General features: G+C 65.0%; 44 protein-coding genes and 1 pseudogene (2 of these 45 only partly in view). 24 read left to right on the plus strand and 21 right to left on the minus strand.

Features of this window, described 5'->3' with window-relative positions:
• Positions 1-301 carry the 3' portion of a large conductance mechanosensitive channel protein MscL gene (gene mscL / locus P6U25_RS03375; protein ID WP_407150040.1) on the plus strand. 119 nt of this gene lie to the left of the window's left edge, so only the last 301 of its 420 coding nucleotides appear in the window; its start codon lies beyond the left edge, outside the window; it ends in the stop codon at positions 299-301.
• A 307-nt stretch (positions 302-608) separates the two neighbouring features.
• Here the strand turns inward: mscL and P6U25_RS03380 are convergent, their stop codons facing one another.
• Complete coding sequence (locus tag P6U25_RS03380; protein WP_407150041.1) at positions 609-1,496, minus strand: DUF2380 domain-containing protein; 888 nt, start codon at positions 1,494-1,496, stop codon at positions 609-611.
• 308 nt (positions 1,497-1,804) lie between these two features.
• On the opposite strand from P6U25_RS03380, the gene P6U25_RS03385 reads away from it, so the two are divergent.
• Both P6U25_RS03385 and P6U25_RS03390 read left to right on the plus strand, forming a co-directional pair.
• The gene (locus tag P6U25_RS03385; protein WP_407150042.1) at positions 1,805-3,226 is read left to right on the plus strand and encodes a HAMP domain-containing sensor histidine kinase; all 1,422 of its coding nucleotides are present in this window, start codon (positions 1,805-1,807) and stop codon (positions 3,224-3,226) included.
• A 20-nt stretch (positions 3,227-3,246) separates the two neighbouring features.
• Positions 3,247-3,885 (plus strand): response regulator, encoded by a 639-nt coding sequence (locus tag P6U25_RS03390; RefSeq protein WP_407152407.1) that lies wholly within the window; start codon positions 3,247-3,249, stop codon positions 3,883-3,885.
• 10 nt (positions 3,886-3,895) lie between these two features.
• On the opposite strand, the gene P6U25_RS03395 is transcribed toward P6U25_RS03390, so the two are convergent.
• The 3 genes from P6U25_RS03395 to P6U25_RS03405 all read right to left on the minus strand — a co-directional run bounded on the left by P6U25_RS03395 (position 3,896) and on the right by P6U25_RS03405 (position 6,989).
• Complete coding sequence (locus P6U25_RS03395) at positions 3,896-4,717, minus strand: class I SAM-dependent methyltransferase (protein ID WP_407150044.1); 822 nt, start codon at positions 4,715-4,717, stop codon at positions 3,896-3,898.
• Positions 4,704-5,168 carry an Rrf2 family transcriptional regulator gene (locus P6U25_RS03400; RefSeq protein ID WP_407150045.1) on the minus strand — a complete coding sequence of 155 codons (465 nt, stop codon included), beginning with the start codon at positions 5,166-5,168 and terminating at the stop codon, positions 4,704-4,706. Before P6U25_RS03400 ends, P6U25_RS03395 begins: the two co-directional genes overlap by 14 nt.
• Positions 5,169-5,255: 87 nt before the next feature.
• On the minus strand, positions 5,256-6,989 hold the full coding sequence (locus P6U25_RS03405; protein WP_407150046.1) for an ATP-dependent Clp protease adaptor ClpS: 1,734 nt from the start codon (positions 6,987-6,989) through the stop codon (positions 5,256-5,258).
• 321 nt (positions 6,990-7,310) lie between these two features.
• Here P6U25_RS03405 and P6U25_RS03410 point away from each other — a divergent pair, with 321 nt between their 5' ends.
• The 3 genes and pseudogenes from P6U25_RS03410 (at position 7,311) to P6U25_RS03420 (ending at position 11,819) form a co-directional block, all read left to right on the plus strand.
• Positions 7,311-9,653, plus strand: a complete 2,343-nt coding sequence (locus P6U25_RS03410; protein WP_407150047.1) for a mechanosensitive ion channel domain-containing protein — start codon at positions 7,311-7,313, stop codon at positions 9,651-9,653.
• A gap of 426 nt (positions 9,654-10,079) precedes the next feature.
• Positions 10,080-11,181: pseudogene (locus P6U25_RS03415) on the plus strand (LLM class flavin-dependent oxidoreductase).
• An 83-nt stretch (positions 11,182-11,264) separates the two neighbouring features.
• A complete protein-coding gene (locus P6U25_RS03420) occupies positions 11,265-11,819 on the plus strand; it encodes a flavin reductase family protein (protein WP_407152408.1) in 555 nt (184 codons plus the stop codon).
• A gap of 231 nt (positions 11,820-12,050) precedes the next feature.
• Here P6U25_RS03420 and P6U25_RS03425 read toward each other — a convergent pair whose 3' ends face one another.
• Complete coding sequence (locus tag P6U25_RS03425) at positions 12,051-12,527, minus strand: hypothetical protein (RefSeq protein ID WP_407150048.1); 477 nt, start codon at positions 12,525-12,527, stop codon at positions 12,051-12,053.
• 364 nt (positions 12,528-12,891) lie between these two features.
• Here P6U25_RS03425 and P6U25_RS03430 point away from each other — a divergent pair, with 364 nt between their 5' ends.
• Positions 12,892-13,641, plus strand: a complete 750-nt coding sequence (locus tag P6U25_RS03430; RefSeq protein ID WP_407150049.1) for an SDR family oxidoreductase — start codon at positions 12,892-12,894, stop codon at positions 13,639-13,641.
• A 16-nt stretch (positions 13,642-13,657) separates the two neighbouring features.
• Here P6U25_RS03430 and P6U25_RS03435 read toward each other — a convergent pair whose 3' ends face one another.
• The 3 genes from P6U25_RS03435 to P6U25_RS03445 all read right to left on the minus strand — a co-directional run bounded on the left by P6U25_RS03435 (position 13,658) and on the right by P6U25_RS03445 (position 19,283).
• On the minus strand, positions 13,658-15,523 hold the full coding sequence (locus tag P6U25_RS03435) for a sigma-54-dependent Fis family transcriptional regulator (RefSeq protein WP_407150050.1): 1,866 nt from the start codon (positions 15,521-15,523) through the stop codon (positions 13,658-13,660).
• 600 nt (positions 15,524-16,123) lie between these two features.
• A complete protein-coding gene (gene glgX / locus P6U25_RS03440) occupies positions 16,124-18,238 on the minus strand; it encodes a glycogen debranching protein GlgX (RefSeq protein WP_407150051.1) in 2,115 nt (704 codons plus the stop codon).
• Positions 18,239-18,593: 355 nt separating this feature from the next.
• The gene (locus P6U25_RS03445) at positions 18,594-19,283 is read right to left on the minus strand and encodes a hypothetical protein (protein WP_407152409.1); all 690 of its coding nucleotides are present in this window, start codon (positions 19,281-19,283) and stop codon (positions 18,594-18,596) included.
• Between the two features lie 329 nt (positions 19,284-19,612).
• Between P6U25_RS03445 and P6U25_RS03450 the strand changes: the two genes are divergently transcribed.
• The gene (locus P6U25_RS03450) at positions 19,613-21,157 is read left to right on the plus strand and encodes an aspartate ammonia-lyase (RefSeq protein WP_407150052.1); all 1,545 of its coding nucleotides are present in this window, start codon (positions 19,613-19,615) and stop codon (positions 21,155-21,157) included.
• Positions 21,158-21,436: 279 nt separating this feature from the next.
• On the opposite strand, the gene P6U25_RS03455 is transcribed toward P6U25_RS03450, so the two are convergent.
• Complete coding sequence (locus tag P6U25_RS03455) at positions 21,437-23,272, minus strand: di-heme-cytochrome C peroxidase (protein ID WP_407150053.1); 1,836 nt, start codon at positions 23,270-23,272, stop codon at positions 21,437-21,439.
• 242 nt (positions 23,273-23,514) lie between these two features.
• On the opposite strand from P6U25_RS03455, the gene P6U25_RS03460 reads away from it, so the two are divergent.
• Positions 23,515-24,195 (plus strand): alpha/beta family hydrolase, encoded by a 681-nt coding sequence (locus tag P6U25_RS03460; RefSeq protein ID WP_407150054.1) that lies wholly within the window; start codon positions 23,515-23,517, stop codon positions 24,193-24,195.
• Between the two features lie 81 nt (positions 24,196-24,276).
• Here P6U25_RS03460 and P6U25_RS03465 read toward each other — a convergent pair whose 3' ends face one another.
• A complete protein-coding gene (locus tag P6U25_RS03465; protein ID WP_407150055.1) occupies positions 24,277-25,056 on the minus strand; it encodes an SDR family oxidoreductase in 780 nt (259 codons plus the stop codon).
• Between the two features lie 39 nt (positions 25,057-25,095).
• On the minus strand, positions 25,096-26,070 hold the full coding sequence (locus tag P6U25_RS03470) for a 2-dehydropantoate 2-reductase (protein WP_407150056.1): 975 nt from the start codon (positions 26,068-26,070) through the stop codon (positions 25,096-25,098).
• A 154-nt stretch (positions 26,071-26,224) separates the two neighbouring features.
• Between P6U25_RS03470 and P6U25_RS03475 the strand changes: the two genes are divergently transcribed.
• A complete protein-coding gene (locus P6U25_RS03475; RefSeq protein WP_407150057.1) occupies positions 26,225-27,025 on the plus strand; it encodes an enoyl-CoA hydratase-related protein in 801 nt (266 codons plus the stop codon).
• A gap of 22 nt (positions 27,026-27,047) precedes the next feature.
• Here the strand turns inward: P6U25_RS03475 and P6U25_RS03480 are convergent, their stop codons facing one another.
• Entirely contained in the window at positions 27,048-27,932 is an 885-nt protein-coding gene (locus tag P6U25_RS03480; protein ID WP_407150058.1) for a LysR family transcriptional regulator, read from the minus strand.
• Between the two features lie 103 nt (positions 27,933-28,035).
• Here P6U25_RS03480 and P6U25_RS03485 point away from each other — a divergent pair, with 103 nt between their 5' ends.
• The 4 genes from P6U25_RS03485 (at position 28,036) to P6U25_RS03500 (ending at position 32,204) form a co-directional block, all read left to right on the plus strand.
• Positions 28,036-29,397, plus strand: coding sequence for an FAD-dependent oxidoreductase (locus P6U25_RS03485; RefSeq protein ID WP_407150059.1), 1,362 nt, complete (start codon positions 28,036-28,038; stop codon positions 29,395-29,397).
• Between the two features lie 48 nt (positions 29,398-29,445).
• Positions 29,446-30,450 carry an ABC transporter substrate-binding protein gene (locus P6U25_RS03490; protein WP_407150060.1) on the plus strand — a complete coding sequence of 335 codons (1,005 nt, stop codon included), beginning with the start codon at positions 29,446-29,448 and terminating at the stop codon, positions 30,448-30,450.
• A 163-nt stretch (positions 30,451-30,613) separates the two neighbouring features.
• Positions 30,614-31,387 carry an ABC transporter ATP-binding protein gene (locus tag P6U25_RS03495; protein WP_407150061.1) on the plus strand — a complete coding sequence of 258 codons (774 nt, stop codon included), beginning with the start codon at positions 30,614-30,616 and terminating at the stop codon, positions 31,385-31,387.
• Complete coding sequence (locus tag P6U25_RS03500) at positions 31,380-32,204, plus strand: ABC transporter permease (RefSeq protein ID WP_407150063.1); 825 nt, start codon at positions 31,380-31,382, stop codon at positions 32,202-32,204. The genes P6U25_RS03495 and P6U25_RS03500 overlap by 8 nt, the downstream gene beginning before the upstream one ends.
• Positions 32,205-32,392: 188 nt before the next feature.
• Here P6U25_RS03500 and gtdA read toward each other — a convergent pair whose 3' ends face one another.
• Positions 32,393-33,433 (minus strand): gentisate 1,2-dioxygenase, encoded by a 1,041-nt coding sequence (gtdA, locus tag P6U25_RS03505; protein ID WP_407150064.1) that lies wholly within the window; start codon positions 33,431-33,433, stop codon positions 32,393-32,395.
• Between the two features lie 104 nt (positions 33,434-33,537).
• Between gtdA and maiA the strand changes: the two genes are divergently transcribed.
• The 3 genes from maiA to P6U25_RS03520 are packed head-to-tail and all read left to right on the plus strand — an operon-like array spanning position 33,538 to position 35,856.
• Positions 33,538-34,170 carry a maleylacetoacetate isomerase gene (gene maiA, locus P6U25_RS03510; protein WP_407150065.1) on the plus strand — a complete coding sequence of 211 codons (633 nt, stop codon included), beginning with the start codon at positions 33,538-33,540 and terminating at the stop codon, positions 34,168-34,170.
• Positions 34,160-34,672, plus strand: coding sequence for a MarR family winged helix-turn-helix transcriptional regulator (locus P6U25_RS03515; protein WP_407150066.1), 513 nt, complete (start codon positions 34,160-34,162; stop codon positions 34,670-34,672). Before maiA ends, P6U25_RS03515 begins: the two co-directional genes overlap by 11 nt.
• The gene (locus P6U25_RS03520; RefSeq protein ID WP_407150067.1) at positions 34,672-35,856 is read left to right on the plus strand and encodes a 3-hydroxybenzoate 6-monooxygenase; all 1,185 of its coding nucleotides are present in this window, start codon (positions 34,672-34,674) and stop codon (positions 35,854-35,856) included. Before P6U25_RS03515 ends, P6U25_RS03520 begins: the two co-directional genes overlap by 1 nt.
• Before the next feature lie 188 nt (positions 35,857-36,044).
• Here the strand turns inward: P6U25_RS03520 and P6U25_RS03525 are convergent, their stop codons facing one another.
• The 3 genes from P6U25_RS03525 to P6U25_RS03535 form a co-directional block, all read right to left on the minus strand.
• Complete coding sequence (locus tag P6U25_RS03525; RefSeq protein WP_407150069.1) at positions 36,045-37,658, minus strand: benzoate-CoA ligase family protein; 1,614 nt, start codon at positions 37,656-37,658, stop codon at positions 36,045-36,047.
• A complete protein-coding gene (locus P6U25_RS03530; RefSeq protein ID WP_407150071.1) occupies positions 37,655-38,785 on the minus strand; it encodes an FAD-dependent monooxygenase in 1,131 nt (376 codons plus the stop codon). Before P6U25_RS03530 ends, P6U25_RS03525 begins: the two co-directional genes overlap by 4 nt.
• Positions 38,786-39,005: 220 nt before the next feature.
• Complete coding sequence (locus tag P6U25_RS03535; protein ID WP_407150072.1) at positions 39,006-39,833, minus strand: hypothetical protein; 828 nt, start codon at positions 39,831-39,833, stop codon at positions 39,006-39,008.
• Between the two features lie 201 nt (positions 39,834-40,034).
• Between P6U25_RS03535 and P6U25_RS03540 the strand changes: the two genes are divergently transcribed.
• Together P6U25_RS03540 and P6U25_RS03545 are read left to right on the plus strand one after the other, a co-directional pair.
• The gene (locus P6U25_RS03540) at positions 40,035-41,234 is read left to right on the plus strand and encodes an efflux RND transporter periplasmic adaptor subunit (RefSeq protein WP_407150073.1); all 1,200 of its coding nucleotides are present in this window, start codon (positions 40,035-40,037) and stop codon (positions 41,232-41,234) included.
• Between the two features lie 9 nt (positions 41,235-41,243).
• A complete protein-coding gene (locus P6U25_RS03545) occupies positions 41,244-44,414 on the plus strand; it encodes an efflux RND transporter permease subunit (RefSeq protein ID WP_407150074.1) in 3,171 nt (1,056 codons plus the stop codon).
• 165 nt (positions 44,415-44,579) lie between these two features.
• Here the strand turns inward: P6U25_RS03545 and P6U25_RS03550 are convergent, their stop codons facing one another.
• A complete protein-coding gene (locus P6U25_RS03550; RefSeq protein ID WP_407150075.1) occupies positions 44,580-45,581 on the minus strand; it encodes an NADP-dependent oxidoreductase in 1,002 nt (333 codons plus the stop codon).
• 212 nt (positions 45,582-45,793) lie between these two features.
• Between P6U25_RS03550 and P6U25_RS03555 the strand changes: the two genes are divergently transcribed.
• Together P6U25_RS03555 and P6U25_RS03560 are read left to right on the plus strand one after the other, a co-directional pair.
• Complete coding sequence (locus tag P6U25_RS03555; protein ID WP_407150076.1) at positions 45,794-47,083, plus strand: dicarboxylate/amino acid:cation symporter; 1,290 nt, start codon at positions 45,794-45,796, stop codon at positions 47,081-47,083.
• A 75-nt stretch (positions 47,084-47,158) separates the two neighbouring features.
• Positions 47,159-48,040, plus strand: a complete 882-nt coding sequence (locus P6U25_RS03560) for an amino acid ABC transporter substrate-binding protein (protein WP_407152410.1) — start codon at positions 47,159-47,161, stop codon at positions 48,038-48,040.
• 107 nt (positions 48,041-48,147) lie between these two features.
• On the opposite strand, the gene P6U25_RS03565 is transcribed toward P6U25_RS03560, so the two are convergent.
• Positions 48,148-49,116: a RimK family alpha-L-glutamate ligase gene (locus tag P6U25_RS03565; protein WP_407150077.1), complete on the minus strand. Its 969-nt coding sequence runs from the start codon at positions 49,114-49,116 to the stop codon at positions 48,148-48,150.
• Positions 49,117-49,413: 297 nt separating this feature from the next.
• Here P6U25_RS03565 and P6U25_RS03570 point away from each other — a divergent pair, with 297 nt between their 5' ends.
• Together P6U25_RS03570 and P6U25_RS03575 are read left to right on the plus strand one after the other, a co-directional pair.
• Entirely contained in the window at positions 49,414-50,187 is a 774-nt protein-coding gene (locus tag P6U25_RS03570; RefSeq protein WP_407150078.1) for a ferredoxin--NADP reductase, read from the plus strand.
• Between the two features lie 528 nt (positions 50,188-50,715).
• On the plus strand, positions 50,716-52,347 hold the full coding sequence (locus P6U25_RS03575; RefSeq protein ID WP_407150079.1) for an FMN-binding glutamate synthase family protein: 1,632 nt from the start codon (positions 50,716-50,718) through the stop codon (positions 52,345-52,347).
• A gap of 5 nt (positions 52,348-52,352) precedes the next feature.
• Here P6U25_RS03575 and P6U25_RS03580 read toward each other — a convergent pair whose 3' ends face one another.
• Complete coding sequence (locus P6U25_RS03580; RefSeq protein ID WP_407150080.1) at positions 52,353-53,816, minus strand: FAD-dependent monooxygenase; 1,464 nt, start codon at positions 53,814-53,816, stop codon at positions 52,353-52,355.
• Between the two features lie 338 nt (positions 53,817-54,154).
• Positions 54,155-56,143: a carbohydrate porin gene (locus P6U25_RS03585; RefSeq protein ID WP_407150081.1), complete on the minus strand. Its 1,989-nt coding sequence runs from the start codon at positions 56,141-56,143 to the stop codon at positions 54,155-54,157.
• Between the two features lie 968 nt (positions 56,144-57,111).
• Between P6U25_RS03585 and P6U25_RS03590 the strand changes: the two genes are divergently transcribed.
• Positions 57,112-57,381: a metal-sensing transcriptional repressor gene (locus tag P6U25_RS03590; protein ID WP_407150082.1), complete on the plus strand. Its 270-nt coding sequence runs from the start codon at positions 57,112-57,114 to the stop codon at positions 57,379-57,381.
• Between the two features lie 36 nt (positions 57,382-57,417).
• On the opposite strand, the gene P6U25_RS03595 is transcribed toward P6U25_RS03590, so the two are convergent.
• Positions 57,418-57,671: the 3' portion of a creatininase family protein gene (locus P6U25_RS03595; protein ID WP_407150083.1), read on the minus strand. It continues 571 nt past the right edge of the window; the window shows 254 of its 825 coding nt (coding positions 572-825); its start codon lies beyond the right edge, outside the window; the stop codon is at positions 57,418-57,420.

A 57,671-nucleotide genomic window follows, 5' to 3' on the forward strand; every position in this document is an offset into this window, starting at 1 on the left:
GCCGATCATCGGCGCGATCACCGGCGGTCTTGATTTCTCGAACCACTTCACCGCGCTGTCGAAGTCGGTGACGGCGACCAACCTGGCGGATGCCAAGAAGCAGGGCGCGGTGCTTGCGTGGGGCAATTTCCTGACGCTGACGCTGAACTTCCTCATCGTCGCGGTCGTGCTCTTCATCGTGGTGCGGCTGATGAACCAGCTCAAGCGCGAGGCGCCCGCGGCGCCGGCCGCGCCGCCGAAGCCGACCCGGGATCAGGAGCTGCTCACCGAGATCCGCGACCTCCTGAAGGCGCGCGCCTAACCGGCACGATCGATGGGGGCATTCTGCGTCACCAGCTCTGGAGGCTTATCATGCCAGAACGGGTCAAGTTGCCCCGCAAGCTCTCTCAGGAACCAGGCGCGCCGCCGCCACAGCGGCCGAGCCATCAGCGGATCATCGAGGAGCTCGACAACTGGGCCAACAGCCCCGGCCTCCAGCCGCCGACGGACGGTGACGATAAGAAGCGCGACGACAGGAAGGCTCACACGCAAGCCGGACGGAAGGCTCTGATACCGGCTCCGGACGCAGCTTGGTGTTGAGAACGTCCGCGCTGCACCCATCGCGGTGGTCAGCGCGAGGCCGGCGCCGGCTGGGTTGCTTGTGCAGGCTCCAGCAGCTTGTCGCGGATCAGGCGCGTGGCGCCGCGGCTCCATGAATAATTGGCACCCATCCGCAGCCCGCTGTCGCCGGCAGCGATGATGTTGCCGGTGCCGGTGCCGTGCAGTTGAAATCGCACCAGATATTCGGTGCGGCTGATCCGCCTGATCACGCCGATCAGCGACTGGTCCGCGCCGAGTTTCCGCGCGATCTCGACGTCGCATCCGCCGCAGTCGTGGATGGCGTGCGGGCCCGCGGCGTCTGTGCCGGTGCCGTTGACAGGGACCAGCGCATAACGCCCGGACCGCTCCAACATGTGCCTGACGGCATCGGTCGTATTGGCAAGTTCGGCACCGTCGCTCGCGGTCTCCGAGCCGGCGGCGCTGGCATCCTCGAGCTCAAAATTGAACAAGGCGAGCTTGACTGGTGCGCTTGCCGCAACCGGCTGTGCCGGTGCCAGCGCCTCGCGAATCTCGCGGGCCACGAACGTTTCGGCCCGTTGCCACGCCTCGTCATTGTCACCGCGGAACGTATAGAGTTTCTCGAACAGAACCCGATTTCGGTCGAGATCGACGGCGCGAACGCGCGCCCATTGCACCAGCGTGCTCATCTTCTGGATGAGCCCGACGATCAGGACGTTGGCGCCAGCTTGCGCGGCTGCGCGCAGCCGTTCTTCCGTCAGCGGCGCACTGGCCTCGCAGTTCGAACCGCAGGAGGAGGGGACGAGGCGGGTGAGCGCGTCGGCCGCGACGTCGCGCCTGAGCGCCGCGGTGAAGGTCTGCAGGCGCTGCTGATGCGAGGCGCTCTGGTCGGCGGGCTCGCCCGAGGTATCGAGATAGCCGAAATCCTGGATTTCCACGCCCACCTGCTGTGCCGCATGCGCGCTGGGGCAAGCGTGGCTAACCCCGAGGAAAAGCCCAGTGAGAACGAACGTTGGCAACATGGAGCGGGAGCGGGGCATGGCAACGGACCTGTCGCGGTGGGGGTGAACGGTCTGGCAAGCCTAGCTAGAGCGGACGATTGATCGAAGCCGATCCCGTCACGCGTGGCACCGGGAAATTTTCACGACGTCGCCAAGCCGGAGCCGCGGCGCTTCCCGTCGGGCCGGTTCGGCCGCTAGATTGGCGCAGAGATGCCTCAGGGTCAGCCAAGCCAGGACGGCCACCGATGCAGATGTTTCCGGGAAGCGATCTGAAACTCCGCCTGACGTTGCGGGTGATCGCCGCGTCGTCGCTTTGCTTTGCCGCCATATCGGCCTTCTTCCTGGTCGACGGTGATCGATCGGTGCATGCCAGGCTGGACATGATCGCCTCGATCACGGCGCGGACCCTCGAGCTGCAGCAGAACAAGATGCAATGGATCAACCAGCCGCGCTCCAGCTTTCCCGATCTTCAGGAGATCGCTGGATCGGTGATGACGCCGGGCCTGTGCATCGCCTATCGTGATCAGGGCGGCGCGATGGTGCAGCGCGTCTGTGGCGGACCGCGAGGCGAGGCGGCCGACGCGCCATATGCGTTCGCCATATTCCATCGCAAGCTGTTCGATCCCGGGCGCGAAACGGTCCAGCCAGTGTTCTCGCGCGGCAGCAGGGTCGGCGACGTCGTCGTCTCGGTCGATCCGGCGACGCTTGCCTCGGAGGCCTGGCAGGGCGCGGGCCGCGTGATGGCTGCGCTGGCGCTGGCGCTGCCGCTGCTCGGCGCGCTCGTCTATATGGCGCTGGCGCGCGCACTTCGTCCCACGGGCTTGATCCGCAACGGCCTGGAGCGGATCGCGACAGGGGACCTTGCGGCTCGCCTGCCGCCCTTCGACCTCGCCGAGCTCTCCGCCATCCGCGACGTCTTCAACCATCTCGCCGAGCGCCTCGGCACTACGCTTGCCGAACGCAACGAATTGACCCGCCGCCTGATCGCCCTGCAGGACGACGAGCGCATGCACCTTGCGCGCGAGCTTCACGACGAATTCGGGCAGTCGCTGGCGGCGATCCGGGCGCTGGCGGCATCGGCCCGGCAGGGCGCGGCGCAGAGCTGCCCGGCCATCCTGCCGGAATGCGACGGCGTCGCGCGGACGGCGGCCGAGATGATGGAGCGGCTGCGCGGCGCGCTGTTCCGGTTGCGGCCGCCCGACGTCGAGCAACTCGGCCTCACTGCTAGCCTGGAAGGCCTGATCGCCGGATGGAACAGCCGCAGCCGCGGGCAGACCCGGTTCGAGATCAGCCTGTCCGGGATCTGCGATACCTTGCCGGCGGAGTTGGCGGCCAATCTCTATCGCATCGCGCAGGAGGCGATCACCAACGCGGCCAAGCACGCGGGCGCAAGCCGGATCAGCCTCGCGATCGCGGTGCGCGATCCACAGGGCGATTCCGGTGGCGACATCGAGCTCATCGTGGAGGATGACGGCCATGCGGGCGATCGTCCGGCCGGATCCGGCATGGGCCTGCTCGGCATGCGTGAGCGCGTGGCGGCACTCGGCGGCAAGTTCAGCTTCGCCACGCGGCAGGGCGGCGGCTCCGGTCTGCGCGCCGTGATCCCGATTGTGGGGACGATGGATCGGCCTGATGTTGGCGGCATGGTGACGGAGCACGCGGCGTGAACGACACGGTCGCGACAGTCATGCTGGTCGACGACCACGCCGTCGTCCGCGAGGGCTATCGCGCCGTGTTGCAGAAGCAGCCGGGATTGCGGGTCGTCGCAGAGGCCGCCGACGGCGTCGAGGCGTATCGGCTGTTCAAGGAGATCAAGCCCGATCTTGTCATCATGGACCTCGCGATGCCCGGCATCGGCGGCATCGAAGCGATCAGGCGCATCCGGCAATGGGATCGCAATGCGCAGGTCCTGGTCTTCACCATGCACCAGAATGCGGCCTTCGCCGTGCAGGCGATCCGCGCAGGTGCGCGCGGCTACGTTACCAAGACCAGTCCGCCCGAGACGCTGGTGCAGGCCGCGATGGATGTCCTGTCCGGCCGGATCGCAATCAGTCCGGATATCGAGCATGAGCTGGCGCTGAGCAAGCTGGCCGGTGAGGTCGTCGCCGCCGACGTGTTGTCGCCGAGGGAATTCGAAGTGCTGCGCATGCTGCTCGCGGAACGGACCAGTGACGAGATCGCCGATACGCTCCATATCAGTCCCAAGACGGTCGCCAATCTCCACTACCTGATCAAGACCAAGCTCGGCGTTGGCTCCGATATCGAGCTGGTGCGGCTCGCGCTGCGGCAGGGGATTCTGTCGCAGCGCGATTGGGGCGAGGCCTGATCTTGCGCTCTTACGATGGCCGACGCGCCGTTACGATCAGCGCCGTCGACGGAATCAGGAAGACATTGCCGCTGCGTCCGCGCTCGACCTCCATTGCGAATTCGCGCGCGACGGCCGCGCGCTGCGCCTCGTTCAGCGTTTGCCATTGCGGCCCGAATTCGAACAGACGATCGGCCCCATGGTCATCTGCGACATCAAGGATGAAGTCGTGGGTGACCTCTGTGATCTTGGGATCGACGAAGCCAGCGGCAACGACAGCGGCGGCAAAGCGGCCGGGATCGGCCAGCGCGGTCAGGCCCGTCGCCGGCGATTGGACGGCCAGGTCCGGATAGAGCGTCCGGATGATCCGCGACACCATGAGATGCACTGCTGCGCCGTCCGGGCTCTTCCAGACGGCGATGGCCGCCGATCCGCCCGGCCGCGTCACCCGCGCCATCTCGCGCAGTCCGGCGCGCCAATCCACAAACAGCATGACGCCGAACACCGATGTCACGGCATCGAACGCAGCGTCCGGCAGATCGAGCGCCTGACCGTCCATCTGTTGCGCCTCGATATTCGCCACGCCATGCGCGCGGACCCGCTGCACCATCCCGGCGGAGAAGTCGATCGCGGTGACCTGCGCCCCGGTGCGGGCGGCGGCCAGCGCCGCGACGCCGGTGCCGGTCGCCACGTCGAGCACCTTCGACGACGGGCTGATCGCGAGCGTCGCCACCGCGGCTTCGGCGAAGTGCGCGGTGAACGGCTGCGACTGCGCGTCGTAGGTGGCGGCCATCTTGTCCCAACGTCCGGGGTCGCTGAACGGCAGATGGCCGGTCTGCTCACCGTGCTGCATGAACCTGCTCCTCGAGTGTCTGCTTGTGTTTGGCCAGCCGGCGCTTGAAATCCTTGGCCAGCGCGTCGAGCGTGACGGCGCCCAGCCGTGTCAGGAAGATCGCTTCGACCTCCCGAAACGTATCTCCGAGCGCGTCATTGACGGCCTGCTCGACCAGGCAGCCGGGGTTTTCCGAGCGATGGCTCATGGCGATGATCGTCGGCGCGCCGACCGCGCGATAGATGTCCGCGAGCGTGATGTCGGATGGTTCGCGCGCCAGCGTCCAGCCGCCGCCATGCCCCTTCTCGGAGTGGACGAGACCTTGCTCGCGCAGCCCGGCCATGACGCGACGGACAACGACCGGGTTGGTCCCCATCGCCCGGGCAAGCTGGTCTGATGTCACCGGCCCGGCCGCTCCGATCATGTGGAGAAGCCCGTGCAGTACACTCGATAAACGGCTATCGCGTATCATGTAACATTACATGTTACATGATAGCGACTGTGTCAAGTGCGAGCTCCAACATTGGAAGCGGCAAATGCGCCTGGACGCACCATGCAATTATCGCTGCGTGCTCAACGTCTGCGCGCCGCCGAGCAGTTTCACGTTGAGGTGGCCGCCGTCGAACAGCATCTCGCTCAGCGCTCCCTCGATATCGGCCGTCGTGACATTCTGGCTACCGTCGCGGGCGATGCTGGCCTGGGCGAGGCGGCGCATCAGCTCCTTGATGAAGGCCGCGCTGACGCCCTCGGTGCGGCGTACCGCGTCGTCGATGACCCCCTGGTCGAGCGGCAGGCCCTTGCCGTAGAGCCGGACCAGCTTGCCGCGGCCGATCTCGTCAGGCAGCGGCACCTCGATCGCCTGGTCGATGCGGCCGGGCCGGCCGGCCAGCGCACTTTCCAGCTCTTCCGGCCGGTTGGTGGTCAGCACGAACAGGATGTCACAGTCCTCCTTCAAGCCGTCCATCTCATTGAGCAGCTTGTTGAGCAGGGATTCCTCGCAAGGGCCGCCCATCTCCTCACGGCTGCGCGCGATCAAATCGACGTCCTCGATCACCACCATGCTTGGTTGCAGCAGGCGCGCAAGGCTCATATAGGCGCCGAGCAAGCCGACCTGCTCGGCGGTGATGATCAGTGTCGTGTGGCCCGGCAGGTTGGTGGCGAGATAGCGGATGGTATGGGTCTTGCCGGTGCCGGGCGGGCCGTAGAGCAAGATGCCCTTGCGCGTCGATTGGCCGAGCTTGCGCAGCAGCTCACGGCTTCCGACGAAATCGAGCACGTTGCGCTCGAGCAGTCGCAGTGTCCGGTCCGGCAGGATCACTGCGTCGCGATCGACCGTCGGCAGACGATGCACGGTGACGCCGCGCGAACGTCCGCGGTATTCGGCGTCGCCGTCGAGCGAGAGGATCTTGCCGCGATAGGAGCGCGCCGCATGCACGGCCGCTTCCAGCTCGGCAAGGGTCCGTTGCACGAGGGCATTGCCGGCGGCGCCGGCGGGCACCGCGAGTTCGATGCGCAGGGTCGGCTCGTAGCCGTACTCGCGATGGAAGCTGAGCAGCACGGCGTAGCGCAGCTCTCCGGTTCGGCACAGCCACAATCCATTGACCAGGCACTTCACCGGCTCCGCCTCGCCGACATCGACGTCGTGATATTGCGGAGGCGCGATTGCCGGCGCATCGCGGCTGTCCTTCATCAGCGCCGCGAACTCGATGGTCTCGTAGCGAGAGGCTTCGTGGATGCCGAAGAAGTGGAGCGGCGTGGTGAACAGCCTGTCGATCGCGATCTGAACGTCGGCGCGCATATGACCCGGAAACCGCCGTGACCGCGTCAGGATCTGGTTGCGCGGTATTCCGGCGAAATGCCATTCGAGCGCGGCGAAGGCATATCTGAACTCGTCGCTCGGCAATTCCTCCGAGCTGCGGCGTGCAGCGAGCAGGCAGTCGCTGCACAGGGAGGCTGTCGTGCCCGACAGAAATATCTCGGTAACCGCCCTCGGTGCTTCGCAGAGATCGCAGGGACGGCTGGCATCGGCGGATTCGGTGGTGATGAGCAACGGTTGGCCCTTGGAGCGGATCAGCCACTTCGCGCTCGTGAGCAATGCACGCGCGACCGGTGCGGGATAGGGGCCACACGGAATTGCGCCGTTGGCCTCGATCAAGGCTGCGGAGGCGATCGCATCTTGCTGAGATTTGCCGAACACCGTGCGCAACAGGTCCCGGACGAACTCAAGCGGCGTCTCGCCGTCGTCGTGAATGAAGAGCTGAACCGGACCATCATCGGCAAAGACGTCGTGCATGAGACCCCCAAACAACTGAAGCAAAAGAACAAAATAAGAACATCACAGAGGTTCCGGCGCGTCAAGCGAAAGATCGCCCGGGCTCAGCCCTGGCGTGTGATGAGCCGCTCGCCCGGCTTGCCTGAAAACGCATCCTGCATGCGTAAACGCGGCTCAACGCTTGTGACGATTGTGTTGCGACAAATGCCAAGAGATCGCCGTCACGGCGGCAAACTTCCGACACATCATCAAGGCGAAAAGGATCGATCCGACATGACGCGAGCGCGAGGGCAGATTCCAGGCCTGGGATTTGCTGTCGCGCAATTATTTTAAGAGGCTCTCGTGTCGCACAAACTTCGTTTTGCGATCCTTCTCGTCATCGCCCTGTTCGTTTCTCCTGCCATCGCGCAGCCCAGCGCCAAGCCGGCCCCGCCGCAGCAGCAGGCCAATACCGCCGATACGCTGACGCCGGAGCAGGCGAAGCGAGCGCTCGAAACGCTGCAGGACGACAGGAAGCGCGGCGAGATCATCAACACGCTGCGCGCGATCGCCAATGCCTCGCCGCAGGCGGCGCAACCCGCACCGGAAGAGCACTCCCCGATTCCACTCACCGCCGACAGCCTCGGCGCGCAGCTCCTGCTGATGGTGTCGGAGCAGGTCACCGACATGTCGCGCGAGGTCGCCGACGTTGCGCGGACGCTGACGCATTTCCCGGCCTTCTATTACTGGTTCGTGCGCACCGCCAATGATCCGGCGGCCTATGGCCTCCTGATCGACATCGCCTGGAAGCTTGCGCTGGTGCTCGGCTGCGCGCTGGCCGTCGAATGGGTGGCGTTCCGCCTGATCAAGCGGCCGGTGGCGTTTCTGGAATCGCGGCTGCCGCAGACCGCGCGCGTGCCGGTGCAGGCGCTCGCGGCCGCCACTCCGCCGTCCTCGGTCACCGACGTCACGCCGGAGCCGGAGTTGCAGCGCCGCCGGCTCAGCCTGGCCCGGGCCTGGCAATCGGTGGTCCGGCTGCCCTTCGTGCTCGGGCGCCTCTTGCTCGAATTGCTGCCGGTGGTCGTGTTCGTCGGCGTCGCCACTGCGCTGCTCGGCACCGAGATCGGCGACCAGTCGACCACGCGGCTGGTGATCCTCGCCGTCGTCAACGCCTACGCGTTCTCGCGCGCGCTGATCTGCGCGGTGCGGGCGCTGGCGGGACCGTTCGGTCTGTTCCGCATCCGCGCAGAGACCGCGGCCTACATCGAGATCTGGGCGCGGCGCATCGTCGCCGTCGGCGTCTCCGGCGTTTGCTTTGCCAATGTCGCGCTGCTGCTCGGCCTGCATCGCGCCGGCTATGCCGCGCTGCTGCGGCTCGTGATGCTGATCGTGCATCTCTTCCTCGTCGTCATCATCCTGCAGTGCCGCCGCCAGGTGGCGGATGCCATCCGCCCGCCGGCCGATCGCGTCGGGCTTGCGGCGCGGATCCGTAGCCGCGTCGCCGGGCTCTGGCATGTGCTGGCGATCGCGCTCGACCTTGCGCTGTGGGCGGTCTGGGCGCTCAACATCCGCAACGGCTATTCGCTGCTGCTGCAATACTTCGTCGGCACCATCGCGGTGCTGCTGGTGACGCGTCTCATCACCATGGTGGTGCTGAGCCTGATCGATCGCGGCTTCCGCATCAGCCCGGAGCTGTTGCAGCGCTTCCCGGGGCTGGAGGTGCGCGCCAATCGCTATTTGCCGCTGCTGCGCAAGATCGTCTCGGCGGTGATCGCCTTCATCGGCTTCGTCGCGTTGCTCGAGGTCTGGGGCGTCGACGCCATCGTCTGGTTCTATGGCGGCCAGATCGGCAGCCGGCTGATCTCGGCGCTGGTGACGATCGGCATCGCCGCGCTCGCCGCCGCCGTGATCTGGGAGGTCGCCAATGCGCTGATGGACCGGCAGATCAACACGTTGTCGCGCGAGGGACATTTTGCCCGGGCGGCGCGGCTGCGCACCTTCCAGCCGATGCTGCGCACCGCGCTGCTGTGCCTGATCGTCGCCGTGGTCGGCCTGACCGCGCTGAGCGAGATCGGCGTCAATGTCGCGCCGCTGCTCGCCGGCGCCGGCATCGTCGGCATCGCGATCGGTTTCGGCTCGCAGAAGCTGGTGCAGGACCTCATCACCGGTCTGTTCCTGCTGCTGGAGAACACCGTGCAGGTCGGCGACGCCGTCACGGTGTCGGGGCTGTCCGGTGTGGTCGAGAACGTCTCGATCCGCACCATGCGGCTGCGCGCCGGCGACGGCTCGGTGCATGTCGTGCCGTTCAGCGCGGTGACGACCATCACCAATGCGAGCCGCGGCGCCGGCAATGCCGCGGTCAGCGTCAACGTCGCCTTCAAGGAAGACACCGACCGTGCCGGCGAGATCCTGAAGGACATCGTGGCCGAGATGCGCCGCGAGGCCACGTATCGCCCGCTGATCCGCGGCGATCTGGAATTGTGGGGCGTCGACAAGGTCGACGGCTCGGTCGTGACGATCGTCGGCCAGATTCGCTGCACCGACGGCGGGCGCTGGTCGGTGCAGCGCGAGTTCAATCGCCGCATGAAGCGGCGCTTCCAGGAGGAGGGGATCGAGATCGCTTCCGCCAACCAGACCATCCTGATGCAGATTCCGGCACCGTCCGAACCCGAAGCCAACGCGTCGCCGCGCCGCGCGACGGGGTAGGGCGCCAGTTCTGCGCGCATCAATCGAGCAGCGCGGGCTTCGTTTCACCTCGCCCCGCCTGCGGGGAGAGGTCGGAACGCATCGTTAGATGCGTTCCGGGTGAGAGGGAGCTTCCGCGAACGCATCTATTAGTGAGTATGCAGACGCGGCCCCTCACCCCCAACCCTCTCCCCGTAAGAACAGGGCGAGGGAGTAACCTGCCGGAGCTGAACGCCGGCGGCTCGTCTCACGGCTGCGACACCGTCTCGCGACTCTGAGACGGTCCGCGCATCCATGTGCCCACACATCGACCACACCCGGTCGAAAACCCGGCCTTCCCTCGCATAATCAGCGACTCCCGCGCTGGCACAGCGTTTGCTCACTCCTCTCGCGAATGCGCGGCAAGACGCATTGCACCACTGAATTTCCAGCGAGAAGGAACACGCCATGGAGCTTGGATATTTCACCATGCCCTCGCATCCGCCGGAGTGCGGATTGAAGGAGGGCCACGATTGGGACTTGCAGACCCTGCGCTGGCTCGATGAGCTCGGCTATCAGGAGGCCTGGATCGGCGAGCATCACACCGCGCCCTGGGAGCCGCATCCGTCGCCCGATCTCTTGATCGCACAGGCGCTGCTGCAAACCAAGACCATCCGCATCGGGCCCGGCGGCTTCCTGCTGCCGTATCATCATCCCGCCGAGCCTCGCCAACCGCGTCGCGGTGCTCGATCATCTCTCGAACGGACGGCTCAATTTCGGCGTCGCCGCGAGCGGCTTGCCGAGCGACTGGGCGATGTTCAACGTCGACGGCATGTCGGGGCAGAACCGCGACATGACCCGCGAGGCGCTCGAGATCATCCTGAAGATGTGGACCGATCCGGCGCCGTGGACCCACAAGGGCAAGTACTGGACGGTGACCAAGCCGGACACGATGTTCGACTTCCTCAAGCCGCACATCAAGCCGGTGCAGGCGCCGCATCCGCCGATCGGGGTTGCCGGCCTGTCGAAGAATTCCGACACGCTGAAGCTCGCCGGCGAGCGCGGCTTCATCCCGATGAGCCTCAACCTCAACCCGGCCTATGTCGGCAGCCATTGGGAATCGGTCGAGGCCGGCGCGGCCAAGACCGGCCGCAAGCCGAGCCGCAAGGACTGGCGGATGGTGCGCGAGGTGTTCGTCGCCGACACCGACGAGGAGGCCTGGAAGCTCTCGGTCGGCGACATGATGGGCCGGATGATGAGCGAATACTTCCTGCCGCTGCTCGGCCATTTCGGCTTCAAGGACTATCTGAAGCACGCGCCCGACGTGCCGGACAGCGACGTCACCGTCGAATATTGCGCACGCCGGAATTGGATCGTCGGCTCGCCGGCGACCGTCACCGAGAAGATCGAGAAGATCTATCAGGAGGTCGGCGGCTTCGGCGTGCTGTTGGTGTTCGGCTTCGACTACAAGCACAAGCCGGAGGCCTGGCGGCGCTCGCTGGAATTGCTCAAGAACGAGGTGATGCCGCGGCTCAAGCATCTCGGCACCGAGTTCGAGAAGGCTGCATGACTGGTGCGCAGGGTGCGGGGCTTGCCTCGCACCCTGTGTCGCATATCTTGATGCGAGGTATTTTCGACACCGGGGTTCGCGGCATGACCGTCGATGCACAGAGTTTCAAGCAGGCCATGCGCCATTGCGCCGGCGCCGTCGCGCTGGTGACGGTCGGCTCTGAGCCCGGACGGCGCACCGGCCTGACCGTGACCTCGGCCTGCTCGCTCTCGGACAATCCGCCGTCCGTCCTGGTCTGCGTGAACCGCAATGCCAGCGCGCATGAACGTATCCGCGAGGAGCGGCACTTCGTCGTGAACTTCCTGAACGAGGAGCACGCACTGCTGGCGCTGACCTTCTCCGGCCAGAAAGGCATCAACGGCGATGACCGGTTTGCGTTTGGGCGCTGGACCATCGGCGCCACCGGAGCCCCCGTGCTCGAGGATGCGGTCGCCGCCTTCGACTGCGTGCTGACGCAGGAACTCGAGACCAAGACCCATTCGGTCTTCATCGGCGAGGTCCAGCATGTCCGCGCCGCGACCACGGTCGATCCGCTGGTCTATCTGCGCAGCGGCTTCCACAGCGTCCGCGACATCCGCGATCCCGTCACGCTCGGCGACCTCGACGCGCGCCGCGTGAGCTGGAACGAGTTTTCCTGATCGCTTGGTCGTTCACCTCACCCCGCGTGCGGGGAGGGGCCGTATCGCGTCGAAGACGCGATACGGGTGAGGGGATTCTCGACGCATCTATCTCTCACCGACTTCGCGGAGAAGGCTCCACCTTACGCCGCTGTTGATCAGGTTGGCCCGGCGCGGCAACGCGGCCGCCACCGGACCAATGCTCACGTGAGGCGTCGCTGTTCCTGTTGAGGGCTCGCCGGTGCTAAGCTGCTATGACCCCGGCGTTTTCACGTCCAGCTTGATGTTCAGGAGATTGACTCCCTTGAACGGATTGGGCGCGCTGTCGATCGTTCCCGTACCCGTTGCGTTCGCATAGGCGCCCGTGCCCGAAAGGATCGTATATTCGCCATGCGATTTTCCGTCTTTGACGGCGCCGGCGTAACGCGCAGTGATCGAGCCCTCCTCGAAGGTGTAGGTGCTGTAGCCGTAGTAGGAGCCCGAGCCCTTGAGCATGTCTCCCGAATGGACGAACTCCTTCACCCCGATACGGCCATCATTGAAGACGGCAACACCAAAGAACTTGCCGGCAACGACCGACTGCCCCTCGACGTTTGCTGCCTCGATGACCTTGACGTCCATCGGCTTGGTGACGAGCTTGAACTCGAGCACCTTCTCGCCCGCGACGGCGGTCGAGGCCGCAGCGACAATTGCCACGCTGGAAACGAAAATGGTGATAAAATTCCGCATAGACTCCTCCTGCGTTTGCTGAAATCAAATCAAGGAGTGCACAGCGGGCTATACGTCATGCCCAGCATTTGCGTTGCAGCACGAAAGAGAGCCCGCGGTGATATCCCGGCAGCGGCTGAAGCTTTCAGTACCCCAGCATACCGGCCGGGACGCACCCGTCAGTCTACGCGACGGCAAAAGCTTCAGCAAGCGCAGCCCCGGATAAGCCAACGGACGTGCAAGCACGCGCACGATGACAGGTTCGGCGACGTCAGAGATGCCCGCAGCATGCTATGGTGTGATTGCGTGCGAGGAATCGATGAGACCGTGCGAGGTCACCAATCCTTCCGGCACGACATCTCGTCACCGACAAGGAGCATCATCCATGAAGATCGTTGTGATCGGCGGTACCGGACTGATCGGCTCGAAGACCACAGCCATTCTGCGTCAGCGCGGCCACGAGGTCGTCGCTGCTTCTCCCAAGAACGGCATCAACGCCATCACCGGCGAGGGGCTCAAGGAAGCGATGGCCGGCGCAGCGGTCGTGATCGATCTGGCAAATTCGCCCTCCTTTGAGGATAAGGCGGTGATGGCGTTCTTCGAAACCTCCGGCCGCAACCTGCTTGCGGCGGAGTCGGCGGCTGGCGTCGGGCATCATGTCGCGCTTTCGATCGTCGGCACCGACCGCACGCCTGACAATGGCTACTTCCGTGCCAAGGTGGCGCAGGAGAAACTGATCGTGGCTTCCGGCATTTCCTATACCATCATCCGCGCGACGCAGTTCATGGAATTCATCGGCGCCATTGCGGATGCGAGTGCGGATGGAAACACAATCAAGCTCTCGCCGGGCCTGTTCCAACCCATCGCCGCGGAAGACGTTTCCGCCTTCGTTGCCGATGTGGCGCTCGAGCCGCCGCACAACGGCATCGTCGAGATCGCCGGTCCGGAACGCGCGCCGTTCAACGAATTCATATCCCGCTACCTGAAGGCAACCGGGGACTCGCGTGAGGTCGTGAGAGACCCTGAGGCCCTCTATTGGGGCGGCCGGGTCGAGGAGCATTCGCTGGTGCCCCTCGGCGAGGCGCGCCTCGGCCGCATCGATCTGAACGAATGGCTGCGGCGCTCACGGGCTTGAGCCTGAACAGGTGACCTCAGCCGTCCAGCCCGATCTTCAGCGTCTTGATCTTCCGATACAGTGTCGCACGGCTCAGCTTCAACGCTTTCGCCGCCTCCGACACGCGGCCGCCACTCGCACGTAGCGTCTCGACGATTGTCGCGCGCTCGCTCGCTGTATGATCGGCCTCGGCGGTCCGGCCGCCCAGCGGCGGCAGATCGAGATCGGCCTCGGCGATGACGCCGTCTTCGGCGGTGCAGCCGGCGAGCCGCAGCACGTGGCGGAGCTGGCGCATGTTGCCGGGGAAGGGATAGGACATCAGCCGCGTCCAGGCGGGTTGCGAGATGCGGCAGCTCGGCGCTTCCTCCGCCGCGATCTGCGCGATCACCTCCTGCTTGTCTGCGCGCTCGCGCAGGGCGGGCAGCCGCACCTCCATGCCGCGCAGCCGGTAATAGAGATCGGAGCGGAAGCTGCCGTCCTCCGCCATCTGCGCGAGGTCGCGATGCGTGGCGCTGATCAGGCGGATGTCGACCGGCACCGGCTTGAGCGCGCCGAGCGGCCAGACCTCGCGGTTCTCCAGCACGCGCAGCAGCCGCGTCTGCAGCGCCAGCGGCATGTCGCCGATCTCGTCCAGGAACAGCGTGCCGCCGCTCGCCTGCACGATCAGCCCCTTCGATCCCTCGCGCCGCGCGCCGGTAAAGGCGCCGGCCTCGTAGCCGAACAGCTCGGCGTCGATCAGGCTCTCCGGCATCGCCGCGCAATTCAGCGCGACATAGTTGTTGCGAGCACGATTGCTTGCCGCATGGATCGCGCGTGCGAACACGTCCTTGCCGGCGCCGGTCTCGCCGTGCAGCAGGATCGGCAGGTCGAGATTGCCGACTGTCATCAGCCGCTTCACGCCCTTCAGCAGCACGGGATCGCCCCCTGCGAGCCGATACAGGCCATTGAATGGTCCCCCCGACGTGTCGCGCGGTGGCGCGTGGACCGGGCGCGGCGAGCGCGTGCGCAGCGGCGGTGCCACGCGGCCATGTCCCCACGGCGTGCCGTCGGCGCGGCGCAGCGCGACGGCTTCGTCCGCGGTCCGCGCCGCGCGATCGTCGAGCTGGATCAGATGCGACAGGTCGATGCCATCAGATATCATCGCATCGGTCAATCCGAACGCAGCGCGCGCGTGGCGGCAGGCACCGACGACGCGGCGGTCGTCGTCATAGGCGAGCATGCCGTGCCCGTCGCCGGGCAGGGTTGCGATCCAGGAGGCGCGATAGCGCCGGCGAAAGAACGCGCGCTCGATCCGCCGCGTCGCATCTGTGGTCACGGCGAGCGCGAGCTCATGGGCGCCGCGGCCGAGATCGCTGCGGCACGAGGTGATGTTGACAGCGCCGGCGAGCCGCCCGGCAGGGTCGAACAGCGGTGACACCGCGCAGGTGAACATGTGCCACTGCTCGCGGAAATGTTCATCGCCATGCACGAGGATCGGCCGTTGCTCGGCGAGCGCGGTACCGAGCCCGTTGGTGCCCTCGAAGGTCTCGGCGAAGTTCGAGCCAGTGTAGATCTTCCATTCCAGGAACATCCGCGCGTAGTCGCCCTCGGGCAGGCGGCTCACCAGCATGGTGGCGTTGGGGTCGGCGAGATTGACGCAGTAGCCGGAGTCGCGCAGCACGCGCGCGAGGTCTTCCAGTTCCGGGATCGCGACCTGGATCAGGTCTTCCATGGGCTCGGCGATGTGCCGGACCTCGGCTTCGGTCAGGGTCTGCGGCGGCCCGCGGCGCGCTGGATCGAGCTTGTGATTGACCAGGCAGCGCCGCCAGGACGTCGCAATGCGCGATTCAGCGTCGACGCCGGCCCCCTGATTGGCCGTCGACAAAACACGGGCGACATGATTCGAGGCCGCGAGATTGGCCATCCGGAGGTCTCCACCCTGTATTTCCAGCGAAGTCTGGCAGCCGGACCGCGAATGTCAATCGGCGGGCGGGGTCGCAGGGGAGGGTACCTTGGGAGTGAGGCGAGCCTGAGCGACGTGCACGGCTCCGACCTCCCCTTGAAAAGGGGAGGTCGCTTTGCTCGCCAGAGCAAAGCGGGTGGGGATCTACTCTCTCCGCATGCAGCGTCGCTCGCGGCTGCCCCCCATCCCGACCTTCCCCCTTTCAGGGGCAGGGCAATCGCATTTGAGAGAAAAGCGCCCTGTGGCCATCCTTCGAGACGCCCGCCTTTGGCGGGCTTCTCAGGATGACGTCTTGTGTTGCGGCACAATAGTAGACCCTCATGGTGAGGAGCGCCGCTTGCGGCGCGTCTCGAACCACGAGGCCGGGTTCGTGCGCAGCGGCCCAAGGCGGCATATGCGATTGTCCTGCTTTCAGGGGGAAGGAGAAGAGAGACCTGTAGCCCGGATGGAGCCAATGGGTCGCGTGAACGCGCGCCCGATGACAGGCTCCGCGAATCCAGGACCGCACGATCAATTGGCGATCGCCCCCGGATTGCGCCTCGCTCATCCGGGGCGACATGATTACTTCGGCTCGCCCGCCGTGAAGAGCACGGACGAACGTCCGGCAGCCCTGTACGTGCTGTTGAACGCAAACTGCGCGCCCGCCGGTTGCTCCGGCGTGTTGGTGTCCAGTAGCAGCGACCAGTGCGGGCCGGCCGAGGTCTGCGGCAGTTTGAAATCGACTTCGCCCTCGTAGCTGTTGAGCACCATCAGCACGGTATCGTCCTCACCCTGGCGCGCGATCGCGGTCTTGCGCGCGCGTCCGTCCAGCACCGCGCCGAAACACCTGATCCAGCCGGTGGTCCAGTCGGATTGAGTCATCTCCGCGCCCGAGGCGTTGATCCAGACCACGTCGCGGACGTCGAGCTGAGCGTCGCGGTCGCCGCTGAGGAAGCGGCTGCGGCGCAGGATCGGATAGTCGCGTCTGAGCTTGATCATGCGCTTGGTGAACGCCAGCAGCTTCTCGCGGTCGCCGGTAACGTTCCAGTCGAGCCAGGAGATATCGTTGTCCTGGCAATAGGCATTGTTGTTGCCGCGCTGGGTGCGGCCGAACTCGTCGCCGCCAAGCAGCATCGGCGTGCCCTGCGACGCCAGCAGGGTCGCCAGCATGTTGCGCTTCTGGCGCTCCCGCAACGTGATGATATCGGGGTTGTCGGTCGGGCCCTCGGCGCCGCAATTCCAGGAATGGTTGTCGGACGAGCCGTCGTTGTTGTGCTCGCCGTTGGCCTCGTTGTGTTTGCTGTTGTAGCTCGCCCAGTCGTTCAGCGTGAAGCCGTCATGGGCGGTGATGAAGTTGATGCTGGCCCATGTGCGCCGTCCCTCACGGTTGAACACGTCGTGCGAGCCGAGCAGCCGCGGCGCCAGCGCGCCCGGTGTCGCGTCCGCGCGCCAGAAATCGCGCACCGTGTTGCGGTACTTGTCATTCCATTCCGCCCAGCCTGCCGGAAAGCCGCCGACCTGGTAGCCGCCGGGGCCGCAATCCCAGGGCTCGGCGATCAGCTTGACGGTCGCAAGCAGTGGGTCCTGGTTCATTGCCTTCAGGAAGCCCGACTGCTCGTCGAAGCCGTAGACCTCGCGCGCCAGGATGGTGCCGAGGTCGAAGCGGAAGCCGTCGATATGCATGTGGCCGGCCCAGTAGCGCAGGCTGTCCATCACCATCTGGATCACCCGCGGATGCGACAGGTTGACGGTGTTGCCGGTGCCGGTGTCGTTGATGTAGTAACGCCGTTTGTCGGGCAGGAGCCGGTAGTAGCTCGCATTGTCGATGCCTTTGAACGACAGCGTCGGGCCGCGCTCATTGCCTTCGGCGGTGTGGTTGTAGACGACGTCGAGGATCACCTCGAGGCCGGCGCCGTGCAGCCGCGACACCATCTCCTTGAACTCGCGCAGGCTGTTCGGAACGTCGGAGGCATAGCGCGGGTCGGGCGCGAAGAAGCCGATCGTGCTGTACCCCCAGTAATTGGTGAGGTGCTTCTCCAGCAGGTTGCTGTCGTTGATGAAGGAATGCACCGGCAGCAGCTCGACCGAGGTGATGCCGAGCGCCGTCAGGTAGTCGATGGCCTGGCGCGATCCGAAGCCGGCATAGGTGCCGCGCAGATGTTCGGGGATGCCGGGATGCTGCTTGGTGAAGCCCTTGACGTGTGTTTCGTAGACGACCGTCTCGTCCCAGTGGACGTCCTGCCGCTGCGCCTCCTGGACCCAGTCGAAATTCGGATCGACCACCACGCATTTCGGCATGAACGGCGCGCTGTCGCGTTCGTCGAAGGTCAGGTCGTCGCCGGTCTCCATCTTGTAGCCGAACACCGCCGGATTCCAGGTGAGATCGCCGGCATGGGCACATGCGTAAGGGTCGAGCAACAGCTTGTTCGGGTTGAAGCGATGGCCACCCTCGGGCTGATAGGGGCCGTAGACGCGGTAGCCGTAGAACGTTCCGGGCTGCACGCCGTTGATGAAGCCGTGAAACACCTGGTCGGTATATTCGGGCAGCTCGAAGCGGTGCGTCTCGCGCTCACCGTCGAACAGGCAAACCTCGACCTTAGTGGCGTTGGCGGAAAACACTGCGAAATTGGTGCCGTGGCCGCTCCAATGGGCGCCGAGCGGATAAGGCAGCCCTTCCTCGACGAGGTAATCGGACATCGCGTCCCCCTGCCATCAGGTCAACCTGCAACAAACGCCGCTGCGCGGCAAACGTTGCATTGGCCTATTCTAGGTGCGGCCTCCGATGGTCCGTATGATGTCGCCGTGTCATCCTCTTCGGCTGTCATGCGGATTGCCCGTCGCCTTGCTCCTCGCTGACGGTGTTAAGACATCGAGTGAGAACCATCCCCAGCTTCGTCCCGGCCTGCACCGGGACGACGGCGGTGGATGCGGCTCCGGCTTTCGACAGGACAACAAACCGAGAGTCTCGCTTACAATCTGCCGCCGCGGACTATGGAGCTGTGGCCCCTACCTGCGTCGCCCGCCGCGGGTTACGAACCGGCGAAACGCCGAGCTATGTCCGGAACTGTCGGCGATAGAGTCCGGGTTCGCGCGGAATCTTCTTGGTCAGCTCGCGCACCCGTTCCGTTTCCCCCGCCGTCATCGGCGCGGTCCGGGCCACCCACTTGTCCCGCTTCACCGGAATGCACTGCGCGACCGGCGTACCCCTGGGCAGGACGCCGCTGAAGTTGGTGTCGTGCCAGCGCGCCGGGAAATGAATCCAGCTATCATGGAAGAGATCGCAGTCGACGAGGCCGGTCAGCGTGGTGAACGGCAGGTCGAACCGGTTGACGGGATGCGTGAAGAGCACGGAATAGCCTTCCGGCGCCTCGATGGTCCACAGATTGTGAAACTTGATCACATAGCGATCGGGTTCGAACAACGGCGTGCCCGTCACCTGGCTCTCGTCGTGAAAGCCGATCGGCGATCGCGGGAATTCGAGCACGCCGGACGGAAGATCATTGTCCCAGGTGATGGCGCCGTTCTCGACCTTGAGATCGCAGATCAGCGGCAGCAGGAATCCGCTGGTCATGGCGTCGACGAAGGGCGGACAGCGCTTGATGGTATCCTCGTCACGCATGTTGGCCGTGTTGAAGGCCTGCGTCGGCATCGCCTTGAGCCAGCCGGGAAGGCCCAGGGTCGCCGGGACCGGCGGCGGAATCTTGCCCTCGAGCTCCGCCGGGCAGCGGAAGGTGAGGGTCATCGGCTCGTTGGAGTTGGTCACCACTTTCGCCTTGCTTTGTCGTGCGTCGGAACAGTCTTGCGTCCGTCGATCGTTGATCTAGCACGCGCCGAGGCCTCCGAGAAAGCTGCTGGCCAGACGTGTCATCGGTTGGAACAATAAGCTCTTGTTATCAGGATGAATAAGACCATATCGCGATGGCGCAATTCGGGTGGCGCAAGTCACCGCATCCTGGCGTCACGATCGCCGTTCGGCGCAAGATTTTGTCGATTGGCATTGGCTTTCGGCCATCGTCGGGCGCATCATATCGATGTCGGCAGCGACAGAGCTTCGAGGTGCAGGAGGGAGCAATGACCGAATCCAAGGTTGAGACCGCCAATACAGCAGGCGCCGCATTGCCACAGGGCGAGAGCGGTGGCCGCAGCGAGCTCGCGGTCGCGACCGTCCGCACCGTGCCGATCGACAAAGCGAAGGCGCAGTCGCGCACCGAGCACGACCTGCTCGGCGAGGACGACGTGCCGGCCAGCGCGCTATGGGGCATTCACACCAAGCGCGCGGTGATGAATTTTCCGATCACCGGCGTGCCGGTCGGCCACTTCCCGGAGTTCGTCCGCGCTCTGGCGCTGGTCAAGCAGGCGGCGGCGCGCGCCAACAGACGGCTCGGCTATCTCTCGGCCGAGAAGGCCGACGCGATCGAGGCGGCCTGCACGCAGATCGCAACCGACAAGACCTATGCGGAATCCTTCGTCGTCGATGCGATCCAGGGCGGTGCCGGCACCTCGACCAACATGAACGCCAACGAGGTGATCGCCAATGTCGCGTTGCGGCTGATGGGCCGCAAGCCCGGCGACTACCACGCGCTGCATCCGAACGACGACGTCAATATGGCGCAGTCGACCAATGACGCCTATCCGACCGCGTTGCGGCTCGGCGTGATCTTCGCGACCCAGCCGCTGGTGCGGGCGCTCAGCGACCTCGCCTACGCGCTCAAGGGCAAGGCGGTGGAGTTCGCTGACGTCCTGAAGATGGGCCGCACCCAGCTTCAGGATGCCGTACCGATGACGCTCGGCCAGGAGTTTGACGCCTTCCACGTTACGGTGAAGGAAGACGTCGCGCGGCTGAACGAGATCGTCAGCCTGTTCCGCGAGGTCAATCTCGGCGCGACCGCAATCGGCACCGGCATCAATGCCGACCCGCGCTACGCCGCGCTCGCGGTCGAGGAGCTGTCGCGGCTGTCGGGCCAGCCGATGGTGCTCGCCTCCAACCTGATCGAGGCGACGTCGGACCTCGGCGCCTTCGTGCTGTTCTCCGGCGTGCTCAAGCGCGTCGCGGTCAAGCTGTCGAAGATCTGCAACGACCTGCGGCTGTTGTCGTCGGGGCCGCGCACCGGCATCGGCGAGATCCGGCTGCCGGCGGTGCAGGCCGGCTCATCGATCATGCCCGGCAAGGTCAACCCGGTGATTCCCGAGGTGGTCAACCAGGTCGCCTTCCTGGTGATCGGGCATGATCTCACCGTGACGATGTGCGCCGAAGGCGGCCAGCTCCAGCTCAACGCCTTCGAGCCGACCATCGGCTATTGCGTGCTGAGCTCGCTGCGGATGCTGACCGCCGCGATCGACACGCTGACCAAGCGCTGCGTCGAAGGTATCGAGGCCGACCGCGAGCGTTGCCGCAGCCTGGTGCAGGGCTCGATCGGCCTGATCACGGCGCTGGCGCCGACGCTGGGTTATGAAGCAAGCTCGCGGGTCGCGCGCCGTGCGCTGAAGGAGAATCGCTCGGTCGCCGACATCGTGCTGGAGGAGAAGCTGTTGACGGAAGCAGAGCTCAACCAGCTCCTCGAGCTCGAGGCGATGACGCGTCCGGCGCGCAGGCAGGGGCCGGCGCCGAAGTCGTGAGGGCGCCGCGGCGGAATTGCGTTCCCTCTCCCGCTTGCGAGGGAGGGCTATCGCATATGCCGCCTTGGTGGCTGCGCACATACTCGGCCTCGTGGTTCGAGACGCGCCGCAAGCGGCGCTCCTCACCATGAGGGTCTGCTATTGTGCCCGCAAAACGAGACCTCATCCCTAAGGAGCCCGCCGAAGGCGGGCGTCTCGAAGGATGGCCGCAGGGCGCTTTTCTCTCAAATGCAATTGCCCCTACCCGCCAGCGGGAGAGGTGCAGTCGCTCGGCCGATCTCAAAGCGTCTTGATGAACTCGATCAGCGCGCGCCGCTCGTCTTCCTTCAGCTCCGGCCCGATCACGCCCGGGCGCTTCTCGTTGGAGAATTCGTGTCCGGCATTGGAATTGCCGCGCTTGGAGGTATCGAGCAGGAAGCCGTTCTTGATCTGGTCTTTCCAGACATAGCCGAGGTCCTTGGCATCATACTCCCGGCTACCAAGCCAGAAGGTCTTCGGGCGATCCTTCACCGGCGACAGCAGCGCGTAGATCGTCGGCACCGAGCCATTGTGCAAATAGGGCGGCGTCGCCCAGATGCCGTTGAGCGGGCGGACCTTGTAGGCCAGCGGCGCCTGGATCTTGTTGGGCCGATAGCCATTGATGCGTTGCTGATCCGCAGGCGAGGTCTTGTTCTGGTCGTACCAATAATCGACGGTCTTCTCGACCAGCTCGCCCAGCGCCGGACCGAACGCGCTGTCCTTGATCTTCAGATTGGCCGGCGTCTCGACCGTGCGCGTCGCAAGACCTTCGGCCTGCGCGGGATCGGTGCCGATATGGCTGATCGGTACCAGCTCGACGTCAAGCAGCGGCTGGCCGGCATCGTTCTTGGTCCACCACGCCTTGTTCTTGAACAGCGCAAAGGCCTCGCTCGCGGGCAGCGCCTGGCTGTCGATCGCCGGGCGATGGCACTCCTGGCAATGCGTCTTGTAGAGCTCGGCGCCTCTCTTCGCGAGGTCCATGTTGATCGGCGGCAACACGTTCTCCGGCCATTTCGGCGAGGCCAGGCCGCCAAAGCCCTTGTCCTCGCTCGGCGGATCGCCGGCGAGCATGCGCTCCATCTCGTGCAGCACATCGATCCGGGCGCTCGACTTGAACAGGCCCTTGGACTCGTCGAGCAAATTGAGGTCGGCGCTGACGCCGAGCGCCTCGCCGGCGTTGCGCACCATCGGCTGCATGATCGAGCCGTCATACTGCACCCAGCTAAACCACGGCGCGTTCCAGATCCGCGGGAAATGCACAGGCGCCGAATGCGAGGCGTAGTTGTTCGGATTCTTCAGGTCGAGCGCGAACACCTGATTGCCGATCCGGTTCAGCGCATCGAGCCGCGCGTAGCCTTCCTCGACGCTGTTGGCGGCAACCTTGGTCTCGAGCGAGTTGATCTCGGCATATTGCTTGAGCACCAGGTCGAGCTGGCCGCGCAGCGCCATGCGTTCGTCGAGACTCGCGTCCTTGCCGAGAATCTCGTCGGCGAAGCGGGCGAAGCGGCCCGGCCAGAACCGCGTGAGCAGCAGCGACAGCCCGACGCTCTTCTGGAATTCGAACAAGTTGGTGTTGGCCGGGCCGCCGTCGACCACGACCTCGGTGCCGCGATAGGTGAAGCTGCCGGTGTGGCAGGCGGCGCAGGTCAGGCCGATCCCGGTCATGTCGGCCTTGCTGTGCGGATTGCGCCACGGCGCACCGTTCGCATCCAGCATCGGGCCGCCTTGCGCGAAGCCGATCGGCAGCGGATCGGGTTTGCCCGGAATCACCGTATCCGGGATGAAGCCGAAGCGGCCGAGATAGTCGGTGTCGCTGAGGTGCGGCGCGGCGGTGAACGGTGGCCAGACGGTCGGCTGCTCCAGCGCCATGAACCATTCAAAGGGAATGCCGAAGGTCCGGGTGCCCTGATCAGCGTGGTAGAACCAGCGCAGCCGCTCGCTGCTGACATTCTGGTCCAGCCACACCGTCTTTGCCGCCGGCTGGTAGTCGACAGCCTTGACGTGGAAGCTGCTTACCAGCGTCTCGATATCGTCCTTGAAGTAGAACACGCCCGCGACAATCAACAGGCCGATGAGAACGATCGTCTTGCGAGGCATGCCCCGTCCCCCAATTCGCGGTCGCCGCGTGATATTCATCAGATGTTAAAATTCGCCGAAAACCGGTTCGCGTCTGGCGTGTGTCAAGCAACACGCGATCCTATAATCGCGGCGCTCGGTCTAACAACGGAAATGTGGATCGGCTGTGAGCCAGTTCACTTTCGGCGGCAGGATGCGGCGGCATTTGCGCGCATCGCTGTGGAAAGCTAGAAACGACGGATCAATCTGTCTGGAGGCAACGCGTGAACGCCGCCGGCGCGCAACGGCTCACCATCGCAATTTCCGACGACAACGCGGTCTCCGCACTGCTGCAGCGGCCGCCGCAGACGCGCGCGATCTACGTGCTCGCCCATGGCGCGGGCGCCGGCATGGCGCATCCGTCGATGGACACGATTGCAACGGGTCTCGCCGAGCGCGGCATCGCGACGCTGCGCTACCAGTTTCCCTATATGGAGAAGGGCAGCAAGCGGCCGGATCCGCCCGCGCTCGCCCAGGCCACGGTGCGAGCGGCGGTGGCGGAGGCCGCGCGCCGTTGCGGCGATCTGCCGCTGTTCGCCGGCGGCAAATCGTTCGGCGGACGCATGACCTCGCAGGCCCAGGCAAAGGCGCCGCTGCTAGGTGTGCGCGGACTGGTGTTCCTCGGCTTCCCCCTGCATGCCGCGGGCAAGCCGTCGAACGAGCGCGCCAAGCATCTGGCCGACGTGAAAATTCCGATACTGTTCCTGCAGGGTACGCGCGATGCGCTGGCCGAGCCCGGTCTGCTGGTGCCCATGGTGAAGGGCTTGGGTGGGCGCGCGACGCTGCATCTGGTGCAGGAGGCCGATCACTCCTTCCATGTGCTCAAGCGCTCGGGCCGCATCGACCAAGAGGTGATGGCGGAGGTGCTCGATGCATTCGCGACATGGGTCGAGGAGCATTCGTAGCCCGGCAGCGCAATCCGGGTATCATTCTCCGCTTGTGACACCGTCCCGGATTTCGCTGCGCTCCATCCGGGCTCCGCGGGGTCAGCTCGAAGCTGCACCATAGATCCGATCGCGCAGGCGCCGCATGCCGGCGAGCCAGCGGTCGCGATTGGCGGCCTTGCGTTGCATGTACTCCTGCACCTGCGGATGCGACAGGATCATGAAGCGCTCCTCCGCCATCGCCTCGATCACCATGCGCGCGACCTCGGCCGGCTGCAGCACGCCATCGACCCGCGCGGCGCTCGGGCCCGGCGTCGTCATGCCGGTTTGCACCGACTGCGGACAGAGCACGGAGACGCGGATGCCGCGATCGCCATACTGGATCGCGAGATGCTCGGCGAGCGCGACCGCGGCATTCTTGGTGACCCCGTAAGGCATCGAATTCAAGGATGCCAGCAGCCCCGCGGCCGACGCTGTGTTGAGCAGGTAGCCCGAGCCGCGCGCCAGCATGCCGGGCACCAGCGCCCGGGCCGCGAACACATGGCTCATCACATGCACGCGCCAGCTCACGTCCCAGTCCGCGTCCGACGCCGTCTCCTGTCCCTTGCGCGACAGGCCGGCGTTGGAGAAGAACACGTCGACCGGGCCATATTTATCTTCGGCGGCGGCGATCAGCGCCCTGACGTCCTCTTCCAGCCCGGCATCGGCGGTCACCGCCAGCCCGTCGATATCGCCGGCGACGCTGGCGAGCCGGTCGCGCGAGGTCTTGAGATCGGCGACCACGACGCCGCGTGCGCCGGCCTCGGCATAGGCCCGTGCCACCGCTTCGCCGATACCGCTGGCACCGCCGGTGACGACGCAGACCTTGTCCCTGACTTGCATGATTCGATGTCCTGCTTGTTGTCGGCCGCGCCCCGATTGTCAGCCCTGATAGAGTCCCTTGTCACGCGCCATCTGGATCGCGAGCGCGGCCATCAGATCCAGCATCGGCGTGGAAAGGCCCGCGGCGCGGGCAAACGCCCCCGGCGCGCGGACCAGCACGTCGATCTCCATGGCCCGGCCGAGCTCGTAGTCCTGCAGGAGCGAGGGCTTGTGGTTCGGCGCGGGCCCCGAGCGGGTGACGCGCTTGACCTCCGGGATAAAGCGGGCCGCCACTGCATTGGCCTCGTCGAGCAGGCGCGGGATCACGTCTTGCATCGACGGGTCGTCGCGCACCGCACGCGCGGTCAGCCCGGTCAGCAGGCAAAGCACCGACAGCGACATGTTGGTGAGCAGCTTCGACCAGATCGTCTCGCGGATCTGCGTCACCTCGGGCGATTCGATCGCCGCGTCGCTCAGGGCGCCGCGCAGCCGGGTGATGCGTTCGCTCTGGCGGTCGTCGCACTCTCCGATCAACAGGCGATTGCGGTCCGGCGAGAGATTCGCCACCACGCCGGGCGCGATCACCTCGTTGGAGGAGAAGATCACGCCGCCGATGATCCGCTGCTTCGGTATGGCAGCGCGCAACTGCCCGCCGGGATCGAGGAAGCCGAGATCCGGAATTCTGGGGTGATCGGCCGGCAGGCCGAGATCGTACCACCAGGGAATGCCATTCTGCGCGAACACGACCGCGGTGTCGTCGTTGAGCAGTAGCGCAAGCCCGCTCGCGAGTGCGCTGAGGCCGGTGGCCTTCAGCGTGCTGATGACGACGTCCTGTGGTCCGAGATCGGCCGGATCGGCGGAGGCCTTCACCCGCGCGGTGACGTTGGTGTCTCCAACCTTCAGCGTCAGACCGCCCGTCTTGACCGCGTCGAGATGCGGCCCACGCATCACGCAGGCTACGTCGTGGCCAGCGCGCGCCAACCGGACCGCAAAATGGCTACCGACGGCGCCCGCGCCGAAAATGCAAATGCGCATGAATGGAACACGTCCCTTGGGTGTCACGCAAGTTTCCATGAGCGCGCGACTTCGCGCAACCGGTCATGCGCGTGGCGCGGCCGGAAAGTGATAGATCAACTTTGGCTCCCGCCATAGTGTGCGCGTCGCGAGATGTCGATGAAGGAGAATGTCCATGGCCGCCAGCCCAGTCCTGTGGAGCCTCGATGCGCGCGGGGTCGCGACCGTCACGCTGAACCGTCCCGAGGTCAACAACGCCTATGACGGCGCACTGATCCAGGGGGTGCTCGCCGCGATCGACGATCTCTCGACCAAGCCGGTGCGCGTCGTCGTGCTCAAGGGCAACGGCAAGCATTTCCAGGCCGGTGCCGATCTGAAATGGATCAACGGCGTGCGGCCGAAGTCATTCGAAGAGAACGAGGCGGCGTCGCGTGCGACCTTCGAAGCGGTACAGCGGCTCAATATGCTGCCGGTTCCGACGGTGGCGCTGGTGCAAGGCGGCTGTTTCGGCGGCGGCACCGGCGTGATCGCGGCCTGCGACATCGTGATCGCCGCCGATAATGCGCTGTTCTCGATCACCGAGGTGCGCTGGGGCCTCACCGCCGCGATCATCATCCCGCAGCTTTGCGATGCCGTCGGCGTGCGGCAGGTGCGCCGCTACGCGCTGACCGGCGAGCGCTTCGGCGCCGAAGACGCGCGCCGCATCGGCCTCGTCCATGAGGTGGTGCCGCTCGCTGAGCTCGAGAGCGCGGGTGCGAGGTTCGTGGAGCAATTGCTGGCCAATGCGCCGGACGCGTTGACGGAGACCAAGCAACTGGCGATGGAGAGCTCGTTCGGCGGCATGGCGGTCGACGATGAGAGGTATAAGCGGCTCGTTCGCCTGCACTCGGCCAAGCGGCAAACCGAGGAGGCTGCTGAGGGCCTTGCGTCCTTCGCCGAGAAGCGCGCAGGCCGTTGGGGCGCCGGCAAGGCGTAGGAGCAAGGCAGGCAGCATCACATCACAGCGATTGCGACAGCGACTTTTTCAGCGTCTTCAACAGCGCCTGCACGGCAGCAGCATCGATGCGGCGTTCGGGAACGGCGGCTTTCACCCACAATTCGGGAATCGGAAACTCCGTGAGCACTGTCTGTAACGCACCGTCGTGCAGCGCATCCTCGACGAGGTAGTGCGAGATCAACGTGATGCCGTTGCCGGCGATTGCACTTTGCTTCAGCACGCGGCCCTCGTTCGAGCTGAGACATGGCCGCACCTGGACATCGATGCGTCCGCGCGGTCCCTCGAACGGCCATTCCGGTCCGGTCGGCAAAAAGCTGAGGCAGCGGTGGTCGACCAGGTCGCGCGGATGTTTGGGGGTGCCATGCTTGCGAAGATATGTCGGCGAGGCACACACCAACCGCGGCAGCCGGCACAGCGGCTCATCGACGACGCCGCCGAAGGAATGCGGGAAGGCGCCGATCGCGATGTCGAATCCTTCGGTCACCGGATCGACCGGGCGATCGATCATCACGATCTCGAGCCTGACGCTCGGGTTCTGGGTCTGGAACGCGGTGAAGGCATCGGCGAGCCGCGCGACGGTGAGCGATGTCGGCGCCTTGATACGCAGATGATCGGTGAGGTCGCGACCCTTCTCGCCCATCCGCGACAAGAGATCGCCGACATCGGCGACCACGCCGCGGGCGCGGTGGACATATTGCTGCCCGGCTTCGGTCAGCCGCAATTGGCGGGTCGAGCGGTGGAACAGCGCGGTGCCGATCCGGTCCTCGAGCTGGGTGACGCGCTTGGCCACCACCGACGTCGCGACGTTGAGCTTGCGCGCGGCGGCGGAGAAGCCGCCGCTATCGGCGGTGGCGAGGAAGGCTTCCAGGTTGACCAGCGTATCCATGGCTTTTCTCGATTCGAGAAAGCTGATTACATAACTTGATGGATTGTAGTCCAATTCGCATCAATTCATAGTGGGCGCAATCAACTTGTTCAGGGCGGAAATGATGCGGCCAAACGCCATCGAAGAACCTGCGCGGCAGGTCCCCGTCTACGGCGAATATGATGTGGTGGTGCTCGGCGGCGGGCCGGCCGGCATTACAGCCGCAGTTGCGGCAGCGCGCGCCGGGCGGCGGACCCTGCTGATCGAGCGCTACGGATTTCTCGGCGGCATGGGCACCGCGGCCGGGGTGACGAACTTCTGCGGCCTGCACGCGAATGTTTTCGGCGAAATGCACCGGGTGGTGCAGGGCATCGCCACCGACCTGCTGGCGCGGATCGACCGGCTCGGCGGGCTCAACGCACCGCATCTGATCCTCGGCAAGATTCTCGCGCAGGCCTACGACACAGCGGCCTACAAGATCGCGGCCGACGACCTGCTCGCGCATCACAAGGTCGACATCCTGTTCCACGCGCTCGGCGCCGGCGTCGTGATGGAGGGTTCACGCATCCGCGCGCTGATGGTGGAGACCAAGGCCGGCCGGCAGGCGGTGCTGGCCAGCATCTTCATCGATTGCTCCGGTGACGGCGATCTCGCGGTGTGGGCGGGCGCGCCTTGTGAAGTCGGCGACAATGCCGGCAGCATGCTCTACCCCTCGATGATGTTCCGCCTCAACGGCATCGATCCCGCCAAAGCGGGCGATGCGTGGCGGACCATTCCGGAGCGGATGGCGCTGGCGGAGGCCGCCGGCACGCACAAGTTTCCGCGCAAGGCCGCGATCGTGCGGCCGCAAAAATCGCAGATCGAGTGGCGGGTCAATTTCACCCAGCTCGCACGCAGCGACGGCAGCGCGATCTCCGGCATCGATCCTGATGACATGACCCGCGGCGAGATCGAGGGCCGCCGCCAGGCGGTCGAGGCGTTCGCGTTCCTGCGCACACTGCCCGGCTTCGAAAATTCCTACATCGTCGATCTGCCGCCGCAGCTCGGCATTCGCGAGACCCGGCGCGTGATCGGCGGCTATATGCTCTCCGGCGAGGACGTGCTCGGCTGTGCTTCGTTCGACGACTCGATCGGCGTCAACGGCTGGCCGAAGGAATCCCACGTTCCAGGCGATGTCGTGTTCGAATTTCCGCCGATCCCGGAGTCGCGCGGCTACAACGAATTGCCTTATCGCATGCTGGTGCCCGAGGGTGTCGATAACCTGCTGACGGCGGGCCGCTGCGCCTCGATGACCCATGAAGGGCAATCGGCCGCGCGCGTCTCCGGGGCCTGCTTCGTGATGGGTGAGGCGGCGGGAACCGCGGCGGCACTAGCACTTTCGGGCAATACGATTCCACGCGACATTTCCGTTGAAAAGTTGCAACAACAGCTCACGACGCAGGGCGCCTTCATCGGCCGCGATCAGGCGGTCCCTGCGGGATTATAGTATTCGCATGGCCGTGCTTGCGGACGGCGCCGAGGCGGAGGGACGGGAATGAAAGTGTGGGCGCGGCTCGCGGTGGCGGGGGTGCTGGCGTTAGCCGCAAGCGGGATCGCGCGAGCCGATGATCTCCTGAAGGCCAAGATCGGCGTACTGCGCCTGTCGTCTTCGGCGCCGGTCTTCATCGCGCAGGACAAGGGCTATTTCCGCGACGCCGGTCTCGACGTCGAGCTGAAATTCTTCGATGCGGCGCAGCCGATCGCGGTCGCGACCACATCCGGCGATGTCGATGTCGGCATCACCGCGTTCACCGCGGGGCTCTACAATCTCGCCGGTAAGGGCACGCTGAAGGTGATCGGCGGCATGAGCCGCGAGAAGGCCGGCTATCCGTTGATCGGCTATTTCGCCAGCAACAACGCCTATGCCGCTGGCCTCAAGTCGCCGAAGGATCTCGCCGGCAAGCGAGTGGCGGTGACCCAGGTCGGCTCCAGCTTCCACTATTCGCTCGGCCTGCTCGCCGACAAATACGGCTTCAAGCTGTCCGATGTGAAGATTGTGCCGTTACAGTCGCTGTCGAATGCGGCGGCGGCGCTGAAGGGCGAGACGGTCGACGCTGCATTGCTGCCGGTCTCGACGGCGCGGACGCTGATGGATTCCAACGGCGCGAAGTTCCTCGGCTGGGTCGGCGACGAGACGCCGTGGCAGCTCGGGGCGGTGTTCGCCTCGCCGAAGACGCTCGCCAATACGCCGCTGGTGACCAAGCTGCTCGCCGCACTCGTGCGGGCCGATCACGAATATCACGACGTGATCCTGACTTCGATCAAGGACGGGGTTGTTCCGATCAACAACAAGACAAAGCCGCTGCTTGAGATCATCGCCAAGTACACCAACCTGCCGGTCGAGCAGGTCGTCGGCAATTGCGCCTATATCGATCCTGACGGCAAGCTCGACGTGAAGAACGTCGACAACCAGATCAAGTGGCTGCAGGAGCAAGGCTTCGTCGACAAGGGCTTCGATGCGAATGCGATCATCGCCAAGGACTATGTGAAGGCGGATTGATGCTACCTCCGGCGCGCCACTCCTTCCCCGTCATCCTGAGGAGCGCGCACTTGCGCGCGTCTCGAAGGATGCCCGGCCGAGCTGCTGCATCCGGGCCGTCGATCCTTCGAGACGCGCTTCGCGCTCCTCAGGATGACGGATTGACAGTGGAAAGTGCAGCGGCATGGACCTGATCGCCGACCATATCAGCCATCGCTTCGGCGCGCTCGACGTGCTCGACGATGTCTCGTTCACCGTTCGCGCCGGTGAGGTGGTCGCGATCGTCGGTCCGTCCGGCTGCGGTAAGAGCACGCTGTTGTCGATCCTCGGCGGCCTGCTACGGCCAGCTAAGGGTGCGGCCGAGCTGCGCGGCGCGCCGCCTTCCGACAGCCTCAATCCGCTGACCTTCGTATTCCAGGACTTCGCGCTGCTGCCGTGGAATACTGTGGAGGAGAACGTCGCGTTTCCGCTGCTGCATACCGGCTTGAGCCCCGGTGATCGCCGCGCCGTGATCGACGATGCGCTGCGTCGTACGGGGCTATCTGATTTCCGCACGACCTATCCGAAGCAGCTTTCCGGCGGCATGCGCCAGCGTGTCGGCATCGCGCGGGCACTCGCGGTGCGGCCCGCGATCCTGTTGATGGACGAGCCGCTGTCGGCGCTGGATTCGCAGACCCGCGAGCTGCTGATGGAGGATTTCGTCCGCCTGCTCGCCGATGGTGCGATGGGGGCGGTCTATGTCACGCATAATCTCGAGGAAGCGGTGCGGCTCGCCGACCGCGTCGTCGTGCTGTCGCGCCGTCCCGGCCGCATCCGGGAGATCGTGACGGTTACGACGACGCGCGCCGAGCGCGGGCATTCGGACGCGCGTAGCCATTTGGCTGCGCTGCAGAGCGATCTGTGGTCGCTGATCCGGAAAGAGGCGATCGATGCCGAGCGCGAGGTTCAGCATGCTTGATCGTGCGACGACGGAGACTGTGCAATCCACGGAAGCGTCGCGGCCGGTCGCCTTCCGTGGCGCCGGCTTCATCCCGGCAGGCAGTCGCAGTGCCGGCTGGATCGCGCTCGCGATCGTGATCGCAATCTGGCAACTCGCTGCCAGCGCCGGCTGGGTCAATCCGCTGTTCCTGCCGGCGCCATCGGCGATCGCGGTGGCCATCTACAAGCTCGCGAGCTCAGGCGCGCTGTGGCAGCATCTCTCCTGGTCGATCATGCGGATCGGCACCGGCTGGATCATCGGCACGGTCGCCGGCGTCATCGTCGGCTTTGCGATCGGGCTGTCGACCATGGCGCGCGGCGTCGGCATCACCTTAATCTCGGCACTGTTTCCGATTCCGAAGATCGCGCTGTTGCCGCTCTTGATCCTGTGGCTCGGGATCGGCGAGGAGCCGAAGATCGCGACCATTGCGCTCGGCGTGTTCTTCTCGACCGCAATCTCGGTCTATAGCGGCGTCGATGCGGTGCCACGCAACCTGATCCGGATGGCGCAGAGCTTCAATGTGCCGTTTCATGTCATCGTCCACCGCGTGATCTGGCCGGGCGCGCTGCCCTCGATCCTCGCCGGCTTCCGCATCACCGCATCGATCGCGCTGCTGCTCGTGGTCAGCGCCGAGATGATCGGCGCGCAATACGGCATCGGCGCCTTTGTGCTGCAGGCCGGCAATCTGATGCAGACCGACCAACTGCTCGCCGGCGTCGTGATCCTGTCGCTGTTCGGGCTTGCGGTTGGCAAGCTGATCAATTGGATGGAAGCGCGTTTGCTGCACTGGCGGTGAACGCCACAAAACGCGCTGTCGTCCCGGCGAAAGCCGGGACCCATAACCACAGGGTCTAGTTGTTACAACCCGCTGGGGCCCCACCGCCTTCAACGACAGAGCCCCGTGGTTATGGGTCCCGGGTCGGGCGGAGCCTGTCATCGGGCGCGCGTTCGCGCGACCCGTTGGCTTGCCCGGGACGACAAAGCCTACGCATTCCCCCGATCCTCGCGGAACAGATCGAGCTTCTGCTGCACCGGCCGATCGGAGAACGAGAACAGCACTGAGTCCGCATCTGCCTCATGCGTAACCCAGTGCCAGCTCGGCACCACGAACAGATCGCGCGGTCCCCATTCGAAGGTCTGGTCGCCGACCCTGGTGCGGCCCTTGCCTTCGATCGCGGCGAACACGGTGGCGTCGGTTGCGCGATAGCGCGCGGTCTTGAAGCCCTTGGGCAGGAGCTGGATGAAGGTGCCGATGGTCGGCATTGCGTAGTCGCCGGTCTCGGGGTTGGAGAACTTCAGCTTGAGGCCGTGACAGGCGTCCCATTCGTCGCGTGCCCTGGCCTTTTCCAGCGTCTCGCGGGTGTATTCATAGGGGTAGTTGAAGATCGGCGAGGTCTTCGACGCGCGCCTCTGATCGACCGGCAGCAGGTTGCGGCCGTAGCGCGCGAAGCTGTCGCCCGCGGGTTTGGAGATCCTCTGCTGGTCTTCCTTGGCGCCCTCGGCGAAGGAGCAATCGAAGAACTGCACCATCGGGATGTCGAGCCCGTCGAGCCAGAACATCGGCTCATTGGTCTCGTTGGAATGATCGTGCCAGGTCATCGATGGCGTGATGACGAAGTCGCCCGGCGCCATCGCCGTGCGCTCGCCGTCGACGGCGGTGTAGGCACCCTTGCCCTCGAGCACGAAGCGCAGCGCCGACTGCGTGTGGCGATGGGCGGGCGCGATGTCGCCCGGCACCACCATCTGCACGCCGGCGAACAGCGAGGTCGTGATCCTGGACTGGCCGCGCAGGCCGGGATTTTCCAGCACCAGGACGCGGCGCTCAGCTTCCTTGGCCGTGATCAGCTTGCCGGCCTCGTTCATGTAGTCGCGGATATGGTCGAACTTCCACAGATGCGGGCGGCAGGCGCTCCGCGGTTCTGATGTGACCAGATCGCCCAGCACGTTCCACAGCGCCGAGAGGTTTTCGCCGTCGATCTTCTTGTAGAACGCCTCGCGCTCAGGGGTCTTCTGCACGGCTTCCATGGAGGGCCTCCCGTGATTATCGTTGAGATTGACAGCATACTGACAATATGGATAGCGTCAACGTCACCAACCAAGCCGAACGAGAAAATTGCAGGGAGGTTCCGATGAAGCTGCATGGCTACTTCCGCAGCAGCGCGTCCTACCGGGTCCGGATCGCGCTCAATCTCAAGGGCCTGACGCCCGAGCACCTGCCGCATCACCTTCGCAAGGGCGAACAATGCGCGCCGAATTATCTCGCGATCAACCCGCAGGGGCTGGTGCCGACGCTGGAGAATGATGCTGGCGCGATCCTCACCCAGTCGCTCGCGATCATCGAATGGCTGGACGAGACCCATCCCAACCCGCCGCTGCTGCCGCAAGATCCGCTGCGCCGCGCCAAGGTGCGCGCGTTTGCGCAGGCGATCGCCTGCGACACCCATCCGGTGCAGAACCTGAAGGTGCTGGCGCGGCTGCGTCAGCTTGGCTTGGCCGAGGAGAAGGTGACGGAGTGGGCGGCCTGGGCCAACCGCGAGGGATTGTCGGCCTGCGAGATCCTGATCGCAGAGGAGGCGGGGCCGTTCTGTTTTGGCGATACGCCGACGCTCGCCGATCTCTGCCTGGTGCCGCAACTCGCCAACGCGCGACGCTTCGGCGTCGATGTCGCGGCCTATCCGCGCCTGCTGAAGGCCGAAGCTGCAGCCAGGCAGGTGAAGGCCTTCGCCGATGCCGCTCCGGACAAGCAGCCCGATGCCGAATAACAAGTCATCACCGGTCACGATGGACGCGGTCTACACCGCGCCCGGTTACCTGTTCCGGCGCATGCAGCAGATCGCGGTCGCGCTGTTCGTCGAGGAGTGCAGGGCGTTCGACCTGACGCCGGTGCAGTATGCAGCGCTGATCGCGATCTCGACCCATCCCGGCATCGACGCCACCCGGCTCTCCGCCGTGATCGCGTTCGACCGCTCCACGCTCGGCAGCGTGATCGAGCGGCTGGAAGCCAAGGACTTCATCGAACGCAAGCCGGCGCCCGAGGACAAGCGTGTCAAGCTGCTCTATCTGACGCGCGCGGGCGCGGCGGTGCTGCGCGACATCATGCCCTCGGTCGACAAGGCGCAGGCGCGGATGTTGCAGCCGTTGAAGCCGGCCGACCGCAAGACACTGCTGGCGCTGCTAACCCAGCTCGTCGATCTCAACAACGAGGCCTCGCGCGTGCCGCTGCGCGCGGAAGACGCGCTCGAGCATCTCGGAAAGTCGGGCTGATGGCGGAGACGAAACCAGTCCTGATCGCGGGCGGCGGCATCGGCGGCCTCGCGGTGGCGCTCGGGTTGGCGCAGAAAGGCATCCGCTCGATCCTGCTGGAAAAGGCGGCCGCACTCGGCGAGATCGGCGCCGGCATCCAGCTCGGGCCGAACGCGTTCCACGCCTTCGACTATCTCGGCGTCGGCGAGGCCGCGCGCAACATGGCCGTCTATATCGATCAGCTCCGGCTGATGGATGCGCTCACCGCCGACGAGATCACCCACATCGATCTCGGCGATGCCTTCCGCGCCCGGTTCGGCAATCCCTATGCCGTGGTGCATCGTGGCGACCTGCACGGTGTGTTCCTGCGCGCCTGCCAGGCCCACGCGCTGATCGAGCTGCGCGTCTCTAGCGAGGTGGTTGCCTATGAGCAGGATGGTTCATCGGTGACCGCGCAGCTCGCTGGCGGCGAGCGCGTCACCGGACGGCTCCTGATCGGCGCCGACGGGCTGTGGTCGAACATCCGCAAGCAGGTGGCTGCGGACGGTCCGCCGCGGGTCTCCGGCCACACCACCTACCGCTCGGTGATCCCGACCGAGCAGATGCCGGAGGATCTGCGCTGGAATGCGGCGACGCTGTGGGCCGGCCCGAAATGCCACATCGTGCATTATCCGCTGTCAGGCTGGAAGGTGTTCAATCTGGTCGTCACCTATCACAACGACGCTCCGGAGCCGGTCGCAGGAAAGCCGGTGTCGGAACAGGAGGTGATGAAGGGCTTCGCCCACGTCCATGAGCGCGCCCAGAACATCATCCGTCACGGCACCAACTGGAAGCTCTGGGTGCTGTGCGACCGCGACCCCACCGAGCGCTGGATCGACGGCCGCGTCGCGCTGCTCGGCGATGCCGCGCATCCGATGCTGCAATATTTCGCGCAAGGCGCCTGCCAGGCGATGGAGGATGCCGTCTGTCTGTCGCACATGCTGGCCAACTATGACGATCAGGCCGCCGCGCTCGAAGCGTACCGTATCAGGCGCTTTCCGCGCACCGCGCGCGTGCAGTTGATGTCGCGCGCGATCGGCGAGCACATCTATCACCCCGCCGGCGACCACGCCCGCATCCGCAACGCGATCATGAGCGCGAAGTCGCAGAACGAGTGGTGCGACGATATCGCGTGGCTGTATGGCGGGACCGGGTTGGGCGAGTAGCTGCCGCAACACTGCTCGTCGTCCCCGGACAAGCGAGCGGAGCGAGCGCGATCCGGGACCCATAGCCACGAATGGCTGTTGTTGCTGCAAGCTGGGGCCCCAGTCTTCGCACCACAGGCATTTGTGATATGGGTCCGGCTTTCGCCGGGACGGCACTGAGTTTGTGGCGCCGCGTCCGTTCGCGGCCGTCACGACATCCGCATCACCGCTTGCCGGTCGATCTTGCCCGTTCCCGTCTTTGGCAATTCGTCGATGAACTTCACCTCGCGCGGATATTTGTAGGGCAGGAGCTTCGTCTTGACGTAATCCTGCAGCATCCGCGTCGCCTGATCGGCGTCGAAGCCGGACCGGTTCATCACCACCACCGCTTTCAGCGTCATGCGGCGGTCCGGCAGTTCAGCGGCGTACACCGCGCACTCACGGACATCCGGATGGTCGGCGAGGCAGAGCTCGACCTCCAGCGGATAGACCCACTGGCCGGAGATCTTCACCAGATCGTCGGCGCGGCCGCGGAAGAAGTGGAAGCCGTCGCTATCGCGCATGAATCGGTCGCCGGTGTAGATCCAGCCCTCTTCGCGCACGGTCTCGGCGGTCTTGTCCGGCCGGTTCCAGTACAAAGGCGTCGCGGAATCGCCGCGCACCCAGAGGATGCCTTCCTCGTTGTCGCCGACCTCGCGGCCGTCGCTGTCGCGCAGCATGATCTCGTAGCCGGGCACGCGCAGGCCGGCGGCGCCGAGCTTCTTGTTCTCCGCGCGATTGCAGAGATAGATGTGCAGCACCTCGGTGGAGCCGAGGCCCTCGATGATCTCGAGCCCGGTGAGCCGCTTCCAGCCGTTGAAGACATCGGCCGACAGCACCTCCGCCGCCGAGATCGCCATCCGCAGCGACGAGAAGTCGGTTCGCTCCGCGCCCTCGGCCTTGGTGAGCGTGATGTAAAGCGTCGGCAGGCCGAAGAACACGGTCGGGCGATAGCTTTCGATCGCCGCAAAGATCGCCGCCGGCTTCGGCTGCCCCGGCAACAGCAGCGTGGCGGCGCCGACCGAGAACGGGAAGGTGATCGAGTTGCCGAAGCCATAGGCGAAGAAGATCTTCGGCACCGAGAAGCAGATGTCGTCGGGCGAAAGCTTCAGCACGCTGCGCGCAAACGCGCGCTCGCTATAGGCCATGTCGTGTTGCAGATGCACGATGCCCTTGGGGCGGCCGGTCGAGCCCGACGAGTACATCCAGAACGCCATCTCGTTGCGATGGGTATCGGCTTCCTCGAACTCGCCGGGAAATCCCGGCAGCCATTCGTCGGCGTTGCGCGTATCCGCCACCGCGTGATCGCCGGCGACACCATTCACCACGACCAGCGTGCGCAGCGGGGTGCCCTTGCAGGCTTCGGCGTTGAAGCGCGTGCAGAACTCGGCATCGGTGACGGCGACCTGCGCGCCGGCGTCGGACAGATAGAATTGCAGCAGCTCCGGCGTCGTCAGCGTGTTGATCAAAAGCGGCACGAAGCCCGCGCGCACCGCGCCGAAGAATGCGGCCGGATAGGCCGGCGTGTCGTCGAGGAACAGCAGGATGCGATCGCCGCGCTGTAGCCCCAGCGACAAGAACGCATGTCCCCAGCGCGCAGCGTCAGTGCAGAGTTCGCGATAGCTGCGCGTGCCGGCCGGGCCGGTCAACGCCATGCGCTCGGCATTGCCGTTCGCGAGATTGTCGAACAGGATGCGGCTCGCATTGTAGCGCTCGGGAACCGCGAAGCCGATCTCGCGCGCGCCGGGATTCTCCACAGGAACCTGGTCGGCGATCACGGTCATGTCTGTCCTTTCGCGGCTTCGTAGCGGGCCATGAAGGCCGGCGACATTGCGCGCAGCCGCGCGTCGTCGATCCGGCCGGAGCGGGTGATGTAGCTGAAGGCGAAATCCATCAGATCGAGCTTCATGTGTTCGGGGAAATGCTCGTACCAGTCGGCGCTGGTGCGTGCAGCGGTCACGAGCTTCTTCACGATCGGCTTGCGCTCGCTCTCATAGCGCGCGAGCGCCGACGGGATGCCGCTTTCTCCTTCCAGTGCCTTGGTCAGCGCGATCGCATCCTCGATCGCGAGCCGTGTGCCCGAGCCGATCGAGAAGTGCGCGGAGTGCAGCGCATCGCCGATCAGCACTAGGTTGCCGTGCGACCAGCGCTCGTTCCAGATCCAGGGGAAACTGCGCCATACCGACTTGTTCGAGATCAGCCGGTGGCCGTCCAGCGTCGCAGCGAAGACCTGTTCGCAGATCGCCTGCGATTCTTCGATCGACTTGTCGGCGAAGCCGTAAGCCGCCCAGGTCGCCGCGTCGCACTCGACCAGGAAGGTGCTCATGTCCTTGGCGTAGCGATAGTGATGGGCGTTGAAGCTGCCGCGCTCGGTCTTGACGAAGGTCTGCGACAGCGTCGCGAAGGTTTTCGTCGTGCCGTACCAGGCGAACTTGTTGGTCGAATGCGACACCGATGCGCCGAACGCGCTCTCGAAGCTGCGGCGGACCAGCGAATTCAGCCCGTCGGCGGCGACAATCAGGTCGTAACCGTCGAGCTGGTCGACCGATTCGACGGCAGTGTCGAAGCGTGGCGTGACGCCGACGCTGCGCGCCCGCTGCTGCAGGATCGTCAAGAGCGCCAGCCGGCCGATTGAGGAGAAGCCGACGCCGTCGATCTCGACGCTTTCGCCGCGCAGATTGAGCGTGATGTTCTTCCAGCTCTCCATCCGCGGCGCGATCACGTCGACCGTGTCGGGGTCGTCGGCGCGCAGGAAGTCCAGCGCCTGCTCGGAGAACACCACGCCGAAGCCCCAGGTCGCATCGGCCGCGTTCTGTTCGAACAGGTCGATCTCGGCGTCCGGGTGACGCTTCTTCCAGAGATAAGCGAAGTAGAGCCCGCCGGGCCCTCCGCCGATCACGGCGATCCGCAACGTCTGCCTCCCAGATTGACAGTGTACTTACTATTTGCGAGCAGACTAGCCGCCCTCCGGCGGGAACGCCAGAGGGAAAATTGTCGTCACCGCATGGTGAACTGCGACAACGGATCCGCGCAAGACGTGGCCCGGTGGCACAGCCATCGAGCCATGAGGTCATGTGGCCTGCATCACACGAGGCGGCGAGCCGCCTCAGTAGCAGCGGCGGACCTTCACCTTAGCGCGCCGCAAACGGCGCCAGGACTTGCCGGCAGGCCGGCGACAGCGATCCGGCGTTGGCTGCGAGGCATCTTGCGATCCGTCCGCCGCCAGGCCCGACGCCGCCGCAGATTGAACGGACGTCGGCCCCGCACGCCGAGCGCAGCACGAACAGTTCCTCGCGTGGTCGCAGTGGCCGGAGCGCGATCGCGGTCGGGGCAGCCGCAGGGGCCGCGGCCGGTGCGGCGGCTTCGGTCGGGGCCGGCGTGGCACCGGTCGGCGTGGCGCCGCCGCTTGCGGCGGCAACCGCATTGCCGCAGGCCGATGAAAGCCTCGCCTGGTTCTTCATCAGGCACTGCAGTGCCGGGACCCCGCCGGTCGGCACACCGGCGCAGACCTTGGGATAGTCGGAGCGGCACGCGGTGCGGATCGCGGAGGTCTGCGCGCTGCTCGGCTTCTTGGCCGTCACCGTCGGCGGCGCGGCTGCCGCCGTGGCGGGCTTGGCCGTCGTTGCGGCCGGCGCCGTGTCCGGCTTCGGTGCGGCGGGAGCAGGTTCGGCCTTCGGCGCGGCCTCCACCTTTGGCGCTGCCGGCGCCTCGACGGCACGCACCGCGGTTGCGCAGCCCGCGGCTAGGCTCGCCATGTTCTTCTGCAGGCATTGCAGCGACGCTTCGCCTCCGGGCGGGACGCTGGAGCAGTGCGCAATATAATCGTTGCGGCATTGCGCCTTCACGGCATCGCGTTGGGCCTGGGTGGGTGCCTGCGACAAGGCCGGCCCGACGCTCAGGAAAGTGGCCAGCGCGAACAACGTCGAAAGCATTGCCGCGCGTGTCAGCGTGGTGCTCATTGGACCAAATCCTCTTGTTGACGCCCGAAGTCGCGTTCAACCGAAATGACGACAGAATAAATCTTCCAATAACAATCTTGGCGAGCGCCATCATTGGCGCTTTCGCGTTTCGTCGCAAGTGGATTGTTACTCTGTGCGTACCAAGCTAATCTTCCCGAGACGTCGCCTTCTTCGAATGCATTTTGAGATCGAGGTTCGGACATGACGCATGCACGCACTGCACACTCCAGGTCGAGCAACGCAGTGCGGCTGCGAACCTCGACAGTGGCCCGGATCGCCTTCGCCGTGGCGGCCTTGGGCGGCTTAACAGCCTGCGAGCAAAACAGCTTCGTTCAGCCGCCGCCGCCGAAGGTCGATGTGGCGTTGCCGGTGCAGCGTGCCGTCACGCGCTACCTGGAAGTCACTGGAAACACTGCACCGATCAAGAGCGTCGACCTCGTTGCTCGTGTGCAGGGCTTCCTGCAATCGATCGATTATACGGACGGCGCCTTCGTCAAGCAGGGCACCACGCTGTTCACGATCGAGCCCGAGACCTACAAGTTGAAGCTCGAGCAGGCGCAAGCCGCCGAAGTCGGCGCCCAGGCGACGCTCAAGCAGGCCGAAACCGACTACAAGCGTCAGGTCGATCTGGTGCAACGGCAGGCCGTATCGCAGGCGACCCTCGATACATCTACCGCCAATCGCGACAACGCACAGGCCAATCTGCAGCAGGCGCAGGCCAATACCAGCATCGCACAGGTCAATTACGGCTACACCAACGTCACCGCGCCGTTCGACGGTATCGTCAGCAACCATCTCGTTTCCGTCGGCGAACTCGTCGGCGTGGCCTCGCCGACGCAGCTTGCGACCATCGTGGCGCTCGATCCGATTTACGTGAATTTCAATGTCAACGAACAGGACGTGCAGCGGATCCGCGACGAGGCGCGCAGGCGCGGCCTGACCTCGAACGATCTCAAGCAATTGCCGGTCGAGGTGGGCCTCCAAACCGAGACCGGCTATCCACACAAGGGCAAGCTGGACTACGCGTCTCCGACCATGAACCAGTCGACCGGAACGCTGGCGGTGCGCGGCATATTGCCAAACCCTGACCGGATCCTGCTGCCGGGCTTTTACGTCCGCGTGCGCGTGCCCTTCGACAAGCAGCAGGATGCGCTGCTCGTTCCGGACGTCACGCTCGGCAGCGACCAGGCCGGACGCTATGTCCTGGTGGTCAACGCCGAGAACGTGGTCGAGCAGCGCAAGGTGACGACAGGACCTCTTGATGGCGATTTGCGGGTCATCGAAAGCGGGCTGAAGCCGGACGATCGCATCGTCACCGCTGGCCTGTTGCGCGCAATTCCCGGACAGAAGGTCGATCCGCAACTGCACAAGAGCGAAGCGGCAGCGACACCGGCGAAGTAGGGGCGCGCCATGATCTCAAAATTCTTCATCGAGCGTCCGGTCCTCTCCAACGTCATCGCGATCCTGATGATCCTGCTCGGCGGCGTGGCGCTGTTCAATCTCGCGGTCGCGCAATATCCCGACGTGGTGCCGCCGACGGTCCAGGTGACGACGCGTTATCCGGGCGCATCCGCAAAGACCGTGGTCGACACCGTGGCCCTGCCGATCGAGCAGCAGGTCAACGGTGTCGAGGATATGCTCTACATGCAGTCTTACAGCGGCGCCGACGGCACCTACACACTGACGGTGACGTTCAAGATCGGTACCGACCTCAACTTCGCGCAGGTTCTGGTGCAGAACCGCGTCTCGAGCGCGCTGTCGCAGTTGCCGAGCGCGGTGCAGAACCAGGGCGTCACGGTACAGAAGCGTTCGACTTCGATCCTGCTGTTCGTGACGCTGACCTCGCCGAACAAAACCTACGACAGCCTGTTCCTGGCGAACTACGCCACCATCAACATCCGGGATGAGCTGTCGCGCCTGCCGGGTGTCGGTAACGTCACGGTATTCGGGGCCGGGCAATATTCGATGCGGGTCTGGCTCGATCCGAACAAGCTGCAAGCGCGCGGGCTGATGCCGCAGGACGTCATCCAGGCGATCCAGCAGCAAAGCCAGCAGGTCACCGCCGGCCAGGTCGGCGCGCCGCCGACTCCGCCGGGACAGGCATTCCAATACACACTGAACGTCAACGGCCGCCTCGATGACGCCAGCCAGTTCGAGAACATCGTCGTCAAGTCAGGCAACGTCGGCGACGTGACGCGGGTGCGCGACGTCGGCCGGGTGGAACTGGGCGCGCAGACCTACAGCCAAGTGTTCTCGCTGAACCACAGGCCGGCCACCGGCATCGGCGTGTTCCTGTCGCCCGGCGCCAACGCGCTGCAGGTCGAGAAGGCGGTCGAGAGCAAGGTAGCCGAGCTCGCTAAGCAGTTTCCGCAGGATATCAAGTACGACACGCCGTTCGATACCACCAAGTTCGTGCAGGCCTCGATCGACGAGGTCTACAAGACCCTGATCGAGGCCGGCGTGCTGGTGCTGGTCGTGATCCTGGTGTTCCTGCAGGACTGGCGGGCGATGCTGGTGCCGGCGACGACGGTGCCGGTCACCATCATCGGCGCCTTCGCTGCGATGGCCGCGCTCGGCTTCACCATCAACCTGTCGACGCTGTTTGCGATCGTGCTGGCGATCGGCATCGTGGTCGATGACGCCATTGTCGTAGTCGAAGGCGCGGCGCACAACATCGAACGGGGCATGTCCGGCCATGACGCCGCGATCAAGGCGATGGACGAGCTGTTCGCACCGATCGTCGGCATCACGCTGGTGCTGATCTCGGTGTTCCTGCCCGCAGCCTTCCTGCCCGGGCTGACCGGGCGGATGTACGCGCAATTCGCGCTTGTCATCGCGGCGACCGCGCTGCTCAGCGCCGTCAATGCCGCGACCCTGAAACCGACGCAGTGCGCGCTGTGGCTGCGCCGTCCGGTGCCCCCCGAGCAGCGCAACTTCTTCTACCGCGGCTTCAACGCGGTCTATGACCGGATCGAGCGCGGCTACACGCGGCTGATCGGTGGCATCGCGGGCCACGCCAAGACCTCGGTCGTCATCGCCCTGATCCTGATCGGGCTTGCCGGGTATGGACTGTCGCGGATACCGACCGGTTTCATTCCGATCGAAGACCAAGGCTACCTGCTGGCGGCCGTGCAGCTACCCGACGGCGCCGCCATCGACCGCACCCAGCGCGTGCTCGACCAGGTCACCGAGATCGCCAGCAAGACACCGGGCGTCGACCAGGTGGTGTCCATCGCCGGCATTTCCGCGCTGGACAATTCGTCGAGCCTCGCCAATGCCGGTGTCGCCTATCTGGTGCTGAAGGACTGGAATTCGCGCGGGCCGGGCGAGGATCTGCGCTCGCTGGTCTACGGCCTCAACGACAAGTTTGCGGTGATTCCGGAAGCGCGCATCCTGGTCATTCCGCCGCCGCCGATTCAGGGCATCGGCAACGCCGCCGGCTTCGCCATGCAGGTCGAAATGCGCGACGGCAACGCCGACTACAACAAGCTGCAGGCAGTCACCGGTGCGATTGTGGCCAATGCGCAGACCCAGAGTGCGCTGCAACGCGTCCAGTCGTCGTTCCGTTCGATGGTGCCGCAGTTCGACGTCGAGGTCGACCGCATCAAGACGCAGACCCTGCACGTCACGCCCGACCAGATCTTCTCGACGCTGTCGTCCTATCTGGGCGCGAGCTACGTCAACCAGTTCAACAAGTTCGGCCGCGTGTTCCAGGTCTACACCCAGGCCGATGCGCCGTACCGACTGACCCTGCGCGATATTGAGAACCTGATGGTGCGCAACAGCAATGGCGACATGATCCCGCTCGGCACGGTGGCGAAGATCACGCCGTCGGTCGGCCCGTCGCTGATCAGCCTCTATAATCTCTACCCATCCGCCTCAATCATCGGCCTGCCGGCGCAGGGCTACTCGTCCGGCCAGTCGATGTCGCTGATGGAACAGATCGCCGCGAAAACGCTGCCGCCCGGCTCTGGCTATGAATGGACCGCGATGTCGTACCAGGAGAAGGCGGTCGGCGGTCAAATCTACTACGTGTTCGCACTGGCGCTGTTGCTGGTCTACCTCGTGCTCGCCGGGCAATATGAGAGTTGGTATGCGCCGATCTCGGTGATCCTGGCGGTGCCGCTGTCACTGCTCGGTCCGACACTGGTGCTGACGTCGTTGCGGATCGAGAACAATCTCTACACCCAGATCGGGATCATCCTCTTGATCGCGCTATCGGCCAAGAACGCGATCCTGATTGTCGAGGTCGCGCTCGAGCGACATTTGCGCGACGGCCGCTCGGTGCTGGAGTCCGCGATCGATGCCGCGCGCGCCCGGTTCCGGCCGATCCTGATGACGTCGTTCGCCTTCATCCTCGGCGTAGTGCCGCTGGTGATCGCGACCGGCGCCGGCGCCAACGCTCGCAAGTCAATCGGCATCACCGTGTTCTCCGGCATGATCGCCTCGACCTGCCTCGCCGTTCTGTTCGTGCCGGCGTTCTTTGTCGTCGTGCAGAACTTCGAGAACTGGCGCAAGGCGAGACAGGGAAAGGCGGCAAAATCGAAGCCGGCACCGCAGGCATCAGGCACGGCGCATTAAGCCCGCACACTCCCAATCTATTCCCGTCACCCTGAGGAGGCCGCGAAGCGGCCGCCTCGAAGGGCGAACGGTCCAGCTTTCTCCGCGGCCACCAGCCGGGCCCTGCATCCTTCGAGGCTCGCTTCGCGAGCGCCTCAGGATGACGGGATCGATAGTGCCTTGATGCTATACCTTCACCATGCGCTTGCCGCGGTTCTCGCCGGCGAGCAGCCCGATCAGCGCCTGCGGTGTGTTCTCGAGGCCGTCGATCACGTCCTCCTGCACCTTCAGCCTGCCTGAGGCGACCCAGGATTGCAGATCGGCGAGCGCGGCGTCGCGCTGGTCCATGTAGTCCATCACGATGAAGCCCTGCATGACCAGCCGCTTCACCACGATCAGGCCGGGCACGCCGCGCGGACCGTGCGCGGAGGGGACGCCGTCATATTGCGAGATCGCGCCGCAGCAGGCGATCCGGCCGCGGTTGTTCATCTGCGCCAGACAGGCTTCCAGGATGTCGCCGCCGACGTTGTCGAAATAGACGTCGATGCCTTTCGGCGCCGCGGCGCGCAGCGCCTTGTAGGTGGCGCCGTCCTTGTAATCGACCGCGGCATCGAAGCCGAGCTCGCTGGTGAGCCAGCGGCATTTGTCCTTGCCGCCGGCGATGCCGACGACGCGGCAACCCTTGATCTTGGCGATCTGACCGACGATCGAGCCGACCGATCCGGCGGCCGCGGACACCACCACGGTCTCGCCTTCCCGGGGTTTGCCGACATCGAGCAGGCCGAAATAGGCGGTCAGCCCGGCAATGCCGAAGACGCTGAGCAGATGCGTCATCGGCTCCAGCTTCGGCATCTTCGCCAGATGCTTGGCGGGCACCGCGGCATAATCCTGCCAGCCGGTGTCGCCGAACACGATATCGCCCGGCTTCAGGCTCGGGTCATTCGACGACACCACCTCGGCGATGCTGCCGCCGGCCATCACGGTGTTGGCTTCGACCGCCGCACGGTAGGTAGCGCCGTGCATCCAGGCGCGGTTCGCGGCGTCCAGCGAGATGTAGCGCGTGCGCACCAGCGCCTCGCCGTCCTTCGGCGCGGGGATCTCGCCCCTGGTCAGACGAAAGTGCTCGGGGCCAAGCTTGCCGGTCGGCTTCTCGAGCAGCAGGATCTGGCGATTGACGGCGTCGGTCATGGCGATCTCTTCCCTCGGATTGGTCGTTCTTCAGGCAACTGACTGCGCCGTAGACGCGTCGTTGCACGGATTGTGCGCTGCATGAACGCTAGTCCGCGCGCTGGCATTCCACAACGGGAACGTTTCGGCAAAGTCCCGCCAAAGGCGAAGCGTGTTGCAAGGGTGCGTAAATCTGCCACACTTGTGCTGCCGGAAACCGACGGGGGTAGAAAATGTCCAACAGGTTTACGCAATACATCCTGCTTGCGATGGTCCTTGGCATCGCGATGGGGACGATCGTCTTCAACTATTTTCCCGACAGCCGGGCCGAGATTGCCGCGGACGTCAATCTGATCGCGATGCTGTTCCTGCGTCTGATCAAGATGATCATCGCGCCCCTGGTGTTCGCGACCCTGGTCGGCGGCATTGCCCATATGGGAAGCGGCGCGCGGCTCGGGCGCATCTTCGCCAAGACCATGGGCTGGTTCGTCTCTGCTTCCTTCGTTTCGCTGCTGCTCGGCCTCGTCATGGTCAACCTGCTGCAGCCCGGCGCCAACTTCCCTGGCACGCTGCCCGACAAGGCGCAGTCGACCGGCCTGCCGGTGTCGGCCTTCTCGCTCGAAAAATTCCTGATCCACCTCGTGCCGACCTCGATCGCCGACGCAATGGCGCAGAACGAGATCCTGCAGATCGTGGTGTTCGCGGTGTTCTTCGCGGTGGCGCTCGGCGCCATGCCCGAGCGGGCGAAGCCGATCATGAGCCTGATCGACGATCTCGCCCACATCATGCTGAAGGTCACGAGCTACGTGATGTTCTTCGCTCCGCTTGCGGTGTGGGCGGCGATCATGGCCACCGTCTCGAAGAACGGCCTCGGCGTGCTCTGGAAGCTGATCGTCTTCATGGGCGGGTTCTATCTGTCGCTGCTGATCCTGTGGGGCATCCTGGTCATGGTCGGCTTCATCGCGATCGGGCCGCGCTACAGCCATCTGCTGCGACTGATCCGCGAGCCGCTGATGATCGCGTTCTCGACCGCCTCGTCGGAAGCGGCCTATCCGAAGACGCTGGAGGGGCTGAACAGGTTCGGCGCCTCGTCGAGGATCTCGGCTTTCGTGCTGCCGCTCGGCTACTCGTTCAACCTCGACGGCACGATGATGTACTGCACCTTCGCCAGCATCTTCATTGCGCAGTCCTATCACATCGAGATGTCACTCGGGACGCAGTTCGCGATGCTGGCGACGCTGATGATCACCTCGAAGGGCGTCGCCGGCGTGCCGCGCGCCTCCCTCGTCGTGATCGCCTCGACGCTCAGCCAGTTCAACATCCCCGAGGCGGGCCTGTTGATGGTGATGGGCATCGACACCTTCCTCGACATGGGCCGCAGCGCCACCAATGTGATCGGAAACTCGCTGGCGACCGCCGTAGTCGCCAAGTGGGAGGGCGAGCTGAAGGCCGAGCACGAGCTCGGGTCCGACGACGCCGTGCCGTCGGACGCGGTGCCCGGCGCCGTGATGGCAGGCCATTGACGGGAGGGATGCATGCATCGCGTCCGATGGCGGCCGACACGGGCTGAGCGCCCGACGCTGTCGGCATGTCTGCTGATGGCAAATCTGCTGACGGCTTGCCTGCCGACAACGCCAGCCGTTGCGCAAACGGCCGGCGAGGGGCTCAGCCCCACACTCGCCAATATCAAGGCCACCCACACGGTGCGGCTCGGCTATCGCGAGAGCTCGCCGCCGTTCTCGTTCCTCGATCACTCCAACCGGCCGATCGGCTACAGCCTCGAACTGTGCGACGCGATCGTCGACGAGATCGGGGTCGAGGTCGATGACGCCAATCTCAAGGTCGAGTACGTCAAGGTCACCTCCGACGATCGCATTCCCGCGGTGGTCGACAAAACAATCGATCTTGAATGCGGATCGACCACGGCGAATGCCGAGCGCAGCAAGCTCGTCGCGTTCTCGCCGCTGATGTTCGTGGCCGGCACCAAGCTGATGGTGCCGAAGGCTTCCGGCGTCACCCAGGTCGCCGACCTCAAGGGCAAGACCGTGGTGGTCACCAAAGGCACCACCAACGAGCAGGCGATGCACAATGTCGACGCCAAGCAGTCTCTCGGACTGAAGATCGTCACCGCCGAGGACCACGAGCAGTCCTACCAGATGCTGGCGGACGGCAAGGCGGATGCGTTCGCGACCGACGACATCCTGCTCTACGGCCTGATCGCGCGGCACAAGTCGCAGGACAAGTTCCGCGTCACCGGCGACTACCTGTCCTATGATCCCTACGGCATCATGTATCGCAAGGGCGAGCCGCAGATGAAGGACGTGGTCGAGCGCGCATTCCGCAAGCTCGCCACCAACCACGACATCATCCCGCTCTACAACAAGTGGTTCACCGCGCGCCTGCCGACCGGCGAGAGGCTCAACGTCGCGCTCTCGCCGCAGCTCGAGGAGGCCTTCAAGGTGCTCGACGAGAACCAGTAGGGCGGCCCCGCCCTCCACCGTCGTCCCGGCGAAGGCCGGGACCCATACGCCGCGGCCTCTCGAGTGAGGTGGTGGGAGTAACCTTCCGCAACAATAAACCTTTGTGGTTATGGGGCCCGGCCTTCGCCGGGACGACGAGATTGTGCAAACACCTCGTCCAGCGCCGCCCAGTACGCGGCTTCGACCAGCTCCGGATGCCGCTGGCCCAGCGCTTCCATCTTCACCCCGGAATTCACCTCGAGGATCTGCCACGCGCCGTCGGCGTGCACGACGTCGATCGAGGCGAAGCGGATGCGCAGCGCCCGCGCGGCCTTGATCGCGAGCGCGATGCAGGTCTCGCGCGTCGCGCCGTCCGTAAGCAGCACAGATGTGGCACCGGAATCGAGATTGTGCCGCCAGTTGACGATGCGCCGCTCGCCTGCGGCCGGGACGGCGTCGAGCTCGACGGCATCGAAATCGTCGGCGATGGCCTTGAGCTGCTCGGCGGTCAGAGCGCTGCGCACCAGCTCGCGCAGCGAATGGACGCCGTCGCCCGTCACCTGCGGGCGCATCTTGCCGTAGACGATCAGCGCGCGCCCATCGAGCAACACGACGCGAACCTCATCGTCGATCTCGACATAGGGCGAGATCGCGACGCTCGGGTGCGCGGCCAGAATACGCGCGACCGCCTGCTCGAGTTGCGCTTTGGTCGTGACGCGGACGACCAACTCGCCCGACGTGCCCTCATTGGGCTTGACCACGAGGCCGCGCGGATGGGCGTCGAGCAGCCGAAGCATCGCCTCCGTCGATCCCGATCCCGGGATATGCGGGCTCAGCCTCGCGCCGAGAAACAGGGTGTGCGGGACCGCGGCGACGCCGGCCGATGCCAGCACCTCGGCGCAGGCCGCCTTGTCGTTGGCGACCTGATGCGCAACCGCGCTGTTCAGGCCGACGTCGTAGCCGATCACGAGCCGCCGCTCCGCAGCTCGTTGCATGATCACCAGCCAGCCGCCAGACCTGATCTCGATCGCGATATTGTGCGCGAGACAATATTTTTTGATGGTTTCCAAAAAAAGACGCTGGCTGATGAGGAGCACTAAATCATTTTCCCTTCGCCGCGGTTCTCGTAGCAATTATTTGCCAGATCGGCGGCAATCGCAGCAAGTAAATTGCGTGCATCACGGCGTGTTAACGCTGTCGTGGCTGAACCTATCCGCGAAATCGAGCGACTGCCATTCTGAGATCGCAATTGCACGCCACGTGATCTTGACTATCTGATGCATCGGCGCGATGGAAACGCGAGATCTTCAATGATTTCGGTCACTTCCGCGCCGTCGCGGGCAGCCTAAAAATCAAACCATTCTAAATCTGGTCAATCGAGAAAACGAAAACACATGAGCGCGTTCTATCGAGAGAAGGTTCTTTCCGTTCGCCATTGGACCGATACGCTTTTTAGCTTCCGAGCCACCCGCGATTCCGGTTTCCGCTTCCAGAATGGCCAGTTCGCCATGATCGGCCTCGAGGTCGACGGCCGGCCGCTGCTGCGCGCCTATTCGATGGCGAGCGCCAATCACGAGGAAGAGCTCGAGTTCTTCTCGATCAAGGTGCAGGACGGCCCGCTCACCTCGAAGCTGCAGAAAATCCGCGAGGGCGACATCATCCTGGTCGGCCGCAAGGCGACCGGCACGCTGATCACCGACAATCTGATCCCCGGCAAGCGGCTGATGCTGCTGTCGACCGGCACCGGCCTTGCGCCGTTCGCGAGCCTGATCAAGGACCCCGAGGTCTATGATCGCTACGACTCGATCGTGCTGGTGCACGGCTGCCGCCAAGTCTCCGAGCTCGCCTATGGCGAGGAGCTGGTCGCCAAGCTGCGCGAAGACGAGCTGTTCGGGCCGATGCTGTCGGAGAAGCTGCTCTATTACCCGACCGTGACGCGCGAGCCGTTCCGCAACCGCGGCCGCATCACCGACCTCATCACCTCCAACCAGCTCTTCACCGACTTGCATCAGGGCCCGCTCGACATCGAGACCGACCGCATCATGATGTGCGGCAGCCCGGCGATGCTGGAAGACCTGAAGCAGTTGTTCGAGACCCGCGGCTTCAAGGAAGGCAGCGGCAACACGCCCGGCCACTTCGTGATCGAGAAGGCGTTCGTCGAGCGCTGACGCTGTCGTCCTGGCGAAGCCAGGACCCATTACTACCGTTCTTGCTTTTAAGGCTGGTGCCGCATCGGGCACCAGCCTTTTGCATTTCGCGCCATGTGATACCCCGCCTTGGGCGGCTGCGCACGTACTCGGCCTCGTGGTTCGAGACGCGCCGCAAGCGGCGCTCCTCACCATGAGGGTCTACTATTGTGCCGCAAAACAGGGCCTCATCCTGAGGAGCCCGCCAGAGGCGGGCGTCTCGAAGGATAGCCGCAGGGCGCTTTTCTCCCATATGCGATTGCCCTACGCTCGCGGGGAGGGAACGCAGGTTGATCCCGGTCGCCGCGTAAGCCCTAAGGCCTCATCGCGCGCCTTCGTTGCATTGCAAAAACGCGAGCTCAATTTAAGCGATTACGACAGCGATACCGCCCATTCGGGCGGTTGTCATATCTGTGACTGTTCGGCGCTATAACCATGTGGGACTTGATCCGCGAGTTGGATTAGGCTCGCGGTCGACAAGATGGCCTTGCGCATTGGCTGAGGGGTTCCATGGAAACGCTGCTGCTGCCGTTCTCGCCGCGCTTCATCGTGCTGACGACCTGCGCCGTGGTGACGGCGCTGCTGCTGGCGATCGGGGTCTTCGATCACAATCCGAAAATCTGGAATGTGGTCATGGTGCCGCTGCTGATCTTCGGCGCGCTGACACTGCTCGGCATCCGCGACCTCGTGCAGAAGAACCACGCGGTACTGCGCAACTATCCGATCTCGGCGCATGTGCGCTTCCTGCTCGAGGAAATCCGTCCGGAGATGCGACAGTATTTCTTCGAGAGCGAGAAGGACGGCATGCCGTTCTCCCGCGACACCCGCGCGGTGGTCTATCAGCGCGCCAAGGCGGTGCTCGACAAGCGGCCGTTCGGCACCCAGGAGGACGTCTATCGCGAGGGCTATGAGTGGATGCACCACTCGGTGGCGCCGAAACCGCGAGCTGATGAGAAGTTCCGTATCACCATCGGCGGCCCCGATTGCACGAAGCCGTATTCGGCCTCGGTGTTCAACATCTCGGCGATGAGCTTCGGCGCGCTGAGCCCGAACGCGGTGCGGGCGTTGAATGCGGGCGCCAGGAAGGGCGGTTTCGCGCACGACACCGGCGAGGGCGGCGTCAGCCCCTATCACCGCGAGATGGGCGGCGACATCATCTGGGAGATCGGCTCCGGCTATTTCGGCTGCCGCAACCGCGACGGCACCTTCAACCCGGACGAATTCGCCCGCGTCGCGGGCGAAGACCAGATCAAGATGGTCGAGCTCAAGATCAGCCAGGGCGCCAAGCCCGGCCATGGCGGCGTGCTGCCGGCCGCAAAGGTCTCCGAGGAGATTTCCAAGATCCGCGGCGTGCCGCTCGGCGAGGACTGCATCTCGCCGGCCTATCACAAGGCCTTCTCGACGCCGCTGCAGATGATGGAGTTCATCGCGAAGATGCGACAATTGTCCGGCGGCAAACCGGCCGGCTTCAAGATGTGCATCGGCCATCCCTGGGAGTTCCTGGCGATCTGCAAGGCGATGAAGGAGAGCGGGCTCTACCCGGACTTCATCGTGGTCGACGGCAATGAGGGCGGCACCGGCGCCGCGCCGCTCGAGTTCATGGACCATCTCGGCATGCCGATGCGCGAGGGCGTCAATTTCGTGCACAACGCGCTGGTCGGCATCAATGCGCGCGACCGCATCAAGATCGGCGCCTCCGGCAAGATCGCGACCGCCTTCGACATGGCGCGCGCGATGGCGATCGGGGCCGACTGGTGCAACTCGGCGCGCGGCTTCATGTTCGCGCTCGGCTGCATCCAGTCCCTGAGCTGCCACACCGACCGCTGCCCGACCGGCGTCACCTCGCAGGATCCGATCCGCAACCGCGCGCTCTATGTGCCGGACAAGATCGAGCGCGTGTACAATTATCACCACTCGACCCTGCACGCGCTGACCGAGCTGCTGGCTGCCGCCGGCCTCGAACATACCCAGGAGCTGCGGCCGATCCACTTCTCGCAGCGGAGCTCGACCACCGAGGTCTGCTCCTTTGCCGAGCTCTATCCGGCGCTGCGGCCCGGCGAATTGCTGGAAGGCACGCAGGACCGCCGCTTCCGCGACGCCTGGGCGATGGCGCGCGCGGATTCGTTCCAGCCGGCAAGCTGACTGCGCTAGGCCGCGGCAGGCGCGCCGAACCATCTGGTCAGCGCTGCCGTGAGTCCCGGCTCGGCAGCCTCTCCCGCCCATGCCACATATCCGTCGGGCCTGATCAGCACAGCGCCGGGAGCAGGGACGGTGCCGAGTACCGGCAATTCCCACGCGCCGTCGTATCTTGCCTCGATCAAGCGAAGACGGTCCGCCCACGGCGTGGCCTCGATGCCGCCGGGCTCACCGAGATTGAGCAGCAGCGGCCGGGCATCGTGCAGCAAGGTGAAGACCCGCATCAGCCCGCCAGCCGTGACGAGATCGAGATCGGGTATGCGGCGTCCGAGGAGCGGGTGTCCGTCACCGATGTCGTAGTGAACGTCGAGGCCGGAGATCATGCCGGCCACGCGTTTGCGCGGCTCGTCGATGTCGAGCAGCTCGGACACGATCTCACCCAGGGCCTTGGTGCGATCGTCGTTACGACGAAGCGCGACCTGCGCCATCGTGTTGCGCAGCACCCGCGCCGCCACCGGATGACGTTCGGCATGGTAGCTGTCCAGCAGGCTTTCCGGCGACATGCCCTTGATCACCTGGGCGAGCTTCCATCCGAGATTCACCGCGTCCTGCAGGCCAATATTGAGACCTTGTCCACCCATCGGAGGATGGATATGCGCGGCATCGCCGGCCAGCAGGATGCGTCGCTCGCGGTAGGCTGCGGCTTGACGCGTCATGTCGGTGAACCGGGAAATCCAGGTCGGACTGTGGACGCCAAAGTCGGTTCCATAGACGGCGACGAGGGCCTCGCTCACGTCGCGCAAGGTCGGTTCGCTTCCCCATCCGAGCTGCCGCTCGGTCAGCACGATCCGCGCCCGTCCGTCATCGATCTTGCCGATCCCATGGATGCCGGTGGCGTCGTGACGAAAGCCCCATTCCGCCTCCTCGGACATCCGGGCTTCGGCGATCAGCCAACTCGTCGTTGCATCCCAGCCGGGAAAATCGATGCCGGCGACCTTGCGGACCAGGCTGCGTCCGCCGTCGCAACCGACGAGATATTGCGCGTGGACCATTTGTCCGTCGGACAGCGCGACGTTGACGCCGGCGTCGTCCTGCGTGAAATCAGTGACGTCGCGAGCGCGATAGATCGGCACCGCGAGTTCATGGACCCATCCGGCCAGAATGCGCTCAATGTGGTTCTGCCACAGCGCAAGCACGTAGTTGTGCCGGGTGGGGAAGTCGCTGATGTCGAGAGCTATCCGGTGGAAATGCAGGACCTTGTGCAACTGTCCCTGTGAGACGAAGCGGTCGGCGATGCCGCGCTGATCGAGCACCTCAATGGAGCGTGCGTGCAACCCACCCGCACGCGAACCGGCTAAATCCTGACTCGCGCGCCGTTCGACGACGGCAACGTCGATGCCCGCCAGCTTCAGTTCGCCCGCCAGCATTAGCCCCGTCGGACCTCCGCCGGCAATCACCACCGCATGTCCACGCATCCCGTACGCCCTCCATTTGATCGATTGGGCGCGCGTTCTACGCGATGACCCGGGACTTGCCGCAAGCCCGGGGGGGCTCCATATATCTAAGTGGGGAGAGGGCTAAGCTGTTAGCTTGCCACAGAAGTTCATCCAGGCGACACGTTTTCAGCCCGTTGTTGCGAGGAGCCATCCATATTGCTCGCAATGACGTCAAAAAAGCTCAGAGCTTGCTGGAGTTTGGTAGCCCGGATGGAGTGAAGCGCAATCCGGGATTCACTTGTGCACGGATAGAGCGGTCCCGGATTTCGCTGCGCTTCATCCGGGCCACGCTTCTCGATCTGACGACGTCTTCGAGACTAAAACTCTCCGTGCACCCGGCCGGAGAAAATATGCACCGGGCCGCGGTCGGCGTTGTAGGCGGGATTGGCGATGAACTGGTAGTCCGCGGTCATCGTCAGGTGCTTGTTCACCGAGTAGGCGTAGTAGCTCTCGAAGATGCCTTCGTTGCGGTAGTTGAGCGCGCCGTCGCCGATCAGCAGGCCGAGGCCGCCGGCGGCGAGGAAGTCGCGATGCGAGGCGGAGAGTCCGTTGATCGCGCCGCCGATACCGATCGTGTCGTCCGGCCGTCCCCAGGTGCTGCCCTTCAGCGACACGCCGCCCGAGAGGCTGCGGTCGACGTCGGTGAACGAGAGGATCTCGTTCCGGCCGTCGTTCCAGCTCAGGCGGCCGAACAGGCCGACGTCCTTGGCGATTTGCTGCTCGGCATTGACGTAGAATCCGTACTTCAGATTATCCTTGCGAATGCTGTGCATCACGCTGTTGATGTCGAGTGATGGATCGGCAGCTTCGATCGCGAGCGCTTGGCTGTAATTGCCGGTGTTGCCGCGATTGCCGAACACGCCGACGCGCAGCTTACCGGGCTGATCGAAGATCGAGTAGCGCCCTTCGAATTCGACGACGGCGCCGCCGGTCTTGAAGGTCAGGATGTCGCTGTTCGGCGCATCCGGCACCTGGAACAGGCCGGCGCGCACCGCCCAATCCTTGCGGTTGAGCTCGACCACGGCACCGCGCGTATAGCCGGGCAGATCGGCGGGGAAATCGTAGGCGGCGGATGCCCACATCGCCCAGTTCATGAAATCGGCGCGCGGATCCTTCGCATAGGAATTGCCGTCGAAGAAATCGCCGACCGCGAAGCGACCGACAATCACCGTCAGGCGATCGATGTCGCGCTTGCCGGCCACTTGGTTGGGACCATCGGAGACGTCTTCCTGCTCGCCACCGAAGCCGAATGTCTGCTTCAAGTAGTAGCGTTGCGGCCGGATCCGCGGATATGCGGCGCCCGCCTTCTGGGCTTCACCGTTCGAGAAGCCGGCAAGGCCGAGCGTGCCGTTGAGGCCGAAGCCCTGCGCGGTTTCGGGGTTGAAGTAGAACTCGCCGCCCTCCCACAGCCGCACGCCGAGGAACGCCGTCGTGGTCCAGGTCTGTTGCGCCTGCCCGCCGGGCGGCAGGCTGTTGGTGCCGCTATAGGCGGCGCGAAATGCAGGGTAGCCCTGTCCGATCAGCGTCGTCTGCGCATGGACCGACCAATTGTCCGACTCCGGCAATTGCGGCTTGGTCGGCGTTCCCGACCATGGCGAATCGCCCAACTGATAGTTCAGGCCGAATTTCAGGAGATGCAGGCGGGGGTCGATGGTGACGCCGGGCATGCCGAAGTCGGCAAGGCCGAGCGTCCGGCGCGACAGGTCGATGTAGTCGTATTCGATCTTGGCCGTCCAATTGCCGCTCAGTGCAAACTCGGCGCCAGCGCCGACGGTCCAGCCGGTCTGGTACTGACCGGGCTCGGACACGACCTCGCCCGCCGCGTCGTTCACCCTGACCTGCGTACGTCCCCAGGCGAAGCCGCCGGTGACATAAGGCATCCAGCCGCCGAATGCGTAGCCGACCCGGCCGCGCACGGTGCCGATATAGTCGATCGAGCTGTTGAACGGGCCCGGCGTCCGCCGCACCTGGTCGATGGGACTGACAAAGGTCGCGTCAGCCTCGACGCCGAGCACGAAGCGGTCGGCGAACTGGCGACTGTATCCGACCTGGAAGCCGCCAATCCCGCCGGTGATGGTGTGCGGAAAGAACACGCCCTGCAACGGAAGCGGATTGGTGCCGGGGCCAAGGCTGCCGTCGCCGTAGCCGATATGTCCGCCGACGTAAAGGCCGGTCCAGTTGTAAATCGTGCTCATGGCGGGCGACTTGACCGCCATGTCGGCTGCGGCTGCCGGCGCGCCGAAAGCGGCGGCGCCGAGCGCTGCGCCAGCGGCGATCTGGACGCGGAAGAGACGGACGCAGGTCATCACGCGGCGTTGCCCCGCGAGCGGTTGGAGGGATTGCCTGCCATCACTGCAGATTTGGCAGCCACTCGCCACCCCAGATTTGAAGTCATCGCCCGCCGTCCCCGGTCCGATCTGTGTTGGTTCAAGCAGAGCCAGATCGGCAACTCTGACATCAGTCTTATTGCAAATGGTTCGCAATTGCAACTGAGAGCCACCACGTACCTCTCCGATTTGCACGTCACGATGACAGCCATGCAACAGTCGGCCGCACCCCGCGGTCACGCCCAACCGCGGCCAGACGGACAATGCGGAGCAGAGCGAGATTGGCCTCCGTCAACTGTCGCGGTCGAGCCGTAGCCGGCACGGCGTGAAGCGGAGCACGGCGCTACGGCGCGGCGGGCGATTGTTGCGGCGCGCCGATCGGCGCATCGCTGATGATCGAGATCGTCGATGATTGAGCCGATGGTGTCTTCGACGGTCCATCGGCATTCCAAGCGGCCCTCGATCAAGACCCAATGACATGGCGGCGCGGAGGTCGGACGGCGCCGCCGGGCCCCGGTGCGACGAAAGCCCGGGACATTGTCATTGGTATGCGGGATCGTCCACGGCGTCGTTTGCCGCGGCTCGAACGGTCGGAATCTTGCGAGCTTTTCGAACATCGCTCACCTCCACATCCGCTGGTCGCGCGGCAGGCCGGTGAGGAGCGGACGGTCAGCTAGGGCGCGACCATCCATCCACGCAGCGGGAGCCTGCGCGATCAGTCTTGTTGTCGTGCAGCGGCAAGTGTCCCGTCATCGTCGGGATACTGTCGCCTGAGTTGCTACTGCCCATCTGCCTTCTATGTTGGCTCGTGGTCGGGGCGGATGCCCCGGTGCGGAACGGATGTTCCGACGATCGGCCACTACGCCCCATGCCACCGGCTGTCAAGCCGATTTCCCTATCCTCCGGGGAGGATCGTGCTTATCCTGCCGGGAGGATAGGAGAACCGCATGTCCGACGACCACCCGCACGCCGCAATTGCCCGGCGCCTGAAGCGCGCCAACGGCCATCTCGAGAGCATCGTCGAGATGATCGAGCAGGGCCGCCCGTGCGCGCAGATCGCCCAGCAATTGCAGGCCGTGGAGAGCGCGATCGAGAGCGCCAAGAAGGCGCTGATCCACGATCATATCGGCCACAGCCTGGAAGACACGCTGAAGGCCGCGGGCCCGAAAGGCCGCGCCGTGCTGAAGGATTTCAGGTTAATCGCGAAGTATCTCTGACCGGCCGCCTGCGGTCGCCGGGTCCCGCCGATCGCGCTATGGGGCCGGCCAGCGGGGCGTCGTTGCGAGCGCGCTCATGTCGAACTTGTCGACATCTTCCAGCAGCTCGCAGAACGCGCGCGCGCCATGGTCGAGCAGCGCCTCGCCCTTCGCGGCGGACGCCTTGGTGGCATCGCCGATCGCGCCGCTCGGATGCAGGTCCTGCGCCTGCCAGGCGAACGGCGCCGGCCGTTGCGTCGAGAGACGGCGGTGGTCCTTTTCAATTTGCACGCTCGCAGGGCGGAAATCCG

Source organism: Bradyrhizobium sp. ORS 86 (assembly GCF_045571475.1).
Lineage (GTDB): Bacteria > Pseudomonadota > Alphaproteobacteria > Rhizobiales > Xanthobacteraceae > Bradyrhizobium.

What these genes read in the sequence shown, in the direction of transcription:
- maiA (WP_407150065.1), top strand. Translation starts at nt 33,538, where the DNA reads ATGAAGCTGCATGGCTACTTCCGCAGCAGCGCGTCCTACCGGGTCCGG.
- P6U25_RS03580 (WP_407150080.1), bottom strand. Translation starts at nt 53,816, where the DNA reads ATGCGTGGACATGCGGTGGTGATTGCCGGCGGAGGTCCGACGGGGCTA.
- P6U25_RS03495 (WP_407150061.1), top strand. Translation starts at nt 30,614, where the DNA reads ATGGACCTGATCGCCGACCATATCAGCCATCGCTTCGGCGCGCTCGAC.
- glgX (WP_407150051.1), bottom strand. Translation starts at nt 18,238, where the DNA reads ATGTCCGATTACCTCGTCGAGGAAGGGCTGCCTTATCCGCTCGGCGCC.
- gtdA (WP_407150064.1), bottom strand. Translation starts at nt 33,433, where the DNA reads ATGGAAGCCGTGCAGAAGACCCCTGAGCGCGAGGCGTTCTACAAGAAG.
- P6U25_RS03435 (WP_407150050.1), bottom strand. Translation starts at nt 15,523, where the DNA reads ATGGCCAATCTCGCGGCCTCGAATCATGTCGCCCGTGTTTTGTCGACG.
- P6U25_RS03570 (WP_407150078.1), top strand. Translation starts at nt 49,414, where the DNA reads ATGAGCGCGTTCTATCGAGAGAAGGTTCTTTCCGTTCGCCATTGGACC.
- P6U25_RS03515 (WP_407150066.1), top strand. Translation starts at nt 34,160, where the DNA reads ATGCCGAATAACAAGTCATCACCGGTCACGATGGACGCGGTCTACACC.
- P6U25_RS03555 (WP_407150076.1), top strand. Translation starts at nt 45,794, where the DNA reads ATGTCCAACAGGTTTACGCAATACATCCTGCTTGCGATGGTCCTTGGC.
- P6U25_RS03550 (WP_407150075.1), bottom strand. Translation starts at nt 45,581, where the DNA reads ATGACCGACGCCGTCAATCGCCAGATCCTGCTGCTCGAGAAGCCGACC.
- P6U25_RS03385 (WP_407150042.1), top strand. Translation starts at nt 1,805, where the DNA reads ATGCAGATGTTTCCGGGAAGCGATCTGAAACTCCGCCTGACGTTGCGG.
- P6U25_RS03485 (WP_407150059.1), top strand. Translation starts at nt 28,036, where the DNA reads ATGCGGCCAAACGCCATCGAAGAACCTGCGCGGCAGGTCCCCGTCTAC.
- P6U25_RS03395 (WP_407150044.1), bottom strand. Translation starts at nt 4,717, where the DNA reads ATGCAGCACGGTGAGCAGACCGGCCATCTGCCGTTCAGCGACCCCGGA.
- P6U25_RS03400 (WP_407150045.1), bottom strand. Translation starts at nt 5,168, where the DNA reads ATGATACGCGATAGCCGTTTATCGAGTGTACTGCACGGGCTTCTCCAC.
- P6U25_RS03540 (WP_407150073.1), top strand. Translation starts at nt 40,035, where the DNA reads ATGACGCATGCACGCACTGCACACTCCAGGTCGAGCAACGCAGTGCGG.
- P6U25_RS03445 (WP_407152409.1), bottom strand. Translation starts at nt 19,283, where the DNA reads ATGACCCTCACCTTCCGCTGCCCGGCGGAGCTCGAGGGCAAGATTCCG.
- P6U25_RS03420 (WP_407152408.1), top strand. Translation starts at nt 11,265, where the DNA reads ATGACCGTCGATGCACAGAGTTTCAAGCAGGCCATGCGCCATTGCGCC.
- P6U25_RS03545 (WP_407150074.1), top strand. Translation starts at nt 41,244, where the DNA reads ATGATCTCAAAATTCTTCATCGAGCGTCCGGTCCTCTCCAACGTCATC.
- P6U25_RS03450 (WP_407150052.1), top strand. Translation starts at nt 19,613, where the DNA reads ATGACCGAATCCAAGGTTGAGACCGCCAATACAGCAGGCGCCGCATTG.
- P6U25_RS03455 (WP_407150053.1), bottom strand. Translation starts at nt 23,272, where the DNA reads ATGCCTCGCAAGACGATCGTTCTCATCGGCCTGTTGATTGTCGCGGGC.
- P6U25_RS03500 (WP_407150063.1), top strand. Translation starts at nt 31,380, where the DNA reads ATGCTTGATCGTGCGACGACGGAGACTGTGCAATCCACGGAAGCGTCG.
- P6U25_RS03490 (WP_407150060.1), top strand. Translation starts at nt 29,446, where the DNA reads ATGAAAGTGTGGGCGCGGCTCGCGGTGGCGGGGGTGCTGGCGTTAGCC.
- P6U25_RS03470 (WP_407150056.1), bottom strand. Translation starts at nt 26,070, where the DNA reads ATGCGCATTTGCATTTTCGGCGCGGGCGCCGTCGGTAGCCATTTTGCG.
- P6U25_RS03465 (WP_407150055.1), bottom strand. Translation starts at nt 25,056, where the DNA reads ATGCAAGTCAGGGACAAGGTCTGCGTCGTCACCGGCGGTGCCAGCGGT.
- P6U25_RS03430 (WP_407150049.1), top strand. Translation starts at nt 12,892, where the DNA reads ATGAAGATCGTTGTGATCGGCGGTACCGGACTGATCGGCTCGAAGACC.
- P6U25_RS03585 (WP_407150081.1), bottom strand. Translation starts at nt 56,143, where the DNA reads ATGACCTGCGTCCGTCTCTTCCGCGTCCAGATCGCCGCTGGCGCAGCG.
- P6U25_RS03475 (WP_407150057.1), top strand. Translation starts at nt 26,225, where the DNA reads ATGGCCGCCAGCCCAGTCCTGTGGAGCCTCGATGCGCGCGGGGTCGCG.
- P6U25_RS03405 (WP_407150046.1), bottom strand. Translation starts at nt 6,989, where the DNA reads ATGCACGACGTCTTTGCCGATGATGGTCCGGTTCAGCTCTTCATTCAC.
- P6U25_RS03425 (WP_407150048.1), bottom strand. Translation starts at nt 12,527, where the DNA reads ATGCGGAATTTTATCACCATTTTCGTTTCCAGCGTGGCAATTGTCGCT.
- P6U25_RS03535 (WP_407150072.1), bottom strand. Translation starts at nt 39,833, where the DNA reads ATGAGCACCACGCTGACACGCGCGGCAATGCTTTCGACGTTGTTCGCG.
- P6U25_RS03480 (WP_407150058.1), bottom strand. Translation starts at nt 27,932, where the DNA reads ATGGATACGCTGGTCAACCTGGAAGCCTTCCTCGCCACCGCCGATAGC.
- P6U25_RS03575 (WP_407150079.1), top strand. Translation starts at nt 50,716, where the DNA reads ATGGAAACGCTGCTGCTGCCGTTCTCGCCGCGCTTCATCGTGCTGACG.
- P6U25_RS03560 (WP_407152410.1), top strand. Translation starts at nt 47,159, where the DNA reads ATGGCAAATCTGCTGACGGCTTGCCTGCCGACAACGCCAGCCGTTGCG.
- P6U25_RS03390 (WP_407152407.1), top strand. Translation starts at nt 3,247, where the DNA reads ATGCTGGTCGACGACCACGCCGTCGTCCGCGAGGGCTATCGCGCCGTG.
- P6U25_RS03590 (WP_407150082.1), top strand. Translation starts at nt 57,112, where the DNA reads ATGTCCGACGACCACCCGCACGCCGCAATTGCCCGGCGCCTGAAGCGC.
- P6U25_RS03525 (WP_407150069.1), bottom strand. Translation starts at nt 37,658, where the DNA reads ATGACCGTGATCGCCGACCAGGTTCCTGTGGAGAATCCCGGCGCGCGC.
- P6U25_RS03520 (WP_407150067.1), top strand. Translation starts at nt 34,672, where the DNA reads ATGGCGGAGACGAAACCAGTCCTGATCGCGGGCGGCGGCATCGGCGGC.